We start from the raw sequence: 55,997 nt of genomic DNA, 5'->3' as shown, positions 1-55,997 counted from the left end.
GCCATCACCGAGTGCCGCATGGTCCTCGAAGGGCTGTGCGCGGCGAAGGCGGCCGTCGCCGCCAGCGACGAGCAGCTGATGCAGCTCACCGAGCTGGGTACGGCGATGACCAAGGCCGTCGCCGACGGCGAGCCGGTCACCTACTCCGACCTCAACCATGAACTGCACGTCCGCATCCGGGAGTTCTCCGGGCAGCGGACCGCGCAGGAACTGCTGGAGCGGCTGAACGCCCAGCTGGTGCGCCACCGCTTCCAGCTGGCGCTCAGGCCGGGGCGTCCGCAGCAATCCCTGAACGAGCACCTGACCATGATCGAAGCGATCCGGGCCAGGGACCCGCAGGCGGCCGAGACGGCCGTCCGCGCCCACCTCAGCAGTGTGATCGAGGCGCTGCGCGACTGATCACGGCCGCGCGAGGCGGGCGCCCACCTGTCATCAAGGAGAAAACAGCATGACCCAGGCCAACGCGCCCGCCCGCCCACCCCGATCCACCCTCGTCGTCACCGCCCACGCCGGGGACTTCGTCTGGCGTGCGGGCGGCGCCATCGCCCTGGCCGCCGTGCGCGGGGAGAAGGTCACCATCGCCTGTCTGACCTTCGGCGAGCGCGGGGAGTCCGCCAAGGCGTGGCGCGAGGGCAGGAAGCTCGACGAGATCAAGGCGATCCGCCGGGACGAGGCCGAGCGGGCCGCCGGCGTCCTGGGGGCCGAGGTCCGCTTCTTCGACGCCGGCGACTACCCGCTCGTCGCCTCCGCCGAGCTCACCGACCGGCTCGTCGCCGTCTACCGCGAGACCCAGCCCGATGTCGTCCTCACCCACCCCACCGAGGACCCGTACAACGGCGACCACCCGGCCGCCAACCGGATGGCCCTGGAGGCCCGGGTCCTCGCGCAGGCCATCGGCTACCCGGGCGAGGGCGAGATCATCGGCGCCCCGCCGGTCTTCTACTTCGAGCCGCACCAGCCCGAGATGAGCGGCTTCCGGCCCGAGGTGCTGCTCGACATCACCGAGGTCTGGGAGACCAAACGGGGGGCGATGGAGTGCCTGGGCGCCCAGCAGCACCTGTGGGACTACTACACCGACCTCGCCGTCCGCCGGGGCGTCCAGCTCAAGCGCAACGCCGGCCCCAACCTGGGCCTGGCCCACAGGACGATGGCCGAGGCGTTCATGCGCCCCTACCCGCAGATCGCGAAGGAGCTGGCGTGAGCGAGCTGAGGTGCGGCGGAGGCGGGGGGTCCGCGGAGCTGAGCGGGCACCCGGCCGCAGCGGAGCCGCAGCGGAGCGCCGCGGAAGGAGGAAGCGTGAGCGGCGTGATCGTCACCAACCCGCCGAAGGCGGAGCAGAAGGACGTCGAGGCGCTGGCCGCCTTCGGGGTGGCCACCGTGAGCGAGGCGATGGGCCGGGCCGGGCTGCTCGGGCCGGGCATCCGCCCGATCCAGCAGGGCGTGCGGATGGCCGGCACCGCCGTCACCGTGCTCGGCTGGCCCGGGGACAACCTCATGATCCACGCGGCCGTCGAGCAGTGCGGCGAGGGTGACGTCCTGGTCGTCACCACCACCTCCCCGTCCACCGACGGCATGTTCGGCGAGCTGTTCGCGACCGCGCTCCAGCGGCGCGGGGTGCGCGGACTGATCATCAACGCGGGCGTCCGGGACACCCAGGAGCTGCGCGAGATGGACTTCCCGGCCTGGTCGCGGGCGGTGTCCGCGCAGGGCACCGTGAAGGCCACCGGCGGCTCGGTGAACGTGCCCGTCGCGATCGACGGCCAGGTCATCCGTCCCGGCGATGTGATCCTCGCCGACGACGACGGAGTCGTGGTCGTCCCGCGCGAGCGCGCCCGGGCCGCGGCGGAGGCGTCCGAGGCCCGTGAGGCCAAGGAGGCCCGTGCCCGTGCCGCCTTCCTCGACGGCGAACTCGGCCTGGACCGTTACGGGTTGCGGGAGACCCTGCGGCAACTCGGCGTCGAGTACCGGACGTACGAGGAGTACACGGGGGAGCCGCGGTGACCTCCCTGCCCGAGGAGGTGCCCTGTCTGCTGATGCGGGGCGGCACCTCCAAGGGTGCCTACTTCCTCGCCGGCGACCTGCCCGCCGAACCGGCCCTGCGCGACGAGCTGTTGCTGCGGGTGATGGGCAGCCCGGACGAGCGCCAGATCGACGGCCTGGGCGGCGCGCACCCGCTCACCAGCAAGGTCGCGGTGGTGTCCCGGTCCGCCGACCCGCGCGCCGACGTCGACTATCTCTTCCTCCAGGTCGCCGTGGACCGGGCCGAGGTGAGTGACCGTCAGAACTGCGGCAACATCCTGGCGGGCGTCGGCCCGTTCGCCGTGGAGCGTGGACTCGTCGCGGCGGGGGAGGCCGAGACCGCCGTACGGATCCGCATGGTCAACAGCGGCGACCGCGCGACGGCCACCTTCCCGACCCCCGGCGGCCGGGTGCGCTACACCGGCGACGCCGAGATCTCCGGCGTCCCGGGGACGGCGGCGCCGGTGGTGATCGAGTTCCCGGCGGGCGAGCGTCCCCTGCTGCCCACCGGCAATGTCCGGGACATGATCGACGGCACCCCGGTGACCTGCGTGGACAACGGCATGCCGACGGTGTTGATGCTCGCCGCGGACCTCGGCGTCACCGGCTACGAGTCGCCCCGGGACCTGGAGGAGGATCTGGCCCTCGCCGACCGGCTGCGCGCGATCCGGCTGACGGCGGGCCGGCTGATGGGTCTCGGTGACGTCTCCGACACCACCGTCCCCAAGCTCACCCTGCTCTCCCCGCCCCGCGCCGGGGGCGCGGTCACCACGCGCACCTTCATTCCCGTGCGCTGTCACCCCTCGATCGGCGTCCTCGGCGCGGCGGGCGTCGCGGCCGGGCTGCGGATCGAGGGCGGTGTGGCGCACAAGGCCGCCGTGCCGCCCGCTGACAGTGACCGCATGCGCATAGAACATCCCACGGGATTCCTCGACATCGACATCACCCTCGGCACCACCCCCGAGGGTCTGCCCACCGCCCGTCGCACCGCCGTGGTCCGCACGGCCCGCAAGATCTTCGACGGCACGGTCTTCCCCACTGGAGGTCAACGATGACTCCGCCGCTCGGCGACATCGCCCACATCGGCCACGCCCAGCTCTTCACCCCGGACCTGGACGCCAGCGTCGCCTTCTTCACCGACTATCTGGGCCTCACGGTCGACGGCGAGGACGGCGACACGGTCTACCTGCGGACCTTCGACGACTACGAGCACCACAGCCTGGTTCTCACCGCCCGCGAGCGGCCCGGCCTCGGCCGGCTCGCCCTGCGCACCTCCAGCGAGGAGGCCCTGCACCGCCGTGTCGCGGCGGTCGAGGCGGCGGGCGGAACGGGCACCTGGACCGAGGACGAACCCGGCCTGGGCAAGCTCTACGTCACCACCGATCCCGACGGCCACGAGCACGCCCTGTACTGGGAGAGCGAGCACTACCGGGCGCCCGAGGGGCTCAGGCCCGCGCTGAAGAACCAGCCCCAGGCCAAACCCAACCGGGGCGTGGGCGTACGACGCCTGGACCACATCAACTTCCTCGCCGCCGACGTCCTCGTCAACGCCGAGTTCCAGCAGCGTGTGCTCGGCGCCCGGCCCACCGAGCAGATCCGGCTCGACAGCGGCACGATCGCGGCGCGCTGGCTGACGTACACGAACAAGTCGTACGACGTCGTCTACACCTCGGACTGGACCGGCAGCGCCGGCCGGCTGCACCACATCGCCTTCGCGACGGACACCCGTGAGGACATCCTGCGGGCCGCCGACCTCGCGATCGACACGGGTGTGTTCATCGAGACGGGACCGCACAAGCACGCCATCCAGCAGACGTTCTTCCTCTATGTCTACGAACCCGGCGGCAACCGCATCGAGCTGTGCAACCCGCTCACCCGGCTGGTGCTGGCCCCCGACTGGCCGCTGATCACCTGGACCGAGGAGGAGCGCGGGAAGGGCCAGGCCTGGGGTCTGAAGACCATCGAGTCCTTCCACACGCACGGGACGCCGCCCGTCGCCTGAGCGCACGCCGCCCGATGCGCGCTGATTGTCGATGAGATTGTTGACAAAAGCGTTGACACTTTTCGGGGTGGGTCCTTAGCGTCTGAGGACCCACCCCGTTCGAGAGGGAAACAACGATGTCCTCCTCCCCCGACCTGGCCGCGCGTGGCAGCAGACTGGCCCTCCTGGTCGTCGGCCTGTGCTGGCTGGCCGTCCTGTTCGACGGCCTCGACATGTTCGTCTACGGCTCCGTGCTGCCGCACCTGCTGGAGACGAAGACCTTCGGCCTCACCCCGGACACGGCCGGTGACCTGGGCAGCTACGCCACCTTCGGGATGCTCGTCGGCGCCCTCGCGGCGGGTACGGTCGCCGACCGGATCGGGCGCAAGAAGCTGATGGTCGGCTGCGTGGTCCTGTTCTCGCTGGCGTCCGGGGTGTGCGCGCTCGCCGGCGGCGTCGAGGTCTTCGGCCTCGGCCGGACCCTCGCGGGTGTCGGCCTCGGCGGTCTGCTGCCCACCGCGATCAGCATGGTCTCCGACTACGCCCCGCGCGGCCGCACCGCCGTCACCATCGGCCTCCTGATGACCGCCCACCACGCCGGCGGCATCCTCTCCGCCTACGTCGCCAAGTGGCTGATCGACCCGGTCGGCTGGCGTGCGGCCTTCTGGGTCTGCGTGGCCCCGCTGCTGTTCGCCCCGGTGCTGGCGACGTTCCTGCCCGAGTCGCTGAGCTTCCTCGTCGCCAAGGGCCGCACCGAGGAGGCGACCGCGCTCGCCGCCCGTCACGACGTCGAACTGCCCGCCGCCGCGTCCGGCCGCAAGTCCGCCGCCGACCGCTTCGACGCCCTCGCCGGCCTCTTCCGCGGTGGCGAGTGGATCCAGACCCTGCTGTACTGGCTGGCCTCCTTCGGCGGCCTCCTCCTGGTCTACGGTGTCGCCACCTGGCTGCCGACCCTGATGCGCGCCGAGGGTTACGCCCTCGCCAACGCCCTGACCTTCGTGGTCGTCTTCAACCTCGGCGGCATCGTGGGCATGCTGGTCGCCGGCCGCGCCGCCGACCGCTTCGGCGCCCCGCGCATCTCCGCGGTGTGGTTCGCGCTCACCGCCGCCGGTGTCTTCCTGCTCAGCGTGCACATGTCGACCGCGATCACGATGATCGTCGTCTTTCTCACCGGTGTCTTCCTCAACAGCGCCCAGACGATGATCTACGCGACGGTGTCGATCCGCTCGAACCCGGACAACCGTGCCACCGCCGTCGGCTGGACCTCCGGCATGGGCCGCTTCGGCGCCGTCTTCGGCCCCTGGCTCGGCGGCCAGCTGCTCGCCGCGGGCAACGGCGACCGGGGCTTCACCGCCTTCGCGCTCGCCGGTGTCTCCTCCATGGTCTTCATCGGGATCGCGGCCCTGCGCGGCGGCAGGCGGACGCCCGTCCCCTCCGGCCAGGAGCTGGTGGGCGCGCACTGACCGGCGCGCACGGACACCCGGGGGACACCGCCACGCCGGCCCCGCACCTCGTGTGCGGTGGCCGGCGTTCGGGGTGCGGAGCGCGTCGTACGGGGTCACGCTCGTTGTATGGGTGAGCGTTGGGAGGTCCGCCGCGGGGGACCGTCGGACGCCGCGCACCGGGTGCTGATGATCCCGGGCGGACTGTGCACGACCGAGTTCTGCGCGGACGTCATGGCCGAGCCCGCGGTGGCCGGCCTCGGGACGGTGGCGGTGACCCTGCCGGGCTTCGGCCGCACCGAGCCGCCGGAGGACGTATCCATGGAGCACTACGCCCGGCTGATGGCGGACTTCGCCGCCGAGGCCGGCTGCGAGGCGGTCGTGGGGCACAGCCTGGGCGCCAACGTGGCGCTCGAGATGGCGGCCCTCGGTCTGTTCCGGGGCCCGCTCGTGCTGCTCTCGCCGAGCTTCTCGCGCGGGGACGAGATGAAGTCCCTGGCGGTGCTGAACGCGGTGGGCCGGGTGCCGGGGCTCGGCGCGATGGTCTGGGCCGGCATGCTCGGGCTGCTGCCCCGGGCGATGAAACGCGAACTGCCGCCGCGGCGCGCGGAGGCGCTCGCGGCGGTGATGGCCGACAACGACCCGGCGTCCTGCCGCCGGATCCTGCACGACTACTACGTCTACCTCGGCCGCCATCCGTCCCTGGTGCAGCGGCTGTGCGGGGCCGGCGTCCCCTCCTGGGTGGTGCGGGGCGACCACGACGAGATCGGCCTGACCGACGAGGAGCGGGCCGGCCTTCGGGCCTGCCCGCACGTGCGGATGGTGACGGTCCCCGACGCGGGACACGCGGTCCTGGTGGAACAGCCCGCGGCGGTCGCCGAGGTGATCGCGGAGGCCGTGACGGCCGGGGTGCGCTGAATCCTCAGCCGTCCCGTCCCATCCGGTCCTCCGCCGACAGATGCTCCACCGTCCTCCCGGTCTCGGTGAACGTCCGCGTGACGTGGTGATCCGGTCTAACGTGCAGGTCTGCCTTGCATTCCGAGCTGGGTGAGCCTCTCGGACACGGCTGTACCTCCACCTGGCACCGCACGGCGGCAGGACCCGTGCCCAGGACGTGCCGGTCGGGCCTGCCGGTGGCGGACGGCGCCGAGGGTGTGTTCTACGGCGTGAACCGGCCGAGCGGGCCGGGAAGCTGGGGGTCGTCCCACCGGAAGCCGCCGAATAGGGGGACGGCGGCTTCCGGCGGGACCGCGGCGCCCGCGCCTCTCAGGAGGCGTCGGGCGCGGTGGCCCGGCGGAGGTGACGGGCCATCAGGGTGTAAGCGGTACGGGCCTTTTCGTCGTCGTTCGTGTCATAGCCGTGGTCGGCGCCGGCCACCTCGTGGTGCTCGACGAGGGCACCGGCCGAGCGCAGCCGCTCGGCGTAGCGGACCGCCTCGGCGCGCAGCAGGTCGTACTCGGCCGTGACCACCAGAGCCGGCGCGATATCCCGGAGATCGGCGGTGTCCGAGGGGTGCGCGGGGGAGACGAGCCGGTCGGCGCGCTCCTTCGGGTCGGGCACGTACGAGGTGTCGAAGACGTCCGCCATCCAGGGCCGCAGCATCGGCCGGGCGACCACCGCCTTCTTGTCCCGGGCGGGGGTGGCGAGGTCCAGCGGCGGATAGTGCAGGACCTGCAGGGCGATCGACGGCCCGCCCTGCTCCAGGGCCTGGCGGGCCACGGCCGCGGCGAGGCCACCGCCCGCGCTCTGCCCGCCCACGGTGAGCCGTGTGCCGTCCCAGCCGTGCTCCGCGCCGTGCCCGGCCACCCATTGCACCACCTCGTACGCCTGGGTGACCGGCGCCGGGAACGGGTGCTGCGGCGCGACCACGTACTGCACGTTGACCACGACCACGCCCGCCTCGACGGCCAGGAACCGGCACAGCGCGTCGTCCATCACCGGCATCGACATGACATAGCCGCCGCCGTGGAAGTTGACGTGGACGGGCGGCCGCGTGGCGGTGCCGCTCGGCGGCAGGTACACCGTGACCGGTGCCGGGGCGACCGACGTCGGCACGGTCGTCTCGCTCGCGTCCCGCGGGTACTCGGGGAACCGGGCTCGCCAGGCGGCCGTGGATCCGGGGCCGCCGGAGCGGCGGCTCGCCAGTCTGGTGAGGCCCTGCATCGTCTTGGCGGCGCGGGTCGCCACCGCCGGTCTGGCCAGGAGGGACATGCGGGTTCCGTTCGTCGGACCGTACCGTCGATCGCCAGGATTCCTGATGATTCGGTGGGCCTGAAGCTAGCACGGCGGAACCCGTCTGCCCAGCCGTCAGCCGCGTCTGGCCACGATCCGGTACGCGTTGGACACGCCCAGCCGGTGCGCCAGCGGCCGGACGGCGAACCGGTCCAGCAGCGTGCCCGCGATCAGTGCCGGGACGCCCGCGATCAGCAGCGCGGCCCGTAGCGCACGGCGCAGCGCGCCCGGCCGCGCGGGCAGCCACGGGGTGTCCTCGCGTGGCGCCGCGTGGTCCAGCGCCAGCCAGACGGCGGCCAGCAGATCGACCGGATCGTGCGGCTCGGCGTGCTGCTCCGCGACCACCGTGAAGCCCAGCTCGGTGAGCCGGTCCCGCAGATTGGCCACCGGCACGAAATGCAGGTGCTGCGGCTGGAGCCAGGGCAGCCACCAGCGGCCGAGCAGCCGGGCGTAGCGGCTCTCGGGGTCGGGGACCTCGATCAGCAGATGGCCGCCCGGCCGCACCGCCTCCCGCGCGGCCCGCAGCTCACGGTCGGGGTCGGTGCTGTGCTCCAGATAGTGGAACATGCTCACCACGTCGTAGCGGGCGGCCAGTTCGGGCGCCAGGTCCGGGAAGCTGCCCCGGTGGCCGTGCGCCACCCGGCCCTCCCGCTCGGCGAGTTCGACGCCGTCGGTGAAGTCCAGCCCGTCGAACACCGTGTCCGGCAGCACCTCCCGCGCCGCCGCGCAGAAGTGCCCGTGCCCGGTGCCCACGTCCAGCCAGGCCTTCGGCGCCCGGTCGTACGGCAGCATCGACTCGGCCCGGTTCCGGTACGTCTTCGTCCGCGCCCCGAAGGTCTCCCCGAGCTTCTTCTCCCCGAGGCCGTCGTAGAAGTCCCGGTAGTAGAACTCCAGCCCCTCCGCGCTGAGCCGGGGGTTCTGGAAGACGTGCCCGCAGCCCTCGCAGCGGTCCAGGACGAACCGGCCCGGCTTGTGCTGGAGCAGGTCGGTGGTGCGCAGCCGGGTGGTGAGGGCCTCGCAGCCGCACCACGGGCAGCTGGTGCGCCGGGGCTCCAGGAAGCGCTCCACCCCGGCCGCGATGTCCGCCCGGTAGCCGGGGCGCAGCGCGGCGATCCGCTCGCCCGGCCGGGTCTCGTCGCTCATCCGGACTCCCTTGCCAGCTCGTCGAGATGGTCCGCGGCGGCCGGGGCGCCGCCGGCGGCGCGGAACGCCGAACCGATCCGGTCGGCGGCCGCCCAGTACTCGGGCCCGTGGAGTACGGCGTCCAGGGCGGCGCCCAGCCGCGGGGCCGACACCCGGCCGAAGCGCACCCGCACCCCGGCACCGGCGTCCACGACCTGCCCGGCGACCACCGGCTGGTCGTCCCGGATGGGGGCGACGACCAGCGGAACGCCGTGCCACAGCGCCTCGCACACCGTGTTGTGCCCGGCATGGCACACCACCGCGTCCACCCCCCGCTCCAGCAGCGCGAGTTGCGGCACGGACGGCACCACCAGCACGTCCTTGTCGTCATCGGCGGCGCCGAGCGTCCCGCCCGGGTCGACGATCAACGCCTGGACCTGGTCGGCCCGTTCGCGCAGCGCGGTGCGGCACACGTCGAGGAAACGGCCGCCCACATCGGTGTTGGCGGTGCCGAGACTCACCAGGACGGTGGCCCGGCCGGCATCGAGCCACTCCCAGGGGAAGCCGGACGTCTCGGGCCGCGCGGTGATCGAGGGACCCACCCAGCGGACGCCCTCGGCCGGGCCCGCCAGCTCCGCCGCGCTGAAGGCCAGCACGAGGTACGGCGAGAAACGCGGGTCGGTCGCCCGCGCGGGATCGCCGAGCAGGGCGCGCAGTCCGGCCAGCCGCCCGTCGACCCACTCCCGCACCTTGGGCAGCCCGGCCAGCGGATCGGTGAACTCCGCCGAGGTCGTCGCCGAGGTCGCCCAGGGCAGCCCCAGCCGCTCGGCGGTGAACGCCCCCGCGAACGCCTGCTGGTCGGCCACCACCACATCCGGCCGGAACTCCCGGGCGGCCGCCCGCACACCCGGCGCCATCGCCTCGGCGAGCGGCAGCAGATACCACTCCCACAGGAACTTCAGCGCCTCGGGGCCGCGCAGCTCGGCGGGCCGCTCGCCCCGGGCGGCACCGGCGCACCCGAACACCGCCGCCCCGGGCCCCGCGAGCCGCGCCACCAGCTCCGGGTCCGGGCACACCCACGCCACCCGGTGTCCCCGCGCGACAAGCTCGGCGGCGACCCCCACGGTCGGGTTCACATGCCCGACCAGCGGCGGCACGACGAACAGGAACCGGCTCACCGGGCCGCCGTCCCGAGGGTCTCCGCCACCAGGGCCAGCACCTGCCCGCCCACCGTCCCCGAGGCCTCCACGAGGATCGAGTGCTCATGACCGGGCACGATCACCGTCCGGCAGTCCGGCAGCACCCCCTTCAGCCAGGCCGCCTGCCCGGCCAGGTCGGAGTCGCCCCCGTAGAGGGCGAGCACCGGGCAGCGCACCGCCGCGACCTGTTCCTCCGTGAGCACCCGGCTGGCCGGGATGTCCCGGCTGAGCGTCGTCTCCCGCACCAGCCGCGCCGCGCCCTTGGCCAGCCGGGCCGTGTGCTGTCCCCGGTTGGCCGTGACCCAGGCGAGCGCCTCCGGCTCGTGGTGTGCGAGCCGCTCCACCACCCAGCCCAGGATCCGCTCCAGCTTCTCCGCCCAGGCGGGGGTGGCCGGCTCGGACTCGATGAGACAGACACTGCTCGCCCGCTCCGGATGACGGGCCGCGTAACCGAACGCGACCGTGCCGCCGTAGGAGTTGCCGACCAGATGCACCGGCCCGGACACCCCGAGCCGGTCCAGGAGCGCCTCCAGGTCGTCGATGTTGTGGTCCAGGGTGTAGCCCTCGGCGGGGCGCTCGCTGCGGCCGTGGCCGCGCAGGTCGTACATGACGACGTCGAGGCCGGCCGCCGCGAACGCGGGGGCCACGGTGAAGTAGTGGCTGGCCAGGCTGTCGGTGAGCAGACCGTGCACCAGGACGACGGTGGCGTCGGCCGGGCGGCCCCCGCCGGGACCGAGCCGCTGGACGTGCAACCGGACGGAGCCGGTGTCGACCATCGCCATGACTCAGCTCGCCCCCGCCGCCTTCAGGCTGGTCACCACGTACTCGACGAGCCGGCCGACGGTCAGCTCGATGATCTCGTCGAACTCCATCCCCGCCAGGAACTCGGCGAAGTTCACCCGGTCGCCGTACCGCTCCTGGAGCAGTCCCGCCAGGGTCACCAGGTCGATGCTCTCCAGCTCCAGGTCGCGGTTGAACGTGGTCTCCATGCCTATCTCGACGTCGTCGAGGCCGTACTCGTCCTCCAGGAGCCGCGCGAGCATGCCGGTGATGTCGGCGAGGACGCTCTCCTCGTCGGCGCTGACGGGGGTCATCGGTCGTACTCCTTCGGTCGGACGGGTTCCGTGGACGCGGGTTCGGGGCCCGCGGTCCAGGCGACGACGTACTGCCGGGCGGGCAGGGCGGGCGGGTTGGCGGCGGGCTCGCAGTGCACGGTGTAGGCGCGCTCCAGACGTCCGGAGACGGTCAGCCGGTGGCCGTCCGGCGTCGCGTCCCGCACGGTGAAGTCCCGTGGCCGGCCCCCGAATCCGGTGCCCTCCGCCTTGGCGACGGCCTCCTTCGCCGCCCAGAAGCGGGTGAACCAGAGCGCCTCGGAGTCCCCCGTGGCCGACAACAGGGCTCTCAGTAGCCGGAGTTCGGCCGGGCCCAGGGCCGCGTCGAGGGTCTGGGGTGTGCGGGCCGTGACCTCCTCGACGTCGATGCCGGGGCCCGGGCCGGGGGTGTGCGGGCGGACGATCGCCACGCCCGCCTCCGCGCGGTGCGCCAGGGAGACGTCCAGCGGGGGCAGGGCCCGACCGTGCACACCGGTGACGTACGGGCGGCCCGAGGCGTCGTTGCCCACCCGGAGTTCCGCCGGGAAGACCGGGCCCTCGCCCTGGTCCCACAGCCACCGCCGTACGGCGTCCTTGACCGCGATCCGGCCGAGCAGCCACTGCCGGCGGCCGCGCGGGGCGTGCGCCGCGTACTCCGCGCGCTCCTGGCCACCGAGCGAGTTGCGCATGATCAGCTCGCGGGAGGCGAGGTCCGGCCATCGTTCGTGCAGCAGCGTCCAGCCGCCCGGCCGGGTCTCGGAGAGGGTGTTGCGTTCCGGGAACCGCTCGACGGGACGGGTCTTCGGGTCGTTGTCGAACCGGCGGTCCTGCCAGCCGTACAGCTCGGCCCAGACCGTGCCGTCGACCGTGAGCTGGACGTCGGCCTCCAGGACGGTGTCGGTGAGCGAGGTGACCCGGACGAGACAGGCGACCTCGGTGCCGGGTGCGGGATGCGGCCCGTAGAACCGCATCTCCCGCATGCCGACCGGGAACACCACGGTCCGCTCGGTCCGCGTCGCCATGATCCAGTAGCCGAGGATCTGACCGACGTTGTCCAGCAGCGCGCCCGGCGCGGGCGGGGTGGTGATGATCCCCCGCACGTGCCGGTCGCCGATCGCGGTCAGCTCGGTGACGCCCTGGAACGCGGGGCCGTGGAACATCCAGCGCTCGTCGTAGAGCTGGGCGGCGGTGTGCTCGGGGACGCGTTCCGCGGCGGTGCCGGCCGGCCAGGGGGCCGGGGGCGGGGACGGGTGGGAGGCGGCCAGTTCGACCGTGGCGCGGGCGCGGGGGCCGAAGGACACGGCCAGGCGGTCCGGGCCCTCCGGGACCGCCGCCACCGGTACGTCGACCGGCGGGGTGGCGGTGAGCCACTCCTCGAACCGCGCGCCGTGCACGGCGACCGGCACCGTGCCGGGGGCCGCCTCCGCCGCCGCGTCCATGATGTGCCGCACGATCGTCGTCGCCGGCACCACCGGCCACCGGTCGGCCACGTCGGGCCAGCCGGGGCGCTGCGGGAAGAAGCAGTGGTCGAGGAGGTGGGGCATGGTGTCGGGGGAGACCCGGACGGTGGTGCGGCGAGGGGTGAGCGCCCTGGGGGCGGGGCGCCGGTCCGGGGCCATCAGGGCCGCGGCCGTGTCCGCCGTCTCGCGCATGAGCGCGCTCAACTCGGCCGCCAGCGGTGAGCGTTCGGCGAGGGCGTCGAGGCCTGTCAGGGGGGCGGGGCGGCCACCGGTGCCGGCGCGGAGTCCGGCGCGGAGTCCGGCGAGCCCGTCCGGCGGGAGCGACACGAGGGCGCCACCCAGGTCCAGACGCACCGCGGGCCGTTGCGTCCGACTCCGCCGGGGGCGGTGAGCCAGAGCGGGAGCCACGTCCGCGCCCGCCGTCCACACCGCCGTGGCCACCCGGCGGAGCTGGGCCAGGCCCGTGCGGTGAGGAGAGTTGGCGGCGACGACCAGGTGGTCCTGTCCGCCGAGGGTGTCACCGACGAGGGAGCCGAGCTGCCCGGGACCCGCCTGGACGAACACGCGGTGCCCGGCCGCGTACAGAGCCTGCGCCAACTGCCGGAAACGCACGGGCTCCAGCAGATGCCGTACGAACAACTCCCGTATCTCCGGCTCCCCTTCGGGGAAGGGGGCGGCGGTCGTCCCGGACCAGACGGGCGTGTGGGGCGCCTGGAGCCGGAACCGGTCGGCGGCCTCCTGGATCGGGCCGAGGTGGGGCTCCAGCATCGGTGTGTGAAAGCCCGACCGGAACGGCAGCACCTGGCTGAGCACACCCCGCGAGCGGAACTCCCGCACGAAGTCCTCGACCGCCGCCTGCGGCCCGCACACCATGGACTGACCGGGCGCGTTGTCATGGGAGAGGACGAGCCCCGCCCCGGCCCGGCCCTCCTCGCGCAGAGCGGCCAGCACCCGTTCGGCGGACGCACCGATCGCGCCGAAGGCCAGCCCGGGGACCGTCACCGTATCGGGGTCGAAGCCCGCCATGAAGGCGTCGACCTCGTCCCCCGCGTACAGTCCGCCCGCCGCCATCGCCGTCCACTCGCCCACGCTGTGCCCGGCGACCGCGTCCGGCACGATCCCCGTGCGCCGCAGCGCGGTGTCGAGCAGCCGGCCCACGGCGACGACACCGAAGCCGTGCCGGCCGATGTCCCGCGCCTCCCGGCCGGGGAGTTCGGGGGCGGGCAGACCGAAGTGGGCGGCGACGTCGTCGACCCGGGGCGTGAAGTCGCCCTCCAGGCCGGGAAAGAGGAACGCCAGCTTTCCGCCTCCGGGGCCCAGCAGGGGTTCCGGCCGGAACCAGACGTCGCTGCGGCCGTGCCAGCCACGCCCCTTGCCGACCGCGCGACGGGCCAGGGCGAGCCGCTTGGCGGTGGGCTCGACGATCCCGACCCGGACCGGGCCCGCGCCCGGGTGCGGACGGGCGGGGTCGAGTCCGGCGGCTCGCACGGTGACGTCGTCGGCGTCCAGCAGGGCGGCCAGCCGGCCGGGGGAACCGGCGGCGAGGAGCAGGATCTCCTCGGGCTCGGTCACCTGCGTGCGTGAGCGGGAGGCGGGGGCGGTGGCGGTTGACGCCGAGGGTGCGGGGCCGGGGATCGCACCGGACCCCGCCCGGGCCCCCGGTGCCTCCTCCAGCACCACATGCGCGTTGATCCCGCCGAACCCGAACGCGTTGACGGCGGCCCGGCGGACCGGCTGTCCGGGGCCGGTCTCCCACTCCGCGGCCTTCTCCAGGGTGCGGAAGCGGGTGCGGGCGAGGTCCGGATGCGGATCGTCGCAGTGGAGCGTGGGCAGCAGGGTCGCGTGGTGGACGGCGAGGGCGGCCTTGACCAGACCGGCGACACCGGCGGCGGGCATGGTGTGCCCGATCATCGACTTCACCGAGCCCAGGACGGCGTCCCGCTCGCCGTCGCCCGGCCCGAACACCTCCGCCAGCGTGGTCAGTTCGGCGCTGTCGCCCGCCGGTGTCGCGGTCCCGTGCGCCTCCAGCAGCCCGAGCGCGCCGGGCGCCGCGGGGTCGAGCCCGGCGGCCCGCCAGGCCTGCCGTACGGCCGCGGCCTGGCCGCCGGGATCGGGGTTGACCAGCCCGGCCGCCCGGCCGTCGCTCGCCACCCCGGTGCCCCGGATCACGGCGTAGATCCGGTCGCCGTCCCGCTCGGCGTCGGCCAGGCGCTTCAGGACGACGACCCCGGTGCCCTCGCCGATGAGGATGCCGTCGGCGTCCCGGTGGAAGGGGCGGATCCGCTGGCTCGGGGACAGCGCGCGCAGTTGGGAGAAGACGCTCCACAACGTGATGTCGTGGCAGTGGTGGACGCCCCCGGCGAGCATCACGTCGCACCGCCCGGAGGCCAGTTCGCCGACCGCCTGGTCCACGGCGACCAGCGAGGACGCGCAGGCGGCGTCCACCGTGTAGGCCGGGCCGCGCAGATCGAGCCGGTTGGCGACCCGGGAGGCGGCGAGGTTGGGCACGAGACCGATCGCCGACTCGGGGCTGTCCGGCCCCAGCCGCTCGGTGAACGCTGCCCGGACTGCGGCGAGTTGGCCGTCGGTCAGGTCGGGCAGCAACTCGCCCAGTGTCCGTACGAGCTGTCCCGCCGTACGCACCCGCTGGTCGAGCCGGGCCAGTGCGGGGGTGAGGTAGCCGCCCCGGCCGAGGACGACGCCGACGCGTCCTCGGTCGGGGAGCCGGTCCGTGCCGCCCGCGTCGTCGAGGGCGGCGGAGGCCACGTGCAGGGCGATGAGCTGGTCGGGCTCGGTGCCGGCCACCGAGTTCGGCATGATCCCGAACCGGGTGACCTCCACCTCCGCGATCCCGTCCACGAACCCGCCCCTGCGGGCGTAGACCCGGTCCGCGAGGGCCGGTTCGGCGGCCGTGCCGGGCCGGTAGTAGTCGGCGTCCCAGCGCCCGTCCGGCACCTCGCCGATCGCGTCCACCCCGTCCCGCAGATTCCGCCAGTAGGCGTCCAGACCGGCGGATCCGGGCAGCAGCACCGACATGCCGACGATGGCGACCGGCACTTGACGGACCGTCAGGAAATTCATCCCGGCCGTCACAGGGGATGACGTCACCGCTCACCAGCCCGAAGCGGTGTGGACCACGGCCGTGACCGACGGATCGCCCCACGCCAGCTCCCGCAGCAGCGCCGCGGTTCCCTCCTCGGGGTCGATCAGCCGGATGCCGCGCCGGGCGTACTCGCGGGCCAGTTCCGACCCGACCATCCCGCCGTGACCGGGCGCGGGCGCCCACGGACCCCAGTGCACGGTCACCGCACGCCGTCCGGTGCGGGCGGCGAAGGCGGCGCCGAGGGTCTCCAGGGCGTCGTTGGCGGCGGCGTAGTCCACCTGGCCCCGGTTGCCGAGGACGGCGGAGATACTGCCGAACAGCACCGTGAACGCGGGCGTGGACGGCAGTTCCTCCAGCGCCGTGAGCAGGGCGTCCGCGCCGGTCGCCTTGGTGCCGTAGACCCGCTGGAAGGACTCGGCGGTCTTCTCCGCGATCAGCCGGTCCTCGATGATCCCGGCCGCGTGCACCACGCCGTCGAGCCGGCCGTGCTCGGCGTGGATCTCCTTCACCGCCTGCACTACCGCCTCGGGCTCCCGGAAGTCGACCGACCGGTAGCGCACCCGGGCGCCGAGCGCGGTGAGTTCGCCGAGGGTCGCGGTGATCTCCCGCTGGGCCAGCAGGAGTTCGGCGGCCCGGTTGATCTCCGCCGGCTTCAGCCCGCCGCGCGCGGCGAGCACGGACCGCAGTTCGGCCGTGGTGCGCGCGCCGGCCGTGTCGGGGTCCTCGGGGCCGTCCGGCGCGGGCGTACGGCCGAGCAGTTCCAGCCGGCAGCGGGCGGCGCCGGCGAGCGCGGCGGCGAACTGCGCGGTGATGCCCCGCGCCCCGCCCGTCAGCACCACCACCGAGTCCTGCTCCAGGCCCAGCGCGGCCGCCTCCGCGACCCCGTCCCCGGCCGGTCCCGCGCCGGTGCTGCCCAGCGCCCCCAGGTCCTCGGCCACCAGTTCGAAGCCGTACCGTCCGCCCTCCGCACGCACCACCACCGGCGTCCGGTCGGCGGCCACGGCCTCCTCGACCACGGCCCGCGCGACCGCGTCCGGCGAGGCGTCGGCCAGGTCGACCAGCCGGGCGAGCGTCTGCGGGTACTCCCGCGCCACGGTGCGGAACAGGCCGCGCAGCCCGGCCGAGCGGGCGTTCGGTGCCCCGCCGTCCAGGTGCCGCACGGCCAGCAGCCGGCGCGGACCGCGGCCGAGGGCCGCCTTGAGCACACCGAACGCGTCGGGCAGCACCGGCACGTCGTCCTCGGGCCCGGCGAGCGCCCCGAGGTACAGCACACCGTCCACCGGCCCGTCCGCCTCGGACAGCGCATGGTCCCGGGCGTGTACGACGACCTCGGCGCCGTGGGCCGCGAGCCGCGCGGCGGCCTGCGGGGCGTCCCCGAGAAGGGCCCAGCGGGTGCCGGACAGCACGGCGGACGGGTCGGACGCGGCGGAGTCGAGCAGGACCGGCCGCAGCACATGCCGCCGGGGCGGCTCACCGGTGACCTCGTCGACGGGGGGCCCGGACGGCTCCCCGTCCGGCGGCCCGGACGGTCCCGCGTCCGCCGGTCCCGAGGCCGCTCCCGCCGGGGCCGGACCGTCCAGCCGGGACCTGAGCCAGTCCGTCACCGCCGCGGCCGTCCGTGCCTTCGCCAGTTCCTCCAGTTCGGCGTCGTCCAGCGAGGCGAGGTCCGCCGCGCCCCCGGCGCCCAGTCGCTTCGCCAGCTCCCCGGCGATCTCGGCCCGCTTGATGGAGTCGATGCTGAGGTCCGCCTCCAGATCGAGGTCGGGCTCGATCATGTCGACGGGGTAGCCGGTGTGCTCGCTGATGATCTCCAGGACGACCTGCTGGACGTCGGTGTCACCGGCGGGAGCGGGAGCGGGTTCGGGGACGGGCGCCGGTGCGGGCGCCGGCACCGCGGCGAGGGCGGGCACCGCCGGGATCGCCTCGGGCCGGCCCTCGGTCCGCGGCGCGAGGGGGGCCGGGAGATGCGCCCCCGGTGTGGCCCCGAAGTAGGTGAGCAGCACGTCCCGTTGGGCGGCGATCATCTCCCGGCTGGTGCGCAGGAACTCGGAGATCAGCGCGTCCCGGTCGGCGGGGACGCCGTGCGGAGGGTTCGTCGTCACAGTCGGCACAGTCCTTTCGACGGGGTCCCCGACGCGTCGGGCGGGTGCGAGCGCGCCGGGCAGCAGCGCGCCGGAGGCCGTGCGGACCAGCTGTCCGTCCACCGTCCAGCCCGGCCGCTTCGGTGCGGGGGCGTGGACGGCGTCGACGGCGTCCCGGCCGCGCAGCAGCCCGCCGGTGCGCACCGGCAGCCCCGCCACGGCGAGCCGGGCCAGCGCGTCGAGCCAGCCGGGCAGTCCGCCGCCGGGCCGGGGCTCGCAGGCCACCGTGCGGTGCGGCCGGTCGCCGAGGATCTGTCCGACCAGCCGCGTCAGCACGGACCCCGGACCGGCCTCGACGAAGACCCGCGCCCCCGCCTCGTACATCGCCTCGATCTGCTCGGCGAAGGCGACGGGCGCACCGATCTGCGCGGCGAGCCCGGCCCGTACGGCGTCCGGGTCCGCCGGATAGGGGGCGGCCGTGCGGTTGGCCCACACCGGGAACTCGGGTGCGTGCACCGGACGTTCGGCGAGCGCCGCGGCGAACCGGTCGGCGGCCCCGGCGACGAGCGGGCTGTGGAAGGCGCAGGCGACCGGGATCCGTTTCGCACCGAGACCGGCCTCGCGCAGCAGCCGTACGGCGTCCGTGACCGCGTCGGTCGGGCCCGAGATCACCGTCTGCTCGGGCGAGTTGCGGTTGGCGAGGACGACCGAGTCCGGCGCCCCCGCCGTCCGCAGGGCCCGGGCCACCTCCTCGGCGCCGGCCGCGACGGCGGCCATGGTGCCGGGCTCCGGACCGGCACCGGAGGCGGCGTCCAGGATGGCCGCCGCCCGCTCGGCGCTCAGTTCCAGCAGGGTGTCGGGATCGAGGGCGCCGGCCGCGCACAGGGCGACCAGCTCGCCGTAGCTGTGCCCGGCGGCCATGTCCGGGCGTACCCCGGCCGCCGTGAGCACGGCGTGCGCGGCGAGCCCGGCGACACCGAGGGCGGGCTGGGCGACCCGGGTGTCGGTCAGAGCGGCCCGCTGCCCCTCCCGTGCGGACTCGTCGAAGGCGGCCGGTGGATACAGCGCGTCGGCGTGGGCGCGGCCGAGTTCCAGGTAGGGGCGCAACTCGGGGAAGACCAGGAAGAGTTCGGCGAGCATACCGGGGCGCTGACTGCCCTGGCCGGGGAAGAGGAAGGCGACCGCGCCGTCCTGCGGGTCGTGCGGGTGCAGCCCGTGCCGGGGGTCGGACTCGCCGCGCAGCGCCCGCCGGAGCTTGCCGGTGAGGTCGTCGACGTCCGTCGCCACGACCGCGATCCGCACGGGATCGCCGCTCGCGTCCGACCGCCGGGCCGCGCTCAGCGCCAGGTCGCGCAGCCGCCACGGCCGGCCCTCGGCCTCCGCCGCGCGCAGCAGCTCCTCGACCGCCCGGTGGGCGGCGGCCTCGTCCCGGCCCCGGAACAGGAACAGCTCGGCCGGCCACGCGTCCAGGCCCCGCACCGGCGGCGCGCCGTCCGCGTAGGCGCTCAGCACGGCGTGGAAGTTGGTGCCGCCGAACCCGAACGCGCTCACCCCGGCGAGCCGTTCGGCGGCGGGCGCCGCCCACGGCCGGGCCTCCGCGTGGAAGGCGAACGGGCTGTCCGCGTCCCAGGCCGCGTTGGGCGCCTCGACATGCAGCGTCGGCGGCCGGACACCGGTGTACAGCGCCAGCAGCGTCTTGATCATCCCGGCCAGTCCGGCCGCGCACTTGGTGTGCCCGATCTGCGATTTCACCGAACCGAGCACACAGGCACCGGTCTCCGCCCCGGCCTCTGTGAACACCTCGCTGAGGATGCGCAGTTCGGTACGGTCGCCGACCACCGTTCCGGTGCCGTGCGCCTCGACGAGACCGACGTCGGCCGGGGAGACGCCCGCGCTGCGGTACGCCCGCTCCAGCGCCGAGCGCTGGCCCTCCGGGCGGGGGGCGGTCAGGCCGAGGGAGCGGCCGTCGCTGGAGGCGCCGAGGCCCTTGACGACGCCGTAGATCCGGTCGCCGTCGCGTTCGGCGTCCGCGAGCCGTTTGAGGACGACACAGGCCACGCCCTCGCCGAGGGCGATGCCGTCCGCCGAGCCGTCGAAGGCCCGGGAGCGGCCGGTGGGGGACAGGGCGTGGACGGAGGAGAACAGCACATAGTCGTTGATGCCGTTGTGCAGGTCGGCGCCGCCGCACAGCACCACGTCGGAGGTCCCGCCGACGAGTTCCTTGCAGGCGACGTCCACCGCGGCGAGCGAGGACGCGCAGGCCGCGTCGACCGTGTAGTTGGCGCCGCCGAGATCGAGCCGGTTGGCGATCCGCCCGGAGATGACGTTGGCGAGCATGCCGGGGAAGGAGTCCTCGGTGAGCCGGGGGAGCTGCTCTTCCAGGCCGGCCGGCACCTTCCCGTAGTACGAGGGCAGCACGGCCCGCAGCGTGGCCGCGTTCGACAGGTCGCTGCCCGCCTCCGCGCCGAACACCACCGAGGTCCGTGAGCGGTCGAACTCCCGTCCGCCGTCGCCGTATCCGGCGTCCTCCAGGGCCCGCCGGGCGGCCTCCAGGGACAGCAGCTGCACCGGTTCGACACTGCCGAGGGAGGCGGGCGGGATGCCGTAGCGCAGCGGGTCGAAGGGGATCGGCGGCAGGAAGCCGCCCCACTTCGACGGGGTGGACTCGCCGTGGTGGACCGCCGGGTCCCAGCGGTCGGCCGGGACCTCGCCGACCGCGTCGACGCCGCCGACGACGTTGGCCCAGAAGGTGGGCAGATCGGGTGCCTGCGGGAACATGCACGCCATGCCGACGACGGCGATGTCCAGCGGCGCCGGGGCCCCGGGCGCCTGCCGCCCGTCCGCGGTCACCCCCAATTCGGCCGCCCGCAGGGAGAGATGATCGGCCGCGCCGGTCGTCACGGACGCGTGCAGCGCGGCGAGGGTCGTGGTGGCCGAGCGCAGCACGGCCACCTCCCCGGCCATGAACATCCCCTCGGCGTACTGGCGCCGCTCGTCGACCGGGGTGAGGGCGCCGTCGCCGTCGCGGGTCACGCCCTTGCTGGCGAGGCGCAGCCGGCCCACGTTGAGGCGCTCCAGCTCCTCCCAGACCTGCCGCTCGGGCACGCCCTGAGCGCGCAGCCGCGCCTCCTGGGTGCGGAAGTCGGCGGCGAACGGGCTCGGCACACACCGGGTGGCGTGGCCCGGCGCCGACTCCAGCAGCGTGGTGCCCTCGGCGGCCAGGACCTGGCGCTGGAACAGCGGGCGGATCGCTCCGTGCGCCACCGCCTCCTCGGTGAAGAGGTAGGCCGTCCCCATCAGCACACCGACCGCCGCCCCGCGCGCGGTCAGCGGCGCGGCCAGCGCGGCGACCATCGCCGCCGACCGCTCGTCGTGCACCCCGCCCGCGAAGAACACCTCCAGGTCCGAGCCGTCGGCCTCGGCCAAGTGGTCCTCAAGGACGGCGAGTTGGGCCTCCCAGAGCGGGAAGCCGGCGCGCGGTCCCACATGCCCGCCGCACTCCGAGCCCTCGAACACGAACCGGCGCGCCCCCGCCTGGAGGAACTGCCGCAGCAGCCCCGGCGACGGCACGTGCAGGAAGGTCCGGATGCCGTCCCGCTCCAGGGCCTGCGCCTGGGACGGCCGCCCGCCCGCGATGACCGCGTGCGTCGGCCGCAGCTCCCGTACGGCCTCCAGCTGGGCGGCCCGTACCTCCTCCGGTGCGAAACCGAGCACCCCCACACCCCAGGGCCGCCCCGCCACCGCGTCCCGGGTCGCCGCGAGCAGCTCCCGCGTCCGCGCCCCGTCCGCCAGAGCCAGCGCCAGGAACGGCAGCGCCCCCTCCGCGGCGACCGCTGCGGCGAAGGAGGCCTCGTCGCTCACCCGGGTCATCGGGCCCTGCGCGAGCGGCAGCCGGGTGCCGAGCGCCCGGCTCATCGGCGACTCGGGGCGCAGCGCCCGTAAGGCCGTGTCGTCGCGTACGGCGTCCAGCACCGCCTCGCGCAGGGCCCGGACCGTGCGCCGGGCGTCGCCCCAGCGTTCGGCGAAGCGGGCGGCGAGGAAACCGTCCTGGCCCACCGGGAGCAGCTCGGTGCGCGGATCGCGTGCGCCGAGCAGCGCCGCCACCGCCTCGGGCCCGGCGTCCTCGGGGACCCGGGGGGCGTCGGGGCCGCGCCGGCGCAGGACGCGGTGCCCGGCCAGGACGACGGTCTCCGAGCCGTCCATCGCGCGCAGCGCGGCGGCCGCCGGTTCGGGGAGCGCCGAGTCGTCGAGCAGGGCGAGCTGGCTGTCCAGGACGACTCCGGCCGCCCCGCCCGCCACCGCGGCGGCGGCCGTGCGCGGACCGATCCCGCCGCACGCCCACACCGGCAGCCCCACCTCCTGGGCCGCGAGCAACTGCTGGAGCAGGACGAAGGTGCCGAGCCCGCCGACCCGGCCGCCGCACTCGGTGCCCCGCGCGATCAGCCCGTGGGCCCCGGCGCGCGCCGCTTCCGCGGCCCCCGCGAGACCGGTGACCTCCACCAGCACGCGATACCGGGCCGCGACCTCGGCCACGGGCCAGGGCGCGTCCACGCAGAGCACCACCGTGTGCGGCCCGGCGCCTGCCGGGGGGAGATCGTCCGGGGTGAGCCGGCAGCCCGGTCCGACCCGCACCCCGTAGGCGCCCGGTGACGCGCGGCGCAGCCGGGCCAGCGCCTCGCGCGTTCTTCGGTCCCCGGGCCCCAGGTCGAGCACGCCGAGGCCGCCGGCCCGGCCGACCGCCAGGGCGAGACGGGCGTCGGGCGCGCCGAACGGGGTGATGCCGATGATCATGTCCTCGGAACGCGCAGCGGACGTCATGATTCTCCGAATCAACGTGAAACCGCAGGGTGGGGGGTTCAGGACAGCAAAGGCGGTGCCCCGCATTCGCGCGGGCACAGGTCACCGCGGAAGGCGGGATTAAAACGCTTGCTCGAAACGCGTTGAAAGGTAGTGCCGTTATTACTCACCGGTCAACGATCGAACGATCGGCTGGTAAGCAGCCGCAATGATTCGGTCAGTCATGGACGGACGGCCATGAGGGAGGAAAGCGGATGAATTACGTTCCGGTCCGGCGGTGTTCACTCCCGACTCACGTCGTGGAAACATCAACGATCGAAAGAAATGGGTTCCTTTGGATCGCATGTCCGAATCGGAATGCGTATTTCCGGCCTTCGGGTGGACATGGATGACGTGTGGGGAAAATCTGTGTGTCCGGTGCCGAGTGTCCGGGAAAGGTCGGGGCGGGTCTTGACGAACGCCCGTGTCACGGGTGGACGGCGGGCTCCTCGCCGATCTCGTCGACCAGCCCCCAGGTGAACGCCTCCGTCGCCCCCAACGCGGTTCCGGTCAGGGCGAGATACGCCGTGCGCCGCCGGCCGATCCGGGGCGGGAGGCTCACCGTGCCGCCCGCGCCGGGAATCAGCCCCATGCCCAGCTCCGGCAGCCGCACCGTGGTGTCCGGGGCGGCCAGCACCCGGCCCGCGAACGCCGCCAGTTCGATGCCCGCGCCCACACAGGCCCCGTGCAGATGCGCGGTCACCTTCGCCGCGCAGCGTTGCAACAGGGCGGCGGGACTGCGGCCGACCCGGACCAGGTGGGCGGCGGCGGGATCCCGGGACGTACCGAACTCGGCGAGGTCGCCCCCGCTGGAGAACACGGGACCCTCGCCCCGCAGGTCGACACGGGTGACCGTGGGGTCGGCGACGGCCACCTCCAGCGCCTCGCACAGGGCGTCGCGGGTGGCGGCGTCGAAGGCGTTGCGCACCCGGGGCCGGGCCAGGGTGACGGTGAGACACCCGCCGTCGCGGTGCAGCCGCACCGGCTCGGCGGCCGGGCGCGGGCTGCGCGCGGGGGCGGCGGCCAGCCAGTCGCGGAAACCCGCGCCGCCCTGCAACGCGGAGTACGCGAGCGATTCGAGGACCAGCCGGTCGGGGGCGGGCAGCGCGGCTCCCGTCCGCAGGACCTGTACGAGGGTGACGGCCGCCGCCGGCTGCCGGGTGACCCGCTCGCGCAGGAGCCGGACGACGGCGTCCGGGTCGGCGCATCCCACCCAGGGGCGGGGCGGGTCGGGTTCGGCCGTCAGCAGGACGTCGAACGCCTCGCCCACCGGACGGGGCCGGCCGGCCACCCCCACCAGCACGGCGTGGCCCGGCCGGGTCGGCGGACCGGTGCCGCGGTCGAGGTCGAGGTCGATCGGTCGGAAGGGCGGCTCCATGGCCCCCCGAGTGTAATCTTGCGTCACCTCGGAGGAGAAGGGTGTTCGCATGGAGAAGAACGCCACTCTTGAGACGGGCGCACCGCCCTGGACGCGGTCCGTGTCGCCCTGCCTCGCGCCGCTCACCGAGGCGACCGACGACTTCACCGCCCTGACCGGCGTCCCCGTCGACCTGTCCGAGGCCCTCTTCCTCCGGGCCCGCCTCGCCGGGGTCGCCGCCCTCCCCGGCCGGGTCTCGGCGGGCGGTTCCTGCCGGCTCCTCGCCACCGCCGACGGCTGGGCCGCCGTCAACCTGGCCCGCCCCGACGACACGGCCGCCCTGCCCGCCCTGCTCGCCCTCCTCGCAGCGGCCCCCGGGACCGATCTGCCCACGGCGGCGCGAGGGGTCACGGCAGCACAACTCGCCCACCACGCCCAGCTGTTGGGCATCCCGGCGGCGGCACACGCCTCGGCGGGCGCGGACCGGCCCCCCGTACGGGCGACCCGCCACGGGCCACGCCTGCCACGACCCCTCACCGGCCTGCGGGTCGTCGACCTCTCCGCCCTGTGGGCCGGCCCGCTCTGCGCCCGGCTGCTGGGGCTCGCCGGAGCGAGCGTGGTGAAGGCGGAGAGCACGACCCGCCCCGACGGCGCCCGCTCCGGGCCCCCCGGCTTCTACCGGCTGCTGCACGAGGGCCACGAGAGCCGCGTGCTCGACTTCACCACCCCCGCCCTCGCCGACCTCGTCGCCGAGGCGGACGTCGTGATCGAGGCGTCCCGGCCGAGGGCGCTGCGCCGGCTCGGCATCCACGCGGAACGCTTTCTCGCCGCCCGGCCCGGCCGGGTCTGGGTGAGCATCACCGGGTACGGCCGTGCGGACGACCGGGTCGCCTTCGGTGACGACGCGGCCGTGGCGGCGGGCCTCACCGGCCGGGACGGGACCGGCCGGCCGGTCTTCCTCGGCGACGCCCTCGCCGACCCGGTCACGGGCCTGTTCGCCGCCCGGGCCACGGCCCGCTCGCTGGCCGCCGGGGGCGGGGAACTGCTGTGCGTGTCGATGACGGCGTGCGCGGCCCGCCTCGCGGGCGCCCGGGCATGCTGATCCGGAACGTGGAGGTGGCCGGGCGCGGACCGGTCGACGTACGGGTCCGGGGCGGCCGGATCGCCGAGATCGGGCCGGGGCTGCCCGGGGCGGCCGACGTCGACGGGCGCGGTGGCGCGCTGCTGCCCGGGCTGCACGATCACCATGTGCACCTGGCGGCGCTCGCCGCCGAGGCGGGATCGGTGCGGGTCGGACCCGGTGAGGTGCGCGGGGGCGAGGGGCTCGGGGCGGCGCTGCGGTCCGGCGCGCCGGGGGAGTGGGTGCGGGCCGTCGGGTACCACGAGAGCGTCGCCGGGGAACTGGACCGCCGGGTGCTGGACGGGCTCGTCCCCGACCGGCCGGTGCGGGTCCAGCACCGCAGCGGGGCGATGTGGTTCCTCAACAGCGCCGCCCTGCGCGCCGCCGGCCTCGACGGCGACGGCCGCCTCTGGCGGGAGGACCGGCGGCTGCGGGACCTCGTCCCGCCCGTGCCGCTCGACCTGGCGGCGGTCGGCCGACGGGCCGCCCGGCTGGGCGTCACCGGTTTCACCAACGCCGACCCCCACCCCCGCGAGGGACTGGCGCGGCTGCTCTCCGTCCTTCCGCAGCGGGTCCTCGTGATGTCCGCCGAGGGCCCGGTGAAGCTGATGCTCGACGACCCGACCCTCCCCGACCCCGCCGAACTGGCCTTTGTCGTCGCCCGGTCGAGGCCCCGGCCGGTCGCCGTCCACTGCGTCACCCGGGTGCAGCTGCTGGTGACCCTGCTCGCCCTGGAGGAGGCGGGCCCGGTCGCCGGCGACCGGATCGAGCACGCCGCCGTCGTCCCGGCGGAGACCGTCGGGTGGATCCGCCGGCTCGGCGTGACCGTGGTGACCCAGCCGCACTTCCCCGTGGAACGCGCCGCCGCCTACGCCACCGACGTCCGCCCCGACGACCGCCCGCACCTGTACCGCTGCCGCACCCTGGCCGAGGCGGGCGTCCCGGTCGCCGCCGGCACGGACGCGCCGTACGGCACCCACGACCCGTGGGCGGTGATGCGGGCCGCCGTCGAGCGTGACGACGGGGAAGGCATCACCCCCTCGGCCGCCCTGGACCTCTTCCTCGGAGCACCCGAACACCCGTCCAGGCCACGCCGGTTGAGCGTCGGCTCGGCCGCCGACCTGTGCCTGCTCCATGTCCCCCTGCGGGAGGCGCTCGACGTGCTCTCGGCGCAGACCGTCCGGGCCGCGTATGTCGGGGGCGGGCCGATTCACACGCTGTAGCCCCCGTCCACCCCCAGCGCCTGTCCCGTGATGAACCCGGCCCGGTCCGAGGCGAGGAAGGACACCGCCTCCGCGATGTCCGCCGCCGCACCGAAGCGGCGCAGCGGGATGTTGCGGCGGGTGACCGCGAGGGCGGCCTCGTCCAGCTCGCCCGACGCGATCAGCCGGGCCGCGATCCCGTCGTCGAGCATGCCGGGCGCGACACAGTTCACCCGGACCCCGTAGCGGCCCTCCTCGGCGGCCAGCGCCCGGGCCACCGCCTCCACGGCCCCCTTCACGCCCGAGGACAGCCCGTCGCGCACCGGGAAGCGGCGCGTGGCGACGGTGGTCACCGCGACGACGTTGCCCCGGCTCTCCCGGAGCACGGGCAGCGCGGGATGGACGAGGTTGAAGAACGCGACCGCGTCCGCCTCCAGCTGGGCCCGGTACTCGCCCGGCGTCACCCGGCTCAGATGCCGCATCGGCACATGCGGGCCGGCGGCGTACACCAGCGTGTGGATCCCGCCGTACGCCCGTGCCGTCCCGGTCACCGCCCGGGCCGTCGCCTCCTCGTCGGTCAGGTCGACCCGCAGCACCCCGGCCGACTTCACCTCCTCGGCCAGCGCCCGGGCCCCCTCCCGGTCGGACCGGTAGGTGAACGCGACCGCGCTGCCCCGTGCGGCCAGGGCCCGTACCACGGCCGCGCCGATGCCGCCGGTGCCGCCCGCGACGAACGCCACGCCCGCCCTGCCGGAGAAGTCCTCCATGGCTCACAACCCCAAAGACCTGGCGATGATGACCTTCATGACCTCGCTCGTCCCGGCGTAGATACGGGTGATCCGGGCGTCCGCGTACAGCCGGGCGATCGGGTACTCCAGCAGATAGCCGTATCCGCCGAAGAGTTGAAGACAGCGGTCGACGGCCCGCGCCTGCGCCTCGGTGCAGAACAGCTTGGCCTTCGCCGCGTCCGCACCGGACAGCCGGCCCTCGACCAGCTCCAGCACCGCCCGGTCGAGCAGACTCTGCGCCGCCTCCAACTCGGCTGACACGGCGGCGAGTTCGAACTTCGTGTGCTGGAACGAGGCGACGGTCCGCCCGAACACCTCGCGCTCCTTGACGTACGCGACCGTCGTGTCCAGCGCGGCGCGTGTCTGGGCCACCGAGCCGACGGCCACCGTCATCCGTTCCTGGGGGAGGTTGTGGCCGAGGTAGGAGAAGGCGGCGCCCTCCTCGCCGAGCCGGTTGGCGACCGGTACGCGGACGTCGTCGAAGGCCAGCTCGACGGTGTCCTGCACCTTGATGCCCAGCTTGTCGAGCACCCGCCCCCGGGTGAAGCCGGGCATGCCGTCCTCCACGACCAGCAGCGTCAGCCCGGCCCGCCGGTTCCCGGGATCCGACGCCGTGCGCGCCACCACGATCACCAGATCGGCGAGCAGCCCGCCGGTGATGAACGTCTTCGCCCCGTTCAGCACGTACGCGTCCCCGTCCCGCACGGCGGTCGTACGGATCCCGGCGAGATCGGAGCCGGTGCCGGGCTCGGTCATCGCGACGGCGGTGAGCAGCTTCCCGGAGGCCAGCCCGGGGAACCAGCGCCGCCGCTGCCCGGCGTCGGCGTAGGCGAGGAAGTAGGGCAGCACCACGTCGAGCTGGGTGCGCACCGTGCCCAGGGTGACCAGGGCGCGGGCCGCCTCCTCCTGGAGGACCACGTTGTAGCGGTAGTCGGGCCGGCCGCCACCGCCGTACTCCTCCGGGACCGCCATGCCCAACAGACCGAGCGAGCCGAGGAGTTCGAAGAAGGAGCGGGGGAGCCGGCCGGCCTTCTCCCACGCGGCGTAGTGCGGGACCACCTCGTTCGCCACCACGTCCCGCACCAGGGCGCGGAACGTCTCGTGGTCGTCGGTGAAGAGCGTGCGCTGCACGGACGGCTCCCGTCAGGAGGCGAGTTCGACGAGGGTGGCGTTGGCGGTGCCGCCGCCCTCGCACATGGTCTGCAGGCCGTACCGCAGGCGGTGCGCCCGCATGTGGTGGATCATGCGGGTCATCAGGACGGCCCCCGAGGCGCCCAGCGGATGCCCGAGGGCGATCGCCCCGCCGAGCGGATTCAGCCGCTCCGGGTCGGCGCCGGTCTCCGCGAGCCAGGCCAGCGGCACCGACGCGAAGGCCTCGTTCACCTCGAACACCCCGACCTCGGACAGCCCCACCCCGGCCTTGCGCAGCACCTTCCCGGTCGCCGGGACCGGCCCCGTCAGCATCAGCACCGGGTCGGATCCCACCACCGCGCCCGCCCGGTACCGGACGAGTGGCCGAAGGCCCAACTGCCGTGCCCTGCCGGGGGTGGTGACGACCAGGGCGGCCGCGCCGTCGGAGATCTGCGAGGCGTTGCCCGCGTGGATCACCCCGTCCTCCTGGAAGGAGGGCTTCAGCCGGGCCAGCGTCTCCACGCTGCTGCCCCGCCGGATCCCCTCGTCGGCCTCGACCCCCGCGACCGGCACGATCTCCCCGGTGAACGCGCCCGCGTCCTGCGCGACCGCCGCCCGCTCGTGCGACAGCGCCGCGAACGCGTCGAGCCTCTCCCGCGTGAACCCCCACTTGCGTGCGATGAGTTCGGCGGACAGCCCCTGATCGAAGGAGAAGTCCTCGTAGCGGGCGCGGACCCGGGGCCCGTACGGCATCCCGCCCGCCCTGGCCGAGCCCAGCGGCACCCGGCTCATCACCTCCACCCCGCCCGCCACGACCAGCTCGTGCTGACCCGACAGCACCGACTGGACCGCGAACTCCAGGGCCTGCTGACCCGACCCGCAGGCCCGGTTGACCGTGGTCCCCGGCACGCTCTCCGGCCAGCCCGCCGCGAGGACCGCGTACCGGCCGATGTTGCTCGACTGGTCGCCGATCTGGGAGACACACCCCCAGATCACATCGTCGACCGCCTCCGGGTCGAGGCCGGTCCGGTCCACCAGGGCGCCGAGCACCGCGGCGGACAGGTCGGCCGGATGGACCTCCGCCAGGCCCCCGCCCCTTCTGCCGACGGGCGTGCGCACCGCCGCCACGATCACCGCTTCCCGCATCACACGTCCTCCGTTCGTCCCGGTACCGCCCAGCGGCCCGTGAAGCGCGGCGCGCGCTTGTGCGCGAAGGCCGCGAAGGCCTCCGGGGCGTCGGCGGAGGCGAAGTTGACCGACTGCGCCCGCGCCTCGCTCGCGAGGGCGTCCCGCAGGCTGCGATCGGCGCCCTCGTTCAGCAGCGCCTTGGTCTGGGCGAGCGCCACCGGCGGCCCGGCCGTCAGGCGTGCGGTGACGTCGTCCACGAACGCGTCCACCTCACCCGCGTCCACCACCCAGGTGACCAGGCCGAGCGCGAGGGCCTGCGCCGCGTCGACCGTCTCCGCCAACAGGGCGAGCCGCTTGGCCTGTTGGAGGCCGACGAGCCTCGGCAGCAGCCAGGAGCCGCCCAGGTCGAGGGAGAGTCCGCGCCGCGCGAAGATCTGCGAGAACGTCGACTCCGGGGTCGCCACCACCAGATCGCAGCCGAGGGCCAGGTTCCAGCCCGCGCCCACGGCCGGCCCGGTCACCTTGGCGACCGTGGGCACCGGCAGCTCGTGCAGCAGCAGCGCCACGTCGGTCAACGTCCGCATCCGGTACAGGGGATGGGCCGCGCCGACCTCTCTGGGCAGCTCGGCCCCGGAACAGAACGCCCCGCCCGCCCCGGTCAGCACCAGCGCCCGTACGCTCCGGTCGCGCCCCGCCGCGGCCAGGGCGGTGCGCAGTGCCTCCCACAGCTCCGCGTCGAGGGCGTTCCTGCGGTGCGGCCGGTTGAGGGTCAGGGTGCGCACCCCGTCGGCGTCGTGTATCGGCAGCACGCTCACGCTCATCCGACCGCTCCCCGCTCCCGGAGTCCGGCGATCTCCCCCTCGGACAGCCCGAGTTCGGCGAGCACGGCGTCGGTGTGCTGCCCGAGCGCCGGCACCGCGCCCATCGGCGGATCGAAGCCGTCGATCACCGGCGGCGGCAGCAGCGCCGGCACCGGCCCCGCCGGGGTGTCGATCTCCCGCCAGCGGTCGCGGGCGGCGAGCTGCGGATGGGCGAGGACCTCGCTCGGTGTGTTGTAGCGGGCGTTGCCGATGCCCGCCGCGTCCGCCCGGTCCTGGACGTCCGCCAGGTCGTGGCGCGCGCACCAGGCGGTGATCTCGGCGTCGAGGACCGCCCGGTGCGCCACCCGCCCCGCGTTGCCGCGGAACCGGTCGTCGTCCGCGAGGTCGGGCCGTCCCAGCAGCTCGCGGGCGAGCCGGTCCCACTCGCGGTCGTTGGTCGTCCCCAGCACGACGGTCTGCCCGTCGGCCGTGGAATAGGCCCCGTACGGCGCCACGGCCGGCGAACTCATCCCGAGCGGCTGCTGCTCCACGCCCGAGTGCCGGGTGTGGGTGAGGGGGTAGCCCATCAGCTCGGCCATGGTGTCGAAGAGGCTCACCGACACCGACCCGGGCCCGGCCCGGCCCCGCCCCTTGGCGTACAGCAGCGCCGTCGCCGACAGCGCCGCGTACAGCCCGCTGCACACATCGGCCACCGGCGGCCCGGGCTTCGCCGGCTGTCCGGGCCGGCCGGTGACCGCGCAGGCCCCCGACTCGGCCTGGACCAGCAGGTCGTAGGCGCGCTTGTGGGAGAGGGGGCCGCCGGGGCCGTATCCGTCGATCTCGACGGCGATCAGGTCCGGGTGACGCACCGCCAGGTCCTTGGCGCACAGGCCGAGTTTCGCCAGGGCGCCGGGGGCGAGGTTGGAGACGAGCGCGTCGGCGCGGTCCAGCAGCCGGTGCAGAACCCGCATCCCCGCACGGGACTTGAGGTCCAGGGCCACCGACTCCTTGCCCCGGTTGGCCCACACGAAGTGCGCGGCGAGACCGCCCACCACCTCGTCGTAGTGCCGGGCGAAGTCGCCGCCCCGGGGGTTCTCCACCTTGATGACACGGGCCCCGAAGTCCCCCAGCGTACGGGTGCACATGGGGGCCGACACCGCCTGTTCCAGTGCCACGACCGTGATCCCCGCGAGGGGGCCCTCCCGGCCCATCTCAGCGGCTCCCGAACCGCTCGCGCAGCTCGTGCTTGAGCACCTTCTGGCTCGCGTTGCGCGGCAGCGCCGCCACGAACCGCACCTGGCGCGGCACCTTGAAGTTGGCCATGTGCTCCCGGGCCCAGGCCACCACGTCCGCCTCGGTGACCTCCGCGCCAGCCCGGGGGACGACGAAGGCACAGCCGACCTCCCCGAGCCGCTCGTCGGGCACGCCGACGACCGCGACCTGGGCGACGGGCCCGAAGCCGAGGAGGAGCTTCTCTATCTCGGCGGGGTAGGCGTTGAAGCCGCCGACGATGTACATCTCCTTCTTCCGGTCGACGATCGACAGATTGCCGTCCGGGTCGAGCCGCCCGACGTCCCCGGTGTGCAGCCAGCCGTCCGGGTCGACGGCCTCGGCGGTGGCGGCCGGGTCGTCCCAGTAGCCGCGCGTGACGTTGTAGCCGCGTACCAGGACCTCCCCGACCCCGTCCGGGCCGGCGTCGCCGGCGGCGATCCGTACCTCGACGCCCGGGATCGGGCGGCCGGTGGTGCGGGCGACGGTCTCCTCGCCGTCGCCGGGGCGGGTCGAGGTCACCAGGGCCGTCGACTCGGTGAGTCCGTACGCGCTCAGCACGATGTCGAAGCCCAGGTCCTTCTTCATCGCCCGGATCAGGGACTCCGGGACCGTCGTGCCGCCGGTCATGGACACCCGGAGGGAGGAGAGGTCGCGTCCGGCGCGGTCGGGGTGGTCGAGGAGATCGTGGAAGATCGTGGGCGGGCCGAGGAGGATGCTCACCCGCTCCCGCTCGATGATCTCCAGCGCCCGGCCGGCGTCGAAGACCGGCAGGGGGACGACGGTCACGCCGTGCAGGAAGGACGCGAGCCAGCCCGCCTTGTAGCCGAAGCAGTGGAAGAACGGCGGGACGACCAGGAAGGTGTCCGAGGCCCGGAAGGTGTACTCCTGCGACATCCAGCCGTAGGCGCGCAGCGACTGGCCGTGGGTGAGGATCACGCCCTTGGGGTGGCCGGTGGTGCCGGAGGTGAACATCACGTCCGAGACGTCGCCGGGGCCGAGCCGGTCGATCGCCGCGTGCGCGGCGGACACGTCCGACGCCTCGCCGAGGGCGAGGAACTCCTCCCAGCCCAGCCCGGCCGCACCGCGCGGCCCGGGCAGCGCGACCGTCGTCGCCGTCGCCGGCAGCGCGGGGTCGGCCTCCTTCAGCGCGGCGATGTGGTCGGTGCCGAGGAAGGAGGTGGCGGCGAAGAGCGCCTTCGCCCCGGACGTGCGCAGGATGTAGGAGATCTCCCCGGCCTTGAAGCGGGTGTTGAGCGGGACGACGATCCCGCCCGCGCCCTGGATGCCGAGCGCGGCGACGATCCACTCCGCCGAGTTCGGTCCGCACAGGCCCACCCGGTCGCCCGGTTCGATGCCGAGCGCCACGGCCGACCGGACGGACCGCAGCATCAACGCCTCCAGTCCGGCGAAGCTCAGCCGCCGTTCGCCCTCGACGAGCGCCGGGCGGTCGCCGAACCGGCGGGCGGCCAACCGGATGACGTGCGGAATGCTCCGGAACTCCTCGTCGTACCGCTTGAGTTGGCTCATCGGTCCGCTCCGTCGGTCAGGCGCAGCACGCGCTGGGCGATGATGTTCCGCTGGATCTGCGAGGTGCCGCCGTACACGGACGCGGCCCGGGAGTAGAGGTACTGGGCGAAGACGTCCCCGCCCGGCCCGTGCACCTCCTGCGGGAACACCTTCAACGCCGTCGCGTACAGGCGCTGTTCGGCCCGCGTCATCAACAGCTTGTCGACGGACGACTCCGGCCCCGCGGGCTGTCCGGCGAGCCGTTCGGCGATCCGGCGGCGGGCGTGCGCGAGCAGCACCTCGTAGTCGACGACGCAGCGTCCGATCTCCGACAGCAGCCCGTCCGGCAGCTCCCCGCGCCGCTCGTGGGCGGTCCGCCGCAGCCGTTCCACCAGCAGCCCGTACTTGGACAGATGCCCGGTGTCCAGCGCGTTGCGTTCGTACGACACCGTCGTCATCGCCAGCGCCCAGCCGTCCCCCTCGGCCCCGATCCGCTCGGACTCCTCCAGCCGTACGTCGTCCAGGAACAGCTCGCAGAACTCGTCGTCGCCGTTGGCCGCCCGCAGCGGGCGCACGGTCACCCCGGGCCGGTCGAGGGGCAGGGCGAACGCGGTGACCGAGGCGTGCGGGCGAGCCGTGCGATCGGTACGGGCCAGCAGGAGGCAGCGGTCGGAGTACTGCGCGTAACTCGTCCAGAGCTTCTGCCCGCGCACGGTGTAGTGGCCGTCGTCGTGACGGGCGGCGTACGTGCTCATCCCCGCGAGGTCCGAGCCGGCGCCGGGCTCGCTGAAGCCCTGGCACCACACGTCGTCACCGGCGAGCATGCGCGGCAGCAGCCGGCGGCGCTGGTCCTCGGAGGCGAACTCCAGCAGGGCGTGGGCGAGATAGCCGACGCGGGGGACACCGGGTGCGCCACGAGCCCCCAACTCGTCGCTGACGGCCACCTGATGAAGGGACGTCAGGCCACGTCCGCCGTACACCTCGGGGACGTCGAGGCCGACCCAGCCGCCGGAGTGCAGCAGGCGGTGCCAGCGGTGGAGGAAGACCGGCAGCGGCTCGTCCGGGAGGCGCTCGGGGAGCGGGTGCTCCGCCAGCCAGGCGCGGAACGCGGTCCGCAGGCGCTCCAGGTCGGCGGGATCGCCGAAGTCGAGGGGATCCTCCGTCATCGGGTGGCCCCTTCGGGTTCGGCCAGGGTGGGCAGCAGCTCGCCCGGGGGCGCCAGCGCGGTCGCGCCCACCAGGACCCTGCGCAGATACAGATGGGCCACGTGCTCCCAGGTCTGGGCGATCCCGCCGAACACCTGCATGCCCGTGTACACCGCCTCCACCGCCGAGGAGCCGGCCTCCGCCTTCGCCACCCGGGCCGCGGTGAGCGCCCGGCCGGGCGGCTCGTGGTCCAGACACCAGGCGGCGTACCGGGTGGCGCTCGTGCACGCCTCCACCAGGACCGTCGCGTCGGCCAGCAGATGCCGCACCGCCTGGAAGGAGCCGATCGGACGGCCGTACTGGCGGCGCTCGCGGGCATAGCCGACGCTCAGTGCGACTAACTCGCGTGCCGCGCCGACGAGTTCGCTCGTCACGATCACCAGGGCGTAGGCCTGCCAGTGCCTCAGGGCCGGTGCGGTGAGCCGGCCGACGACCGGGCCGGGCCGGGCGCCGCGCACGGTGCGCAGCAGGTCGGCGGTGGGGGCGGGCGGCCCCAGCTCGGCCCGGCGGACCGTGCCTTCGGTGTCCACGCACAGGGCGCTGTCGGCGCCCTCGCAGTCCCAGGCGACGAGCGCGGCGGCGTCCGGCCGGGGGAAGCCGAGGTCGGGGGCGAGGGCGAGGGCGGGGGTGCCGTCGATCTCCCGGCCCGCCTCGCCGAGGAGCCGTACGGCCTCGGGTGCCAGCAGGGTCCTGCCGAGGAAGGAGGTGGTCAGGGGGTGACGGCCGTGCTCCTCGGCGAGCAGCGCGCACTCCTGGACGGTGGCGACCGGTTTCGCCGTACGGCGCAGCTCGGCGAGGCCCAGCCCGTCGAGCGCCTGCTGCGCCGCCGAGCGGGCGGCGGGCCCGGCCTCGTCGGCCGAGCCGATCCGGTGCCGGGCCGTGAACGACCGCAGCAGCTCACGGACCAGGGCGAACTCCTCGGACTCCATGCTCCTCAGCCCTCCCCGGCCGCATTGTTCGCGGCTGCCGCCGCCGGGCGGGCGGGCCGGGAGGCGAGTGCGTCGACGATGCGGATGTGGTCCGGGCTGGTCATCGTGGCCCGCTCGGCCAGCAGCGCGGCCTCCATGCCGCCCCGTGAGACCTGTTCGACCACCGTGGCGAGGGCCGCCTTGGTGGCGCGCAGGGCCTCGGCGGGCTGGGCGGCGAGCCGGCGGGCGAGGGCGAGCGCCTCGTCCATCAGCCGGTCGCCGGGCACCACCCGGTTGGCCAGGCCCAGTTCGACCGCCGTCGCGGCCGGGATGCGGTCCCCGGTGAAGAGGTACTCCTTCACCCGCAGCAGGCTCGTCAGCAGCGGCCACAGGGTGACCCCGCCGTCGCCCGCGACCAGGCCCACGGAGACATGCGGGTCGGCCAGCCAGGCGTCCTCGGCCATCAGGACGAGATCGCAGCCCAGGGCCAGCGAGCAGCCCAGGCCCACGGCAGGGCCGTTCACGGCCGCGACCACCGGCAGCGGGAAGCGGATCATGTCGGTCTGGATCGTGCGGTCCAGCCGCACCGACCGCTCCCGCAGCTGCGGATCGGTGTGGTGGCGGCGCAGATGGTCGAAGTCGCCGCCCGCGCTGAACGCCCGGCCCGCGCCGGTCAGCACGACCGCCCGTGCCCCGGCGTCGTCGGCCAGCTCGCGCCACACCTCGGAGAGCCTGCGGTGCAGCTCCTCGGACACGCCGTTCAGCCGGTCCGGGCGGTTCAGCGTGACGACGCGGATGTCGCCGTCGGCAGCCACGGTCAGTACGGGACTCACCTCGCTCATACCGGGATGGTATTAAAGGTCAGACCGAAACTGTCAATGGTGTTGCGCGAATCAGAGAATCACATTCTCACAGGGATGTGCGGTGGTCCACCTCGGCCGCCGCCCGTGCGAAGCCGCAGACGTGCCGGGTCATCCGGCGAGCGGCCGCCGCCTCGTCGCCGGAGCGGATCGCCTCGGTGATCCGGGCGTGGGCGCGGGCGGTCAGCTCGCGGACGCCGGCGTCCAGGAAGGTCTCCAGGTCGGTGGCCGCGTGGATGGACCGGGACAGGGCGCTCATGAAGCCGATCAGCAGCTCGTTGCCGCCCGCCCGCGCCACCGCCGTGTGCCAGCGCACATTGGCCCGCAGGAACCGCTGGACGTCCTCGCCCGCGCCGGTCAACTCCGCGTGCGCCGCGTCGAGTTCCGTGAGATCCCGCTCGGTGCGGCGGCGGGCCGCCAGCGCGGCGCAGGCCGGCTCGATCGCCTCCCGGGTCTCGTGCAGCGCCTCCAGCCGGATGCCCTGCCCCCGGATCACCAGCTGCACGGTGTTCGCCAGGGACTCCCGCCCCGGCCGGCGCACGAAGGCCCCGCCCCCGCGTCCCGGCCGGATCTCCAGCAGCCCCTCGACCTCCAGGATCCGCAGCGACTCGCGCACGGTCGCCCGGCTCAGCCCGGTCTGCTCGACGAGCTGCCGCTCCGGGGGCAGCGCGGTCCCCTCGCCGAACTCCCCGGACAGGATCCGCTCCCGCACCTCGTCGGCGAGGACGTCCGACGCCTTCGGCACGGTCAGCGGATGGAAACGGGGGGTGGCCTCGGAGGTGGGCTGCTGCTCGGAGGGCGGCACGGTCTCGGGCCTCTCGTCGGGGTGCGTCCGCTTCGGCCGGACCGATGAAGAGGTCCGGCCTTCACGTCCATTCAATACGCCGCCCGCGCCCGCTGTCACATGACCATGCCCCCGTCCACCGGCAGCACCTGCCCGGTGACGAAGGACGCCGCGTCGGAGGCGAGGAACACGAAGGCGCCCGCCACCTCCGCCGGTTCCGCCCAGCGGCCGAGCGGGATCCGGGCCAGCATCCGGGCGGCGAACCTCTCGTTGGTGCGGATGGTCTCGGTCATCGGGGTCGCGGCCAGCGGGGCGAGGGCGTTGACGAGGATGTTCCGGCGGGCCAGCTCCCGGGCCAGGGACTTCGTCAGGCCGGTGATCGCGGCCTTGGCGGCGGAGTAGTCGACCTGGCCCAGGGTGCCGACCAGCCCGGCCGACGAGGTGACGTTGATGATCCGGCCCCGGCCGTCCTCGGGCAGGTGCGGCAGAGCCGCCTGGGCGCAGCGGTGGGTGCCCAGCACGTGGACGTCGAGGATCCGGCGGAAGGAGTCCTCCGTCAGCTTGTCGAACATGGCGGGGGCGGTGACGCCGGCGTTGTTCACGAGGATGTGCAGGGTGCCGCCGGTGAGCCCGGCCGCGCGGGCCACGGCCGCGTCCGCCGCCGACCGGTCCGTGACGTCCAGCGGCGCGCTGTCCGCCGTACCCCCGTCCGCGGCGATCTTCCCGGCGACGGCCGCCGCGGCCGCCCCGTCCACATCGGTCACCAGCACCGCGGCGCCCGCCCGGGCGAGCGCCTCGGCGACGGCGCGGCCGATACCGCCCGCCGCACCGGTGACCAGCGCGGAACGCCCCGTGAGATCGAACAGACCTGACCGGTCGGTCATCAGTAGCTCCTCGGCAGTCCCAGTGTGTGCGATCCCAGATAGGTGAGGATCATTTCCTGACTGATCGGCGCGATCCGCGTCAGCCGCGCCTCACGGAAGAAGCGGGCGACCGGGTACTCCTCGGAGTAGCCCATCCCGCCGTGCGTCTGCAGCGCCCGGTCGGCGGCGGCGAAACCGGCGTCCGCGCACAGGTACTTGGCGGTGTTCGCCTCCCGCCCGCAGGGCCGCCCCTGGTCGTACAGCCAGGTCGCCTTGCGCAGCACCAGCTCGGCCGCGTCCAGCCGCGCGAGGGCGTCGGCGAGCGGGAACTGGATGCCCTGGTTCTGGCCGATCGGCCGGCCGAAGACGACGCGCTCACGGCCGTAGCGCACCGCCCGGTCCAGGGCGACCCGGCCGATGCCGAGCGCCTCCGCCGCGATCAGCATCCGCTCCGGGTTGAGCCCGTCGAGGAGATACCGGAAGCCCTCGCCCTCCTCGCCCACCCGGTCCGCCACGGGTACCCGCAGGTCGTCGATGAACAGTTCGTTCGAGGTGACGGCGTTGCGGCCCATCTTCGGGATCGGGCGGACGTCGATCCGGGCGCGGTCGAGGTCGGTGAGGAACAGGGTCATGCCGTCGGTGCGCCGGCCGACCTCGTCGAGCCGGGACGTCCGGGTCAGCAGCAGGATCTTCTCCGACTCCATCGCCTTGGAGATCCACACCTTGCGACCGCTGACGACGTAGTGGTCGCCCTCCCGGCGGGCGTACGTCGTGATGCTCGTCGTGTCGAGTCCCGCGCCGGGCTCCGTCACCCCGAAGCACACGTGCAGGTCGCCGGAGGCGATGCGCGGCAGGGTGCGGCGTCTGAGCTCCTCGGAGCCGTGCACCACCACCGGGTGCATACCGAAGATCGACATGTGGATCGCGCTGGCGGCGTTCATCCCGCCGCCGGAGCGCGCGACCTCCTCCAGCAGCAGTGTGGCCTCGGTGATGCCGAGGCCGTGGCCGCCGTACTCCTCCGGGATGGTGATGCCCAGCCAGCCGCCGCCCGCGACGGCGGCGTAGAACTCCTCGGGGAACGCGTGGTCGCGGTCCTTCTCCATCCAGTACCGGTCGTCGAAGTCCTTCAGGAGCCCGGCGACGGCCTTGCGGATCGTTGTCTGGTCCTCGGTCAGCTCGAAGTCCACGGCGGGGACACCCCTCTGCCGGATGCATACGAAGTGCGAACCATTTAAAGGTCAGACCAAAGTGCTGTCAACTCCCGTCAACTCCCGCCAACTCCCGTCAACTCCGCCGTACGGGTCCGGGGCTCCGGTGGCCGGAGTGTTGGCGTGCGAGGAGATACGGCAGTCAACCCATAGTGCGCATATGACGCGTACCCGTACGGCGGTGCTGTGTGCCGCCGCCCTCCTCGCCGCCACCCTGCCGACGGCGGTCGCGACCGCCGCGCCCGACCACCACCACCGCGCCTGCGCCACCACGCGGAACCCGCAGGGCCAGGCGCGCAAGGTCCTCGACATCGTCCGCAAGGCCAAGAAGGACCTCGATCTCAAGGCCGCCCTCGTCAAGGTCACGGTCGACGGCAGGAACCTCTACACCGGCGCGGTCGGCGAGTCCATGACCGATGTGCCGGCCACCCCCGCGATGCACTTCAGGACCGGCTCGGTCGGCATCGCCTTCATGGGCACGGTGCTGCTCCAGCTCGTCGAGGAGCACAAGGTCGGCCTCGACGACCCGGTCTCCCGCTGGCTGCCCGACCTGCCGCACGGCGACAGGATCACCCTGCGCATGCTCGGCGACTCCACCTCGGGGATCCATGACTACGTCCCCGACCCGGTCTTCCTGAAGAAGCTGTACGCCGACCCGTGGCGGCACTGGACCCCCGGCGAGGTCGTCGGGATCTCCCTGAGCCACCCCCTCTGGTACCGGCCCGGCACCAACTGGAGCTACTCGCACGCCAACTTCCAGCTCCTCGGCCGCGCCCTGGAGAAGATCACCGGCACTCCGCTGGACCAGCTGCTGCGCAAGCGTGTCCACCGCCCGCTCGGGCTGCGCAACACCGTCGCCAACGACACGGCCGTGATCCCGGAGCCCGTCCTGCACGCCTACGACGACGAGCGCGGCACCTACGAGGAGTCCACCTACTTCAACCCGTCCTGGACCACCGCCCCCGGCGCGATCATCACCCAGGACATCTGTGACCTGGCCCGTTCCGGGAAGGGCATCGGCGCGGGCGAACTGCTCTCCCGCAGATCCTTCCGCACCCAGCTGAACCCGGGCACGGTCGGCCTCGGCCACCCCACGAAGAAGTGCCCGGCCACGGTCTGCCTGCCCATGACCGAGGACTTCCACTTCGGCGTCGGCGTCGTCGTCAAGAACGGCTGGGTGGTACAGAACCCGTCCTTCTTCGGCTACGCGGCCGTGATGGCGTACGAGCCGCACCGGCGGCTGACCATCGCCGTGTCCACGACGGTGGGCCCCAACGCGCCCGGCGGCAACACCGCCCAGACGGTCACCGAGCGGATCGCCGACCAGCTCGACCCCCGGCACCCGCTGGCCGGCTGACCGGCCGCCGCCGGCTCGGCGCGACGGTCGCGGTCACGCCCGTACGTCCCTCCGCCCGCCCCTCGGAACCGGCCGCGCGCCCGGCCGTGACGCCCGCACCCGTCCGCGTACGGTAAGGTTTACCTGCGCGTTCCCGCAGCTCACCGCCGCGGCAGCGCGACGGGACGTGGCGCAGCTTGGTAGCGCACTTGACTGGGGGTCAAGGGGTCGCAGGTTCAAATCCTGTCGTCCCGACTTTACGAAGTCGCGGGTCAGGGGCCGTTTCAGAGGGATCTGGAACGGCCCCTCGACCGTTCTCGGGGACCTGCGGGGGCCAGCGGGGACCAGCCCACTCGACGGAACCTGGCCCGCGGCTCGGGGGAGTTGCCCCAGGCGGCCAGGGGTCTTCAGGCGGGTGGTGAGCACGCTGGGCCTGCCACGGCGGTGATCCCTTGGGTGCGCCCCCCGGCGCACCGGATGTCCGTCAGCACCAGGGCCCTGTCTCAGTACCGGGTCATGACGTCCGTCAGATAGCCGCGCAGCATCACCTTCGCCTCGTCGAGCAGCGCCGCGTCACCGTCGGGGACTTGGCGGAACGCCTCCTGGGCGAGCGCGTCGGCCGCGAGGACGGCGGCATGGCAGGCGCGGGCGAGCGGCTCGTCGTCGCGTACGACGTCCAGCGCGAGCAGCACCCGGCGGATCCCGTCGGCCATCCGCCGCTTGTGCTCACGGTCCGCCGCCCGGGTCCGCTCGGTCAGCCCGCTGCCGAACCACAGCGCCCGGAAACCGTGCTCCGTCCGGTAGATCCCGGCGTACGCGTCGATCAGCACCCCGACCGGATCCTCCCAGCGCTCCACGGCCGCGGCCCGGGCCAGATCGTCCATGACGGCCTCCAGCCGGGCGAAGTAGCCCGCCGCGAGGGCGTCGATGATCGCGCCGCGATCGGGCAGGTACTGGTACAGCGAGCCCACGGAGACCTTCGCCTCCGCCGCCACCCGGGTCGTCGTCAGCGCCTCCACGCCCTCCTCGACCAGGATGCGCTCGGCGGCCCGCAGCACCAGCGCCAGGCGGGCCTTGCTGCGCGCCTGACGGGGGGTACGGCGCAGAGGAGTGTCCAAGAACCGGCTCCGAACGTGAACGTGACTTTGTTTCACGTTTACGCTACCTTCGCGCCCATGACCGCCTCAAGCTCGACGCCGAGCCGGGAGCGGGCCGCCGTCGCGGACGCCTGCCGGCGCCTGGGGGCCGAGGGCCTCCTCATCGGCACGGCAGGGAACGTGAGCGTCCGCGTCGACGACCGGGTCGCCATCACCGCGACCGGAGCGGTCCTCGCCGCGCTGACCCCGGACCAGGTGACCGTGGTCGACCTCGACGGCAAGCACATCGAGGGGAGTTACGAGCCGACCTCGGAACTGGAACTGCACCTCGGCGTCTACCGCCGGTACGGCACCGGAGCGGTCGTCCACACCCACGCCCCGCACGCCACCGCCGTGTCCTGCGTGCTCGACGAACTTCCCTGCATCCACTACCAGTTGCTCGCCCTCGGCGGTACGGTCCGGGTCGCGCCGTACGCCACCTTCGGCACCCCGGAACTCGCCGGGTCGGTGCTCACCGCCCTCGAAGGGCGCAGCGCCGCCCTCATGGCGAACCACGGCGCGGTCACCCACGCCGTCACCCTCGACCAGGCCGTCGAACACGCCCTGCTCCTCGAATGGGCCTGCGGCGTCTACCAGCGCGCGGCCTCCATGGGCACCCCCCGCTTCCTGGACGAACAGCAGCAACTCGCGGTGATCGAGGCGGCGATCGCCCGCAACTACGGAACCACCCGTCCCATGCCACCCGCGCAAGAGGAAAACAGGGGGAGCAGATGAAGGTCTTCACGATGGGCGTGCACGTCCTGGACGTCCTGGTCCGGCCGGTCGAGGAGATACCCGAGGGACAGGGCGCGACCCTGGTCGAGGACATCCGGATGACCGCCGCGGGAACGGCCGGCGGCACCGCCCTCACCCTCGCCAAGCTGGGCGCCGGGGTGCGCAGCGCCGGCGCGATCGGTACCGACCCGACCGGCGACATGCTCGTGCAGCTGCTCAACAGGGCCGGAATCGACACCGAGTTCCTGGTCCGCCGCACCGACACCGCGACATCCGCCAGCGTCCTGCCCATCCGCCCCAACGGTGACCGGCCCTCGCTGCACCTGCTCGGCGCCAACATCACCTACGGCCTGGACGACGTGCCCTGGGAGGCGCTCGCCGAGGCCACCCATCTGCATCTCGGCGGGCCCGAGCTGATCGGGGTCGACACCGCGACGCGGATCCTGTCGTACGCGAAGGAACACGGGGTCGTCACCTCCGTCGACCTGCTCGCGCCGGGGGTGCTCGGCAGCTTCGAGCAGATCGAGGCGGCCCTGCCCTACGTCGACCACTTCCTGCCCAACGAGGACCAGGTCCTCGGCTTCACCGGCGAGGACGATCTGCTGACCGGTGCGCGGAAGGTGCTGGCCGCCGGGGTGGGCGTCGTCGCTGTGACGCGGGGTGGAGACGGGGCGCTGGTGGTGAGTGCGGACGGGGCGGAGCCGGTGCCGGCGTTCGTCGTCGACGTGGTCGACACCACCGGGTGCGGGGACGCGTTCTCGGCGGGGTATCTGCGGGGGATCGGGCTGGGGCGTACGCCGAGTGACGCGGCGGTGCTGGGCAGCGCGGCTGCCGCGCTGGTCGCACAGGGGCTCGGCAGTGATCACGGTGACTTCGATCTGGCGGCTGCCGACGCGTTCGCCTCTTCTGCCAAGTCCCATGCGTGAGGGGGCAGGGTGTTGCCCTGCTCGGCATGACTGTGGAAGCCCTGTCCCCGACTTCCTGCCCAGCAGGCCCGCCTCGACCATCCGCAGGAGCAGGGGTGGCGGGGCGTGCCGCGGGTCCTTGAAGTCGGCGTACCTCGCCTCCGCGATGGCCGTGAGCGTGTCCAGGCCGATCAGGTCCGCCAGGCCCAGGGGGCCCATCGGGTGCGCGCAGCCCAGGACCATGCCCGTGTCGATGTCGTCCGCCGAGGCGTGACCGGACTCCAGCATCCGGATCGCCGACAGGAGGTACGGCACCAGCAGGGCGTTCACCACGAAGCCGGCCCGGTCCTGGGCGCGGATCACCTTCTTGCCCAGGACCGTCGTGACGAACTCCTCTGCACGGAGCTGTGTCTGAGGACTCGTCAGGAGTGATGGCACGATCTCGACGAGTTCCAGGACCGGGACCGGGTTGAAGAAGTGGACCCCGATCACCTGGTGCGGGCCGGTGGTGGCCATGCCCAGTCTCATGACGGGCAGGGACGAGGTGTTGGAGGCGAGGACCGCGTCCTCACGGGCGACGATCCGGTCCAGCTCGGTGAAGAGTCCGGCCTTCACCTTCTCGTCCTCCGTCGCCGCCTCCACCACCAGATCCCGGTCGGCCAGCTCGCCGAGGTCGGGGGTGACCCGCAGCCGGTCGAGGGCGGCGTCGCGGTCCGTGGCGGTGAGCTTTCCGCGCCGTACGCCCCGCTCCAGCGAGGCGGTGATCCGGGCGCGGCCCGCCGCGGCCGCGGCCGGACTCACCTCGTGGACCACGACGTCCAGCCCACAGCGGGCGGTTGCGGGCGCCGGTCGCCAGGACCAGGTGGGTGTACGGGACGCTCACGCCGGAGCGGGTGACGACGGGTGTGCGCCTTCTTCGACAACGGCGGCCGCTGGTACGGCTGTCAAAGCGCCTCGGGGGGATTTGTTAGAGGTTTGACGGTAAAAGTTCTGACGAACGGCGCCGTAGGGGCTCGCAGCGGTGGGGCTCGCGGCGGTGGGGAGGTCGCGGGGCCGGTGGCTCACTCGTCGGCCGGGGTCTCCTGGTTGACCAGCGTACGCAGCAGATGCACCAGCTCACTGAGCTGGTCGTCGCGCAGCACGGCGGTCCAGGCCCGCTCGCGCCGCGTCTGGGCCTCAATGGCCCGGCGCAGGGTCTCCCGGCCCTCGGGGGTCAGCTCGACCGTCAGCTGGCGGCGGTCGGTCTCCACCCGTTCACGGGCCACCAGGCCCCGGCTCTCCAGGGTCGCGAGCGCGCTGGAGATGGAGGCCCGGGTGGAGCCGGAGACCCGCCCGATGTCCTGCTGGGCGAGCGGGCCGTAGACCCACAGGGCGTTCAGGATCCGGAAGCCCGCCCAGGTCAGGCCGAGCGGCCGGTGGACGTGCTTCTCGAAGTCCTTGGTCAGCCGGGCCTCGAGCCGGGTGAGGTCGGTGACCATCTCGATGGCGTCGAGGTCCCGGGGCTCGGTGGTGCCCAGCTCGCGATGGTGGTGGCGCAGGAGCTCGGAGAACTCCCGGGTCCGGCTGGCGCCGGCGGTGCCCGGCTCACCCACGGTGTCCGTCACGATCTCCCGCTCTTTCCGTTGGGGCCGGCCGGCTGGAATCAGCCGGCGACGACCGGGTGGACCATAGTGCCGACGCCGGTGACCTCGGTCCGCAGGACCTTACCCTCGGTGAGGTAGAGGCGAGGAGTGCGGCGGACGCCGCAGCCGGCCGGGGTGCCCGTGAAGATCAGGTCGCCGGGCTCGAACGTCACCCGCTTCGACAGCCAGGCGATCAGTTCGGGCACGCTGAAGATGAGGTCCGAGGTCCGGCCCCGCTGTACCTCCAGGTCGTCGACCCAGCCCGCGACCTCGATGTCGTCGGGGTCGGCGAACTCGTCGAGCGTCACCAGGTACGGCCCGATCGGGCTGAAGGTGTCGTACGACTTCGGCAGCGTGAACTGGTTGATCGGCTTGCGCCACTGCTCCTTGCGGTCGGAGACGTCCTGGCCGGCGGTGACACCGGCGACGTACGACCACGCCCCGGCCTCGGGGATGTTCTTGCCGGTCCGGCCCATGACGACGACCAGCCCCATCGGTATCCGCACGGAACTGTTCTGCGGCCGCCGCCTCGCCCCCAGCCGGTTCGTGTCCCCCCTCGGCGGATCGCGGCGTCGGGGCGGTTCGTGCACGGCGACCCGGACAAGGTGCGGGTCGTCGACGCCGGCCCGGAGCGGGGCGCCTTCCTCGACACCCTCCTCGTCCGCGCCGACCCGGAGGCCGCCGCGCCGCACGAGGTCGAGCCGTTCGGACCGGCGGCGACCGTGCTGGCGTACCGGGACACCGCGCACGCGGCGGACCTGCTGGCGCGCGGACGCGGCAGCCTCGCCGCGTCCCTGGTGAGCGACGACGTCCCGTGGACCACCTCCCTGGTCACGGAGATGACCGCCTGGCACGGGCGGCTGCACCTGCTCGACTCCGTCACCATGGGCCGGACCACCGGGCACGGATCGCCGCTGCCGGCGCTGCGGCGCTGCGGCACGGCGGACCCGGCCGGGCCGGCGGCGGCTCGGAGATGGCGGGCCTGCGGGGGGTGCTGGACCTGATGCAGCGGACGGCCGTGCAGGGGTCGCCGCGGGTGCTGGACGCGCTGGGGACGTGAGGCATGGGTGAGGAGGCCGCCCCGTGACGTGTGCGGGGCGGCCTCCTCAGGTGCGTGCGGGGTCAGGCCTTGCTGCGGGACGCCCTGGCCGGGGACTTGGGAGCCGTGGCCCGGCTCGTCGTCCGGCGGGAGGCGGTCGCCTTCTTGGCGGGTGCCTTCGCGGCGGGCTCGGGTGCGGCCGCGGTCGCCTCCGTCTCCGCCTCGTCCTCCGGCTCCCGCTCCGCACGGGTGTCCGTGACCGCCCCGCCCGTGATCCCGCCCAGGCAGAACGCCCACACCTCCTCGGCGGAGATCGGCGACGGATGCGCGCCGACCGGGGCCGCGGGGGCCCGGGCGGTGAACATCGCCGTCTGCATGATCAGGGAGGCGGTGCGGCGCGGCTTGGGGGAGACGGCCTGGCCCGCCGCCACGGCCTCCTCCACCAGCTCGGTGAAGAAGCCGAGCAGCGGCAGATGGGCGCTGGCCACCTGGTCGGGGTGGCTGACCAGGAGCTGGATGGCGAAGTCGGTGAACAGCGGGGACTGCGCGCCCGCCCGGGGCTCGGAGGAGTGGTACAGCAGGTCGACGGCGATCCTCAGCCGCTCCAGCGGGTCGCGCCCGGCCGCCGAGGCCTCGCGGATCTGCGCGGCCGACCGGGACAGGGCGTCCTCGAAGAGCGCGAGCAGCAGCTCGTGCTTGCCGTCGAAGTGCTGGTAGAAGCTGCGCAGCGACTGGCGGGAACGCTCCACGACCTCCTGCACCGTGAAGTCGGTGGTGCCCTTGTCGGCGATCAGCTCCTGCGCGGCGTCCAGGAAGCGCTGGACGCGTTGCTCCGCGCGCAGCTTCGCGGCGCGCGTGGAGCGCTCGACGGCACGCTGCCGCCAGGCTGGCTCGGGTGTCTCGACCGGATCTGCGGGGACGGCACTCATGGAAGAACGGTACTCCACTCATGTGAAAAGAGAGGGCGCTCCCCCTACCGAATTGCGCTGTCTCGGAAACAAGACTCTTACTTCCCGATAGCGAGAATGTTATTCTCGCGCGGTGTCCGTGGAGGGAGGCCGGGAGTGGAGTTCGAACTCGACGACGAGCAGCGGCTGCTGCGCCGCACGGTGCGCGAGACGGTCGCCAAGGTGCGCGGCCGGCCCGAGCGGGAGCAGTGGGCGACCTATCTGCGTCTCGGCTGGCTGGAGGCGCCCCCGCTGGAACTGGCGCTCGTCCTGGAGGAGCTGGGGTACGCCGCCGACCCCAGCCCGTTCCTGGCCACCGCCACCTGGTTCGTCCCGCTGGCCGGCCGGCTCCCCGAGGGCAGCGGCACCGCGGTCTTCGACGGCCACGGACGGTACGTCCTCGACGCCGACCGCGCCGACGAGGTCGCGCTGCTCACCCCGGACGGTGTCACCGTCGTGCCCGGCGCCGGGCTGGCCGCCGAGCGGATCCCGGTCCTCGACCCGAGGCTGCACGTCGCCCGGATCCGGGCGCCCGGCGAACTCGTCGCCGGCGTACCGGACCTGGCGCTCACCGGACTCGCCGCCACCGCGGTCGGCGCCTGCCGCAAGGTCCTGGACCTCGTGCTGGCCCATGTGAGGCAGCGGGTGCAGTTCGGGCGGCCGCTCGGCTCCTTCCAGGCCGTCAAGCACAAGGCCGCCGACATGCATGTGGCGATCGAACGCGCCCGTGCGCTCACCCACTTCGCCGCCCTGACGATCGCCGAGGACGACCCCCGCCGCACCCGGGCCGCGCACATGGCCAAGGCGGCGGCGGGGGAGTGTCAGCGCCTGGTCTTCCGGTACGGCCTCCAGCTCTTCGGCGCGATGGGCTTCACCTGGGAGAACGAACTCCAGTACGCGCTGAAGCGGGCCCAGGCCTGCGACCTCCTCCTCGGCACCGCGTCCGCCCACCGGAAGGCGCTGCTGTCATGATGAGACTGGCCGACGACCCCGGGGTCGCCGCGTTCCGGACCGAGTTCGCCGCGTTCCTCGACGCGCATCTGCCCGCCGAGGCCGAGGCCCGGGAACGCCCCCGCTCCAGCGCCCATGTCCCCGGCTGGGCCCGCCGCTGGCAGCGCACCCTGTTCGACCACGGCTGGCTGCTCCCCGGCCGGCCCCCCGAGTACGGCGGCCGGCACGCCACCCTGCCCCAACAGCTCGCCCATCTGGAGGAGCTGGCCGACCGGCGCATCTACCACAGCTTCAACCCCCAGGGCCTGGGCATCGTGGCCGCCTCCCTGCTCACCTTCGGCACCGAGGAGCAGAAGGCCCGCTGGGCGGTGCCGATCCTGCGCGCCGAGATCACCGCCGCGCTCGGCATGAGCGAACCGGAGGCGGGCTCCGACCTCGCCTCCCTGCGCACCCGTGCGGTCCTCGACGGGGACGCCTTCGTCGTCGACGGACAGAAGATCTGGACCTCCGGCGCCCATGACGCCGACGTCCTGCTCACCTTCGTGCGCACCGACCCCGACGCGCCCCGGCACCGGGGCATCAGCGCCCTGCTGATCCCGACCGGCACCGAGGGCGTCGTCCGCCGCCCCTTCGGCTCGATCGCCGCCGAGGACGACCTCGACTTCAACGAGGTGTTCCTCACCGGCGTCCGCGTCCCCCGCGAGAACCTCGTCGGCCCCCTGAACGAGGGCTGGCGGGTGGCGAACGGCTCCCTCGGCCATGAACGCACCCTGCTCTGGCTGTCGTACGCCGAACGCCTCGCGGACCTGGTGCGCGACGCCGCCGGCCGGGGCGATGACCAGGAGTGGTACGCCACGCTCCAGATGGACCTCCAGGCCCTGCGCCTGCTCGGGCACCGCCGGCTCGGCCCGGACCGCGACCCCGCCGAGGTCTCGGTGCTGAAGCTGCTGGGCTCCGAGGCCGTCCAGAACGCCTCCCTGCACGCCCTGGAGGCGGCCGGTGCCGACGCGCTGCCGCACCCGGCGCGCACCGGCCCGCACCACCACATGAACAACGAGGACTTCGTCTCCAGCTGGTTCGAGCGCTATGCGCGCAGCTTCGCCGGCACCATCGCGGGCGGCACCAGCGAGATCCAGCGCAACATCATCGCCGAGCGCCTCCTCGGCCTGCCCCGCTGACCACCCCCAAGGAGCGGCATGGACCAGATCCTCTACGACGCCGAGGACGGCATCGCGACCATCGCCCTGAACCGCCCCGAGGCCGCCAACGCCCAGACCATGGCGCTCCTCGACGACCTCGACGCCGCCTTCACCCGTGCCGCCCGCGACGAGGACGTACGGGTCGTCGTCCTGCGTGCCAACGGCCGTCACTTCTCCGCCGGGCACGACCTGAAGGACCGCTGGCCGGGACCCGGTGAGATCACCCTGGAGTGGATCTACGACGCCGAGACGCGGCGCTATCTGGAGTACTCCCTGAAGTGGCGCAACCTGCCGAAGCCCACCATCGCGGCGGTACAGGGCAAGTGCATCGCCGCCGGACTGATGCTGTGCTGGCCCTGCGATCTGATCGTCGCCGCCGAGAACGCCGAGTTCTCCGACCCGGTGGTGCACATGGGCATCGGCGGTGTCGAGTACCACGGCCACACCTGGGAGCTGGGCCCGCGCAAGGCCAAGGAGATCCTCTTCACCGGCCGGCCGCTGACCGCCCACGAGGCGGAACGGGTGGGCATGGTCAACCAGGTGGTGCCCCTGGACGCACTCGACGCCTCCGTCCGGGACCTGGCCCACCGGATCGCCCGGATGCCCCCCTTCGGCCTGCGCCAGGCCAAGCGCGCCGTCAACCAGACCCTCGACGTCCAGGGCTACTACGCCGCCCTCCAGTCCGTCTTCGACATCCACCAGACCGGTCACGGCAACGCCCTCAGCGTGGACGGCTTCCCGATCCTCACCGGGCTCGGGGAGATGAAGGAACGGCTCAGGGGCGCGTGACGGAAAACCCGGTACGACCTCTCGCCCCGGACGGGCCGCCGTACGTACGGTGTGCGGGCGCGTATCTGTCCGGCGGCGGAAGGGCCACATGTGGGGTCGGCGCGGCGTGAGGAGATCCTGGAGGCGGCGCTGGAGGTGTTCGCCGCCCGCGGCTTCAGGGGAGCGTCGATCGACGCGGTCGCCGAGCGGGCGGGCCTGACCAGGCAGGGCGTCCTGCACTACTTCCCCAGCAAGAAGCGGTTGCTGCTGGCGATCCTGGAACTCCGTGAGCGGCTGAGCCGTGAGCACCTCGCCGCCCGCCCGGCCGACGGGGACTGGGCCGCGGACCTGGCCGAGGCCGTGGCCTTCGAACAACGGCACCCGTCGTTCGCCCAGGTGCACAGCGTGGTGCTGGCCGAGGCGGTCGTCGGGCAGGAGCCAGCCGCGCAGTACGTCCGTGAGCGCTGCCGGAGCCTTCAGGACGCGCTCTGCGGGTATCTGACCGAACGGCACGGCGAGCGGCTGCCGAGCGGCCTGAGCGCTCCGGTCGCCGCGGCCGCCGTGCTCGCGCTCATCGAGGGCGTCCACCAGATGTGGCTCGTCGACCCGGAGGCGGAGCGCTATCCGTCGATCGTGCGCGAGGCGATGTCCGTCCTGCTCGGTTCCGGGGACAAGGACGCCGGGCTCAGCCCAGAGCGGCGGTGAACGGGGGCAGGTCGACCGTCGTACGGATGCCCGGTGCGGCGGCGCAGACGGCGGGGACCGCGTTGACGGCCCGGTGGGCGGTGTAGCCGGGGGAGACGGCGGCCATCCGGTCGAGCGGGACGGGGAAACGCATCTCGACGTCCAGGGGCGTGTCGCCCTCGACCGTCACGCGCCAGCCGGTCGGGCGCAGGTCCCAGGCCGGGTCGAGGCCGGTGGTGCAGTACCAGGTCGAGTGGAATCGCAGCAGGGCCCGGCCGCCGCGCAGGCCGGACACCGTCGTGCGCTGCGCCGCCACCGTGCCGGCCGCCAGGTCGCCGGCGGCGATGGCGGTCGCGCGGGCCGCGGTGGCGAGCTGCCCGTGTGCCTCGACGGCGTCCAGGGGCAGGCCCAGCGCCTCACCGACCAGTCGTAGGGAGGGGCCGAAGCTCGACCGCAGGTGGGCGAGGCGGCGTTCGTCGAAGGCGGCGCTCGGCCGCTGTCCGAAGCCCATCACGTCGAACAGCAGGCCGGGGGAGTCGCGCCGGGACAGATCGGCGTACTCGTGGATGGTCAGCGTCTCCAGCCGTCGCTGGACGGAGGCCAGGACCAGGGGTACGGCCTCCGTGATGAACCCGGGACTGCTGCCCGTGCTGTGGACCGAGGTCCCGCCGCGCGCGCAGGCTTCCTGCACCCTCTCCCGCAGGGCCGGATCCATGCCGGCCGGGTGGTGGAACTCCCCCGTCGTGGTCACGACGTTGGCGCCGGAGGCGAGCAGGGCGCACACCTCGTCGTGGTCTCCCGCCCTCGGCATGTAGAGCACGCAGTCGGCGCCCAGGTCCAGGATCGCCTCGAGGCCGTGGGTCGCGACGACACCCGTCGGACCCGCCCCGCACAGCTCTCCCGCGTCGCGCCCGGCCTTCCTGCGGTCCTGGACGTGCACACCCGCCAGTTCCATGTGGGGATGCCGGAGCAGGGCCCGGAGCGACTTCGCGCCGATGGTGCCCGTGGCCCACTGGACGACGCGAAGGGGCCTGGCCGTGCCTGGTGCCTTCCGACCGGGGTTCATTTCCCGCCTCCAAGTATATAGTTCTCTCATCTGAGAATGTAGTTCTCCATCAGAGGGATTTCCAGTCTTCGACCGGGTGTGCCCTTCGACCGTTCAGTGCGGGCCGCCACACACGCGTTCAGCAACTCCAGGGAACGGAGAGCCAGGCTGATGGCACCACCCCCCGAGCAGAAAGCGCCGGTCGGGCGCTACACCGGCACCCGTGTCCCGCGCGTCGAGGACGCGCGGCTGCTGACCGGCGCCGGCACCTACGTGGACGATGTCGTACGCCCCGGGATGCTGCACGCCTGCTTCGTCCGCAGCCCGGTGGCGCGGGCCAGGTTCGGCGCGGTCGACGTCTCCCGGGCGCTGCGGCTCCCCGGCGTCCACGCCGTGCTCACGGCGCACGACCTCAACCCCGGTGTGCACGAGCAGTGGTACTCGCTCAACGGCCGCGACGACCCCGACACCCCCCGTCCGCCCCTGGCCGAGGACGAGGTCCGCTTCGTCGGCGACCCCGTGGCGATGGTCGTGGCCGACGACCGCTACATCGCCGAGGACGCGGCCGAGCTGGTCGTCGTCGACTACGAGCCGCTCCCACCCGTCGTCGACTACGCCGTGGCCCTCCAGTCGCCCGAGTCGGTCCACGCGAGTCACCCCGGCAACCTGGTGGGACAGCTCGCCGGACGCCCGATGGCCGACCTCGGACCCGTCTTCGACAACGCGCCGCACGTGGTGAGCCGGACCCTCCACCAGCAGGCCCACGGCCCGGTGCCGCTGGAGACACGGGGGATCGTCGCCGAATGGACCGCGGCGCCCGGCGAGATGACCGTTTGGGCGTCGTCCCAGGCCCCGCACGAGGTCCGTTCCTTCTGCGCCCGGCTGCTCGCCGTCGACGAGAACCGGGTGCGGGTGGTGGTGCGGGACACCGGCGGGGGTTTCGGACAGAAGGTGATGCCGCAGCGTGAGGAGATGTGCGTCATGCTGGCCGCGGTCCGGCTGCCGGCGGCGCTGAAGTGGATCGAGGACCGGCAGGAACACCTGCTGGCGGCCGGCCAGGCCCGCCATGAGCACGGCGAGGTCAGGATGGCCTTCGACGACGACGGCCGGATCCTCGCCGCCACCCTCGACCACGTCCAGGACGCCGGAGCCTATCCGACCCCCTCGCCCGTCCGGAGCGGTATCGCCGTGGGCCTGCTCTTCCCCGGCCCGTACCGCATCCCCGAGGGCACCTTCTCGTCCCGGTTCGTGTTCTCCAACACGAGCGGACGGGTGGCCTACCGAGGGCCCTGGCAGTTCGAGTCGATGGCCCGCGAGGTCGTCCTCGACGCCGCGGCGCGCCGGCTGGGGATCGATCCGGTCGAACTGCGCCGCCGCAACATGCTGCGCCACGAGGACCTGCCGACGGTGAACTGCCACGGAATGCCCTACGACCACATCACCCCGTACGAGACCTTCGAACAGGCGCTGGAGATGCTCGACTATCCGGCGTTCCGACGCGAACAGGAACACGCCCGCGCCGAGGGACGCCTGCTGGGCGTCGGTACCTGCACCTATGTCGAACCGACCGCGGGCGCCACACCGTTCCACAGCACGGAGGGCGCGACGATCCGCGTCGAGCCCTCCGGCAAGGTCAGCGTCCACGTCGCCGGCGGATCCTGCGGCAACAGCCTGGAGACGACCGTCGTCCAGCTCACCGCCGACGCGCTCGGCGCCGCCATCGAGGACGTCGGCACCGTCCAGGGAGACACCGCGGTCACCCCGTTCGGCGGCGGCACGGGCGGCAGCCGGTCCGGATCCATGACGGCCGGCGCCGTCGCCGAGACCGCCGCCGGCCTGCGGGCCCGCATCCTGGCGATCGCGGCGCACCGCCTGGAAGTCTCCGTGGACGACGTGGAGTTCGTCCGCAGCCGGGCCACGGTGAAGGGCCGGCCCGAGCACGGACTGACCCTCGCCGAGATCGCCGACATCGCCTACTTCCAGGTCCACGCCCTGCCCCCGGACCTGCCGGCCGGACTGGAGGCGAGCGGCCGGTACCGCACCCCGCACCCCATGATCTGGGCCAACGCCACCCATGTGTGCACCTGCGAGGTGGACCCGCGGACCGGTGCGGTGAAGCTGCTGCGGTACATCGTCAGCGAGGACTGCGGACCCATGATCAACCCCAGTGTGGTGGAGGGCCAGATCTACGGCGGCACCGTCCAGGGCATCGGCGGCGCCCTGTACGAGCACCTCGCGCACGACGACGACGGCAATCCGCTCGCCACCACGTTCATGGACTACCTGCTGCCCACCGCCACCGAGGTGCCCGTCATCGAACTCGGGCACGTCGAGACGCACGGCCCGGGGCCGGGAGGACACAAGGGCGTCGGGGAGGGCGGCGCCATCGGCTCGGCACCGGCCGTGGTGAACGCGGTCGCCGACGCCCTGGCCCCCTTCGGAGCCGAGATCACCCGGCTGCCGCTGACGCCCGCCACGGTCGTCGGCCTGCTGGAGCGGAGCGGGGCGGTGGCCGTATGAAACCGGCGGCGTTCGAGTACCACGCCCCCGTGGACCCCGAGGAGACGGTGGCCCTGCTCGCCCGCCTGGGCGACGAGGCCAAGGTCCTCGCCGGCGGCCAGTCCCTCGTGCCCATGCTGGCGCTCCGCCTGGCCGCCTTCGGACACCTCGTCGACCTGCGTCGGGTGAAGGGGCTGCCGGGCATCGAGCACCGCGGCGGCGTGGTGCGGATCGGCGCGACCACGACCCAGGCGGCCGTGGAGCGCTCCGACGTGGTGCGCGACGCCGCCCCCCTGCTGGCCCGCGCCACACCTCTCATCGGCCACTTCCAGATCCGCAGCCGCGGCACGGTCGGCGGCTCACTCGCCCACGCCGACGCCGCCGCCGAGTACCCGGCGGTGGCGCTGACCCTGGACGCCCGGCTGGAGACACTGTCACCGCGCGGACGCCGCACCGTTCCCGCCGACCGGTTCTTCACCGGCACCTGGAGCACCGACCTCGCCGAGGACGAACTGCTCACCGCCGTCGCCCTTCCCGTCTGGCACCGGCCCCGGGGATTCGCCGTGGCGGAGTTCGCCCGCAGGAGCGGCGACTTCGCGCTCGCCGGAGCCACCGTCGCCGTGGGGCTCGGGCCCGACCGGCGGATCGACCGGTGCGCCATCGCCGTGTTCGGACTCGGCCCGGTGCCCTGCCGGGCGCGGGCCGCGGAGAGGGAGCTCATCGGCCGCGAGCCCACGACGGAGGCGGCCGGCGACATCGCGGACCTCGCCGTGTCGGGACTCGACTCGGTCCCGGCCGATCTGCACGGATCGGCCGGCTATCGCAAGCGCGTGGGCGCGGCCATGGTGGCCCGTGCCTGGCGGCACGCCGTTCGGGAGGCGGTCCATGACTGACGTCGACATCCGGTTACGCGTCAACGGCGTCCCGCGCCGGGCGACCGTGCCGCCCCGGCTCACCCTCGCCGACTTCCTGCGGACCGACTGCGGTCTGACCGGCACCCACCTCGGGTGCGAGCACGGAGTGTGCGGCGCCTGCACGGTTCTGCTGGACGGCGAGGCCGTCCGGGCCTGTCTGGTGTTCGCCGTCCAGGCCGACGGGGCGGAGGTCACCACGGTCGAGGGGCTCACCCCGCCCGGCGGCGGACTGAGCGCCGTACAGACCGCGTTCCGCGACCACCACGCGTTGCAGTGCGGATTCTGCACCCCGGGACTCGTGGTGTCCGTCACCGCGTTCCTCGCCGAGCACCCCAGGCCCACCGACGAGGAGATCCGCGAGGCCCTGTCCGGGAACCTGTGCCGCTGCACCGGCTACCAGGGCATCGTCGACGCCGTCCGGGCCGCGGCCGAGCGGGGGGACGCGGTATGAGACTGGAGAACAGGCTCACCGTTCCGGTGCCGGTGGAGGAGGCCTGGCGGGTCCTGCTCGACATCGAGCGGGTCACCCCCTGTGTGCCCGGCGCCACCCTCGTCTCCCGGGACGGCGACACCTGCCACGGCAGGATCAGGGTCAGGCTCGGCCCGGTCGGCCTGACCTACAGCGGCACCGTCACGTTCCTGTCGCGGAACGAGGCCGAGCGGACCGTGGTTCTGGAGGCCGGCGGCCGGGAGAACCGGGGCAACGGAACCGCGAGGGCCCTGGTGACCTGCCGGCTGGCCGAGGCCGGTGAGCGGTCCGCCGAGGTGTTCGTGGAGACCGACCTCGTCATCACGGGCAAGCCCGCCCAGTTCGGACGCGGCACGCTGGCCGAGGTGGCGAACACCCTCATCGCCCGGTTCGCGGAGAACCTCGCGCGGGAACTGGCGGCGGACCCGCCGCACGCCGTCGCCCCCACCGTCCCGGTGCCCCCGGATCCACCGCCCGCGGCCGTCGTCGCCGGGGCCCGCCGCGCGGCCGAACCGCTCGACCTCGTCGACGCGGCCGGAGCCGGCGTGCTCAAGCGCCTCGGGCCGGCCGCGGTCCTCACCGTGCTGCTCGCCCTCGTGCTCGGGCTGCGCAGCCGGAGACGCCACTGTCAGGTGACCGGGACCTCCCGCCGTCATCACCCCACCCGACCCCAGGAATCGAGGTAGTCATGCCCGGACGAGTCGAAGGAAAGGTCGCGTTCATCACCGGCGCGGCACGCGGCCAGGGACGCAGCCACGCCGTGCGGCTGGCGGAGGAGGGCGCCGACATCATCGCCGTCGACGTGTGCAGGCAGCTCGACGGCGTGACGTTTGCGATGTCCACGCCCGAGGACCTGGAGGAGACGGCCGAACAGGTGCGGAAGCTGGGCCGGCGGATCCACGCCGTACAGGCCGACGTCCGCGATCACGACGCGCTCAAGGCGGCCGTGGACGAAGGCGTGGCCGCCTTCGGCCGTCTGGACGTCGTGGTCGCCAACGCCGGCCTCGGCAGCGACGGCGCCACCCTCGACGTGATGGACGAGAAGACCTG

At 73.8% G+C, this 55,997-nt stretch carries 47 protein-coding genes, 1 tRNA gene and 1 pseudogene (2 of these 49 only partly in view); 23 read left to right on the top strand and 26 right to left on the bottom strand.

The annotated features are described in order from the left end of the window. The 7 genes from AQJ64_RS24920 to AQJ64_RS24890 all read left to right on the top strand — a co-directional run. Nucleotides 1-399, top strand: partial view of a GntR family transcriptional regulator gene (locus AQJ64_RS24920; protein ID WP_055637351.1) — the 3' portion only. It extends 252 nt beyond the left edge of the window; only the last 399 of its 651 coding nucleotides appear in the window; its start codon lies off the left edge, out of view; the stop codon is at nt 397-399. Nucleotides 400-448: 49 nt separating this feature from the next. Beyond that, nucleotides 449-1,201, top strand: coding sequence for a PIG-L deacetylase family protein (locus tag AQJ64_RS24915; RefSeq protein ID WP_059202992.1), 753 nt, complete (start codon nt 449-451; stop codon nt 1,199-1,201). A 95-nt stretch (nt 1,202-1,296) separates the two neighbouring features. Beyond that, nucleotides 1,297-2,001: a 4-carboxy-4-hydroxy-2-oxoadipate aldolase/oxaloacetate decarboxylase gene (locus AQJ64_RS24910; protein WP_055638099.1), complete on the top strand. Its 705-nt coding sequence runs from the start codon at nt 1,297-1,299 to the stop codon at nt 1,999-2,001. After that, nucleotides 1,998-3,074 carry a 4-oxalomesaconate tautomerase gene (locus AQJ64_RS24905; protein WP_276206734.1) on the top strand — a complete coding sequence of 359 codons (1,077 nt, stop codon included), beginning with the start codon at nt 1,998-2,000 and terminating at the stop codon, nt 3,072-3,074. Before AQJ64_RS24910 ends, AQJ64_RS24905 begins: the two co-directional genes overlap by 4 nt. Then, the gene (locus AQJ64_RS24900) at nt 3,071-4,021 is read left to right on the top strand and encodes a catechol 2,3-dioxygenase (RefSeq protein ID WP_055638098.1); all 951 of its coding nucleotides are present in this window, start codon (nt 3,071-3,073) and stop codon (nt 4,019-4,021) included. Before AQJ64_RS24905 ends, AQJ64_RS24900 begins: the two co-directional genes overlap by 4 nt. A gap of 116 nt (nt 4,022-4,137) precedes the next feature. Next, nucleotides 4,138-5,463 carry an MFS transporter gene (locus tag AQJ64_RS24895; RefSeq protein ID WP_055638097.1) on the top strand — a complete coding sequence of 442 codons (1,326 nt, stop codon included), beginning with the start codon at nt 4,138-4,140 and terminating at the stop codon, nt 5,461-5,463. 108 nt (nt 5,464-5,571) lie between these two features. Beyond that, nucleotides 5,572-6,360: an alpha/beta fold hydrolase gene (locus tag AQJ64_RS24890; RefSeq protein WP_055638096.1), complete on the top strand. Its 789-nt coding sequence runs from the start codon at nt 5,572-5,574 to the stop codon at nt 6,358-6,360. A 348-nt stretch (nt 6,361-6,708) separates the two neighbouring features. On the opposite strand, the gene AQJ64_RS24885 is transcribed toward AQJ64_RS24890, so the two are convergent. From AQJ64_RS24885 to AQJ64_RS24850, 8 genes are all read right to left on the bottom strand, one after another. Further along, nucleotides 6,709-7,653 (bottom strand): alpha/beta hydrolase fold domain-containing protein, encoded by a 945-nt coding sequence (locus AQJ64_RS24885; RefSeq protein WP_055638095.1) that lies wholly within the window; start codon nt 7,651-7,653, stop codon nt 6,709-6,711. Between the two features lie 96 nt (nt 7,654-7,749). Then, nucleotides 7,750-8,817 carry a class I SAM-dependent methyltransferase gene (locus tag AQJ64_RS24880; RefSeq protein WP_206189909.1) on the bottom strand — a complete coding sequence of 356 codons (1,068 nt, stop codon included), beginning with the start codon at nt 8,815-8,817 and terminating at the stop codon, nt 7,750-7,752. Continuing rightward, the gene (locus tag AQJ64_RS24875) at nt 8,814-9,974 is read right to left on the bottom strand and encodes a glycosyltransferase (protein WP_055638094.1); all 1,161 of its coding nucleotides are present in this window, start codon (nt 9,972-9,974) and stop codon (nt 8,814-8,816) included. The genes AQJ64_RS24880 and AQJ64_RS24875 overlap by 4 nt, the downstream gene beginning before the upstream one ends. Next, nucleotides 9,971-10,777: an alpha/beta fold hydrolase gene (locus AQJ64_RS24870; RefSeq protein WP_055638093.1), complete on the bottom strand. Its 807-nt coding sequence runs from the start codon at nt 10,775-10,777 to the stop codon at nt 9,971-9,973. Before AQJ64_RS24870 ends, AQJ64_RS24875 begins: the two co-directional genes overlap by 4 nt. A gap of 3 nt (nt 10,778-10,780) precedes the next feature. After that, nucleotides 10,781-11,089: an acyl carrier protein gene (locus tag AQJ64_RS24865; RefSeq protein WP_055638092.1), complete on the bottom strand. Its 309-nt coding sequence runs from the start codon at nt 11,087-11,089 to the stop codon at nt 10,781-10,783. After that, nucleotides 11,086-15,627: a type I polyketide synthase gene (locus AQJ64_RS24860; RefSeq protein WP_079061931.1), complete on the bottom strand. Its 4,542-nt coding sequence runs from the start codon at nt 15,625-15,627 to the stop codon at nt 11,086-11,088. The genes AQJ64_RS24865 and AQJ64_RS24860 overlap by 4 nt, the downstream gene beginning before the upstream one ends. Nucleotides 15,628-15,657: 30 nt before the next feature. Continuing rightward, on the bottom strand, nt 15,658-22,548 hold the full coding sequence (locus AQJ64_RS24855; RefSeq protein WP_059202991.1) for a type I polyketide synthase: 6,891 nt from the start codon (nt 22,546-22,548) through the stop codon (nt 15,658-15,660). A 445-nt stretch (nt 22,549-22,993) separates the two neighbouring features. Beyond that, nucleotides 22,994-23,944, bottom strand: coding sequence for an enoyl-CoA hydratase/isomerase family protein (locus AQJ64_RS24850; protein ID WP_055637792.1), 951 nt, complete (start codon nt 23,942-23,944; stop codon nt 22,994-22,996). A gap of 49 nt (nt 23,945-23,993) precedes the next feature. Here AQJ64_RS24850 and AQJ64_RS24845 point away from each other — a divergent pair, with 49 nt between their 5' ends. Together AQJ64_RS24845 and AQJ64_RS24840 are read left to right on the top strand one after the other, a co-directional pair. After that, nucleotides 23,994-25,025 (top strand): CoA transferase, encoded by a 1,032-nt coding sequence (locus AQJ64_RS24845; RefSeq protein WP_059202990.1) that lies wholly within the window; start codon nt 23,994-23,996, stop codon nt 25,023-25,025. Continuing rightward, complete coding sequence (locus AQJ64_RS24840; protein ID WP_059203018.1) at nt 25,019-26,266, top strand: amidohydrolase family protein; 1,248 nt, start codon at nt 25,019-25,021, stop codon at nt 26,264-26,266. The genes AQJ64_RS24845 and AQJ64_RS24840 overlap by 7 nt, the downstream gene beginning before the upstream one ends. Here AQJ64_RS24840 and AQJ64_RS24835 read toward each other — a convergent pair. From AQJ64_RS24835 to AQJ64_RS24780, 12 genes are all read right to left on the bottom strand, one after another. Beyond that, nucleotides 26,254-27,012, bottom strand: a complete 759-nt coding sequence (locus AQJ64_RS24835) for an SDR family NAD(P)-dependent oxidoreductase (RefSeq protein ID WP_055639071.1) — start codon at nt 27,010-27,012, stop codon at nt 26,254-26,256. The two genes, AQJ64_RS24840 and AQJ64_RS24835, sit on opposite strands and share 13 nt — an antisense overlap. Nucleotides 27,013-27,015: 3 nt before the next feature. Then, on the bottom strand, nt 27,016-28,164 hold the full coding sequence (locus AQJ64_RS24830; RefSeq protein ID WP_055639072.1) for an acyl-CoA dehydrogenase family protein: 1,149 nt from the start codon (nt 28,162-28,164) through the stop codon (nt 27,016-27,018). Nucleotides 28,165-28,176: 12 nt separating this feature from the next. Next, nucleotides 28,177-29,310: a thiolase family protein gene (locus AQJ64_RS24825; protein ID WP_055639073.1), complete on the bottom strand. Its 1,134-nt coding sequence runs from the start codon at nt 29,308-29,310 to the stop codon at nt 28,177-28,179. Further along, on the bottom strand, nt 29,310-30,113 hold the full coding sequence (locus AQJ64_RS24820) for an enoyl-CoA hydratase/isomerase family protein (RefSeq protein ID WP_059202989.1): 804 nt from the start codon (nt 30,111-30,113) through the stop codon (nt 29,310-29,312). Before AQJ64_RS24820 ends, AQJ64_RS24825 begins: the two co-directional genes overlap by 1 nt. Further along, entirely contained in the window at nt 30,110-31,303 is a 1,194-nt protein-coding gene (locus AQJ64_RS24815) for a CaiB/BaiF CoA transferase family protein (protein WP_055637676.1), read from the bottom strand. Before AQJ64_RS24815 ends, AQJ64_RS24820 begins: the two co-directional genes overlap by 4 nt. Before the next feature lies 1 nt (nt 31,304). After that, nucleotides 31,305-32,891, bottom strand: coding sequence for a FadD3 family acyl-CoA ligase (locus tag AQJ64_RS24810; RefSeq protein WP_055637675.1), 1,587 nt, complete (start codon nt 32,889-32,891; stop codon nt 31,305-31,307). Then, entirely contained in the window at nt 32,888-34,036 is a 1,149-nt protein-coding gene (locus AQJ64_RS24805; protein WP_055637674.1) for an acyl-CoA dehydrogenase family protein, read from the bottom strand. The genes AQJ64_RS24810 and AQJ64_RS24805 overlap by 4 nt, the downstream gene beginning before the upstream one ends. Next, entirely contained in the window at nt 34,033-35,004 is a 972-nt protein-coding gene (locus AQJ64_RS24800) for an acyl-CoA dehydrogenase family protein (RefSeq protein ID WP_059202988.1), read from the bottom strand. Before AQJ64_RS24800 ends, AQJ64_RS24805 begins: the two co-directional genes overlap by 4 nt. Before the next feature lie 5 nt (nt 35,005-35,009). Beyond that, nucleotides 35,010-35,825 carry an enoyl-CoA hydratase/isomerase family protein gene (locus AQJ64_RS24795; RefSeq protein WP_059202987.1) on the bottom strand — a complete coding sequence of 272 codons (816 nt, stop codon included), beginning with the start codon at nt 35,823-35,825 and terminating at the stop codon, nt 35,010-35,012. A gap of 67 nt (nt 35,826-35,892) precedes the next feature. After that, on the bottom strand, nt 35,893-36,648 hold the full coding sequence (locus tag AQJ64_RS24790) for a FadR/GntR family transcriptional regulator (protein WP_206189899.1): 756 nt from the start codon (nt 36,646-36,648) through the stop codon (nt 35,893-35,895). A 95-nt stretch (nt 36,649-36,743) separates the two neighbouring features. After that, nucleotides 36,744-37,511, bottom strand: coding sequence for an SDR family NAD(P)-dependent oxidoreductase (locus AQJ64_RS24785; RefSeq protein ID WP_055637896.1), 768 nt, complete (start codon nt 37,509-37,511; stop codon nt 36,744-36,746). Beyond that, complete coding sequence (locus AQJ64_RS24780) at nt 37,511-38,677, bottom strand: acyl-CoA dehydrogenase family protein (RefSeq protein ID WP_055637895.1); 1,167 nt, start codon at nt 38,675-38,677, stop codon at nt 37,511-37,513. Before AQJ64_RS24780 ends, AQJ64_RS24785 begins: the two co-directional genes overlap by 1 nt. Before the next feature lie 181 nt (nt 38,678-38,858). On the opposite strand from AQJ64_RS24780, the gene AQJ64_RS24775 reads away from it, so the two are divergent. Together AQJ64_RS24775 and AQJ64_RS24770 are read left to right on the top strand one after the other, a co-directional pair. Beyond that, the gene (locus AQJ64_RS24775; protein ID WP_055637894.1) at nt 38,859-40,055 is read left to right on the top strand and encodes a serine hydrolase domain-containing protein; all 1,197 of its coding nucleotides are present in this window, start codon (nt 38,859-38,861) and stop codon (nt 40,053-40,055) included. Between the two features lie 160 nt (nt 40,056-40,215). Continuing rightward, nucleotides 40,216-40,289, top strand: a tRNA-Pro gene (locus tag AQJ64_RS24770). A 248-nt stretch (nt 40,290-40,537) separates the two neighbouring features. Here the strand turns inward: AQJ64_RS24770 and AQJ64_RS24765 are convergent. Beyond that, a complete protein-coding gene (locus AQJ64_RS24765) occupies nt 40,538-41,152 on the bottom strand; it encodes a TetR/AcrR family transcriptional regulator (RefSeq protein ID WP_055637893.1) in 615 nt (204 codons plus the stop codon). Nucleotides 41,153-41,209: 57 nt separating this feature from the next. Here AQJ64_RS24765 and AQJ64_RS24760 point away from each other — a divergent pair, with 57 nt between their 5' ends. Together AQJ64_RS24760 and AQJ64_RS24755 are read left to right on the top strand one after the other, a co-directional pair. Beyond that, nucleotides 41,210-41,905: a class II aldolase/adducin family protein gene (locus tag AQJ64_RS24760; protein ID WP_055637892.1), complete on the top strand. Its 696-nt coding sequence runs from the start codon at nt 41,210-41,212 to the stop codon at nt 41,903-41,905. Beyond that, entirely contained in the window at nt 41,902-42,831 is a 930-nt protein-coding gene (locus AQJ64_RS24755; RefSeq protein WP_055637891.1) for a carbohydrate kinase family protein, read from the top strand. Before AQJ64_RS24760 ends, AQJ64_RS24755 begins: the two co-directional genes overlap by 4 nt. 39 nt (nt 42,832-42,870) lie before the next feature. On the opposite strand, the pseudogene AQJ64_RS46395 reads toward AQJ64_RS24755, so the two are convergent. From AQJ64_RS46395 to AQJ64_RS24740, 3 genes and pseudogenes are all read right to left on the bottom strand, one after another. Beyond that, nucleotides 42,871-43,656, bottom strand: a pseudogene (locus tag AQJ64_RS46395) (3-hydroxybutyryl-CoA dehydrogenase); the annotation flags it as partial. Between the two features lie 215 nt (nt 43,657-43,871). Then, nucleotides 43,872-44,414 carry a MarR family winged helix-turn-helix transcriptional regulator gene (locus AQJ64_RS24745; RefSeq protein ID WP_240512913.1) on the bottom strand — a complete coding sequence of 181 codons (543 nt, stop codon included), beginning with the start codon at nt 44,412-44,414 and terminating at the stop codon, nt 43,872-43,874. A gap of 38 nt (nt 44,415-44,452) precedes the next feature. Then, nucleotides 44,453-44,938 carry a fumarylacetoacetate hydrolase family protein gene (locus tag AQJ64_RS24740; RefSeq protein ID WP_240512912.1) on the bottom strand — a complete coding sequence of 162 codons (486 nt, stop codon included), beginning with the start codon at nt 44,936-44,938 and terminating at the stop codon, nt 44,453-44,455. Nucleotides 44,939-45,016: 78 nt separating this feature from the next. Here AQJ64_RS24740 and AQJ64_RS24735 point away from each other — a divergent pair, with 78 nt between their 5' ends. Further along, nucleotides 45,017-45,436 (top strand): aldehyde dehydrogenase family protein, encoded by a 420-nt coding sequence (locus AQJ64_RS24735; RefSeq protein WP_055637889.1) that lies wholly within the window; start codon nt 45,017-45,019, stop codon nt 45,434-45,436. A 118-nt stretch (nt 45,437-45,554) separates the two neighbouring features. Here the strand turns inward: AQJ64_RS24735 and AQJ64_RS24730 are convergent, their stop codons facing one another. Continuing rightward, nucleotides 45,555-46,400, bottom strand: a complete 846-nt coding sequence (locus AQJ64_RS24730) for a TetR/AcrR family transcriptional regulator (RefSeq protein ID WP_055637888.1) — start codon at nt 46,398-46,400, stop codon at nt 45,555-45,557. Between the two features lie 135 nt (nt 46,401-46,535). Here AQJ64_RS24730 and AQJ64_RS24725 point away from each other — a divergent pair, with 135 nt between their 5' ends. The 4 genes from AQJ64_RS24725 to AQJ64_RS24710 all read left to right on the top strand — a co-directional run bounded on the left by AQJ64_RS24725 (nt 46,536) and on the right by AQJ64_RS24710 (nt 50,041). Further along, nucleotides 46,536-47,390 (top strand): acyl-CoA dehydrogenase family protein, encoded by an 855-nt coding sequence (locus AQJ64_RS24725; protein WP_099054120.1) that lies wholly within the window; start codon nt 46,536-46,538, stop codon nt 47,388-47,390. After that, entirely contained in the window at nt 47,387-48,547 is a 1,161-nt protein-coding gene (locus AQJ64_RS24720) for an acyl-CoA dehydrogenase family protein (RefSeq protein WP_240512911.1), read from the top strand. The genes AQJ64_RS24725 and AQJ64_RS24720 overlap by 4 nt, the downstream gene beginning before the upstream one ends. An 18-nt stretch (nt 48,548-48,565) precedes the next feature. Continuing rightward, nucleotides 48,566-49,357, top strand: coding sequence for an enoyl-CoA hydratase (locus tag AQJ64_RS24715; RefSeq protein WP_055637885.1), 792 nt, complete (start codon nt 48,566-48,568; stop codon nt 49,355-49,357). 90 nt (nt 49,358-49,447) lie between these two features. Next, nucleotides 49,448-50,041: a TetR/AcrR family transcriptional regulator gene (locus AQJ64_RS24710; protein WP_055637884.1), complete on the top strand. Its 594-nt coding sequence runs from the start codon at nt 49,448-49,450 to the stop codon at nt 50,039-50,041. On the opposite strand, the gene AQJ64_RS24705 is transcribed toward AQJ64_RS24710, so the two are convergent. After that, on the bottom strand, nt 50,022-51,086 hold the full coding sequence (locus AQJ64_RS24705) for an NAD(P)H-dependent amine dehydrogenase family protein (RefSeq protein WP_055637883.1): 1,065 nt from the start codon (nt 51,084-51,086) through the stop codon (nt 50,022-50,024). The two genes, AQJ64_RS24710 and AQJ64_RS24705, sit on opposite strands and share 20 nt — an antisense overlap. A 150-nt stretch (nt 51,087-51,236) precedes the next feature. Between AQJ64_RS24705 and AQJ64_RS24700 the strand changes: the two genes are divergently transcribed. The 5 genes in view from AQJ64_RS24700 to AQJ64_RS24680 are tightly spaced (at most 2 nt apart) and all read left to right on the top strand, a layout consistent with a single transcriptional unit that may run on beyond the window. Beyond that, on the top strand, nt 51,237-53,585 hold the full coding sequence (locus tag AQJ64_RS24700; RefSeq protein ID WP_055637882.1) for a xanthine dehydrogenase family protein molybdopterin-binding subunit: 2,349 nt from the start codon (nt 51,237-51,239) through the stop codon (nt 53,583-53,585). Next, nucleotides 53,582-54,457 carry an FAD binding domain-containing protein gene (locus AQJ64_RS24695; RefSeq protein ID WP_055637881.1) on the top strand — a complete coding sequence of 292 codons (876 nt, stop codon included), beginning with the start codon at nt 53,582-53,584 and terminating at the stop codon, nt 54,455-54,457. Before AQJ64_RS24700 ends, AQJ64_RS24695 begins: the two co-directional genes overlap by 4 nt. Continuing rightward, a complete protein-coding gene (locus AQJ64_RS24690) occupies nt 54,450-54,929 on the top strand; it encodes a (2Fe-2S)-binding protein (RefSeq protein WP_055637880.1) in 480 nt (159 codons plus the stop codon). Before AQJ64_RS24695 ends, AQJ64_RS24690 begins: the two co-directional genes overlap by 8 nt. Next, on the top strand, nt 54,926-55,633 hold the full coding sequence (locus tag AQJ64_RS24685) for an SRPBCC family protein (RefSeq protein WP_063788859.1): 708 nt from the start codon (nt 54,926-54,928) through the stop codon (nt 55,631-55,633). Before AQJ64_RS24690 ends, AQJ64_RS24685 begins: the two co-directional genes overlap by 4 nt. A 2-nt stretch (nt 55,634-55,635) precedes the next feature. Continuing rightward, nucleotides 55,636-55,997, top strand: the start of a protein-coding gene (locus AQJ64_RS24680) for a mycofactocin-coupled SDR family oxidoreductase (protein WP_055637879.1). 475 nt of this gene lie beyond the right edge of the window; 362 of the gene's 837 nt are visible here — the first part of the coding sequence; its start codon is at nt 55,636-55,638; its stop codon lies beyond the right edge, outside the window.

Origin of the sequence: Streptomyces griseoruber, assembly GCF_001514205.1 — a bacterium.
Taxonomy (GTDB): domain Bacteria; phylum Actinomycetota; class Actinomycetes; order Streptomycetales; family Streptomycetaceae; genus Streptomyces; species Streptomyces griseoruber.
This window is presented reverse-complemented; position numbering and strand designations above follow the sequence as displayed.

Excerpts from the sequence above, each read along its gene's own strand:
- AQJ64_RS24915 (WP_059202992.1), top strand. The coding sequence starts at position 449 with ATGACCCAGGCCAACGCGCCCGCCCGCCCACCCCGATCCACCCTCGTC.
- AQJ64_RS24900 (WP_055638098.1), top strand. The coding sequence starts at position 3,071 with ATGACTCCGCCGCTCGGCGACATCGCCCACATCGGCCACGCCCAGCTC.
- AQJ64_RS24895 (WP_055638097.1), top strand. The coding sequence starts at position 4,138 with ATGTCCTCCTCCCCCGACCTGGCCGCGCGTGGCAGCAGACTGGCCCTC.
- AQJ64_RS24890 (WP_055638096.1), top strand. The coding sequence starts at position 5,572 with ATGGGTGAGCGTTGGGAGGTCCGCCGCGGGGGACCGTCGGACGCCGCG.
- AQJ64_RS24885 (WP_055638095.1), bottom strand. The coding sequence starts at position 7,653 with ATGTCCCTCCTGGCCAGACCGGCGGTGGCGACCCGCGCCGCCAAGACG.
- AQJ64_RS24880 (WP_206189909.1), bottom strand. The coding sequence starts at position 8,817 with ATGAGCGACGAGACCCGGCCGGGCGAGCGGATCGCCGCGCTGCGCCCC.
- AQJ64_RS24870 (WP_055638093.1), bottom strand. The coding sequence starts at position 10,777 with ATGGCGATGGTCGACACCGGCTCCGTCCGGTTGCACGTCCAGCGGCTC.
- AQJ64_RS24865 (WP_055638092.1), bottom strand. The coding sequence starts at position 11,089 with ATGACCCCCGTCAGCGCCGACGAGGAGAGCGTCCTCGCCGACATCACC.
- AQJ64_RS24860 (WP_079061931.1), bottom strand. The coding sequence starts at position 15,627 with ATGAATTTCCTGACGGTCCGTCAAGTGCCGGTCGCCATCGTCGGCATG.
- AQJ64_RS24855 (WP_059202991.1), bottom strand. The coding sequence starts at position 22,548 with ATGACGTCCGCTGCGCGTTCCGAGGACATGATCATCGGCATCACCCCG.
- AQJ64_RS24850 (WP_055637792.1), bottom strand. The coding sequence starts at position 23,944 with ATGGAGCCGCCCTTCCGACCGATCGACCTCGACCTCGACCGCGGCACC.
- AQJ64_RS24845 (WP_059202990.1), top strand. The coding sequence starts at position 23,994 with ATGGAGAAGAACGCCACTCTTGAGACGGGCGCACCGCCCTGGACGCGG.
- AQJ64_RS24840 (WP_059203018.1), top strand. The coding sequence starts at position 25,019 with ATGCTGATCCGGAACGTGGAGGTGGCCGGGCGCGGACCGGTCGACGTA.
- AQJ64_RS24835 (WP_055639071.1), bottom strand. The coding sequence starts at position 27,012 with ATGGAGGACTTCTCCGGCAGGGCGGGCGTGGCGTTCGTCGCGGGCGGC.
- AQJ64_RS24825 (WP_055639073.1), bottom strand. The coding sequence starts at position 29,310 with ATGCGGGAAGCGGTGATCGTGGCGGCGGTGCGCACGCCCGTCGGCAGA.
- AQJ64_RS24820 (WP_059202989.1), bottom strand. The coding sequence starts at position 30,113 with ATGAGCGTGAGCGTGCTGCCGATACACGACGCCGACGGGGTGCGCACC.
- AQJ64_RS24815 (WP_055637676.1), bottom strand. The coding sequence starts at position 31,303 with ATGGGCCGGGAGGGCCCCCTCGCGGGGATCACGGTCGTGGCACTGGAA.
- AQJ64_RS24810 (WP_055637675.1), bottom strand. The coding sequence starts at position 32,891 with ATGAGCCAACTCAAGCGGTACGACGAGGAGTTCCGGAGCATTCCGCAC.
- AQJ64_RS24805 (WP_055637674.1), bottom strand. The coding sequence starts at position 34,036 with ATGACGGAGGATCCCCTCGACTTCGGCGATCCCGCCGACCTGGAGCGC.
- AQJ64_RS24800 (WP_059202988.1), bottom strand. The coding sequence starts at position 35,004 with ATGGAGTCCGAGGAGTTCGCCCTGGTCCGTGAGCTGCTGCGGTCGTTC.
- AQJ64_RS24795 (WP_059202987.1), bottom strand. The coding sequence starts at position 35,825 with ATGAGCGAGGTGAGTCCCGTACTGACCGTGGCTGCCGACGGCGACATC.
- AQJ64_RS24785 (WP_055637896.1), bottom strand. The coding sequence starts at position 37,511 with ATGACCGACCGGTCAGGTCTGTTCGATCTCACGGGGCGTTCCGCGCTG.
- AQJ64_RS24775 (WP_055637894.1), top strand. The coding sequence starts at position 38,859 with ATGACGCGTACCCGTACGGCGGTGCTGTGTGCCGCCGCCCTCCTCGCC.
- AQJ64_RS24760 (WP_055637892.1), top strand. The coding sequence starts at position 41,210 with ATGACCGCCTCAAGCTCGACGCCGAGCCGGGAGCGGGCCGCCGTCGCG.
- AQJ64_RS24755 (WP_055637891.1), top strand. The coding sequence starts at position 41,902 with ATGAAGGTCTTCACGATGGGCGTGCACGTCCTGGACGTCCTGGTCCGG.
- AQJ64_RS24730 (WP_055637888.1), bottom strand. The coding sequence starts at position 46,400 with ATGAGTGCCGTCCCCGCAGATCCGGTCGAGACACCCGAGCCAGCCTGG.
- AQJ64_RS24720 (WP_240512911.1), top strand. The coding sequence starts at position 47,387 with ATGATGAGACTGGCCGACGACCCCGGGGTCGCCGCGTTCCGGACCGAG.
- AQJ64_RS24715 (WP_055637885.1), top strand. The coding sequence starts at position 48,566 with ATGGACCAGATCCTCTACGACGCCGAGGACGGCATCGCGACCATCGCC.
- AQJ64_RS24705 (WP_055637883.1), bottom strand. The coding sequence starts at position 51,086 with ATGAACCCCGGTCGGAAGGCACCAGGCACGGCCAGGCCCCTTCGCGTC.
- AQJ64_RS24700 (WP_055637882.1), top strand. The coding sequence starts at position 51,237 with ATGGCACCACCCCCCGAGCAGAAAGCGCCGGTCGGGCGCTACACCGGC.
- AQJ64_RS24695 (WP_055637881.1), top strand. The coding sequence starts at position 53,582 with ATGAAACCGGCGGCGTTCGAGTACCACGCCCCCGTGGACCCCGAGGAG.
- AQJ64_RS24690 (WP_055637880.1), top strand. The coding sequence starts at position 54,450 with ATGACTGACGTCGACATCCGGTTACGCGTCAACGGCGTCCCGCGCCGG.
- AQJ64_RS24685 (WP_063788859.1), top strand. The coding sequence starts at position 54,926 with ATGAGACTGGAGAACAGGCTCACCGTTCCGGTGCCGGTGGAGGAGGCC.